At 71.3% G+C, this 55447-nt stretch carries 56 protein-coding genes and 1 pseudogene (1 of these 57 cut by a window edge); 23 read left to right on the top strand and 34 right to left on the bottom strand.

The annotated features are described in order from the left end of the window. Nucleotides 1-378: the start of a diacylglycerol/lipid kinase family protein gene (locus ACIBK3_RS34320; protein ID WP_399371444.1), read on the bottom strand. The gene continues 1023 nt to the left of window position 1, outside the view; only the first 378 of its 1401 coding nucleotides appear in the window; the start codon lies at nt 376-378; the stop codon falls past the left edge of the window. A 423-nt stretch (nt 379-801) separates the two neighbouring features. Between ACIBK3_RS34320 and ACIBK3_RS34315 the strand changes: the two genes are divergently transcribed. Together ACIBK3_RS34315 and ACIBK3_RS34310 are read left to right on the top strand one after the other, a co-directional pair. Continuing rightward, nucleotides 802-1242: a hypothetical protein gene (locus ACIBK3_RS34315; RefSeq protein ID WP_399371442.1), complete on the top strand. Its 441-nt coding sequence runs from the start codon at nt 802-804 to the stop codon at nt 1240-1242. A 203-nt stretch (nt 1243-1445) separates the two neighbouring features. Continuing rightward, nucleotides 1446-3500 (top strand): hypothetical protein, encoded by a 2055-nt coding sequence (locus tag ACIBK3_RS34310; protein ID WP_399371441.1) that lies wholly within the window; start codon nt 1446-1448, stop codon nt 3498-3500. 18 nt (nt 3501-3518) lie between these two features. Here the strand turns inward: ACIBK3_RS34310 and ACIBK3_RS34305 are convergent, their stop codons facing one another. The 5 genes from ACIBK3_RS34305 to ACIBK3_RS34285 all read right to left on the bottom strand — a co-directional run bounded on the left by ACIBK3_RS34305 (nt 3519) and on the right by ACIBK3_RS34285 (nt 9142). Next, nucleotides 3519-4130, bottom strand: coding sequence for a TetR/AcrR family transcriptional regulator (locus ACIBK3_RS34305; RefSeq protein ID WP_399371439.1), 612 nt, complete (start codon nt 4128-4130; stop codon nt 3519-3521). Between the two features lie 33 nt (nt 4131-4163). Beyond that, nucleotides 4164-6224: a discoidin domain-containing protein gene (locus ACIBK3_RS34300; RefSeq protein WP_399371438.1), complete on the bottom strand. Its 2061-nt coding sequence runs from the start codon at nt 6222-6224 to the stop codon at nt 4164-4166. A gap of 196 nt (nt 6225-6420) precedes the next feature. Next, entirely contained in the window at nt 6421-7080 is a 660-nt protein-coding gene (locus ACIBK3_RS34295; protein ID WP_399371436.1) for a YceI family protein, read from the bottom strand. Nucleotides 7081-7250: 170 nt separating this feature from the next. Next, nucleotides 7251-8843 (bottom strand): cation acetate symporter, encoded by a 1593-nt coding sequence (locus tag ACIBK3_RS34290; protein WP_399371435.1) that lies wholly within the window; start codon nt 8841-8843, stop codon nt 7251-7253. Further along, nucleotides 8837-9142, bottom strand: coding sequence for a DUF485 domain-containing protein (locus tag ACIBK3_RS34285; protein WP_399371433.1), 306 nt, complete (start codon nt 9140-9142; stop codon nt 8837-8839). The genes ACIBK3_RS34290 and ACIBK3_RS34285 overlap by 7 nt, the downstream gene beginning before the upstream one ends. Before the next feature lie 678 nt (nt 9143-9820). Here ACIBK3_RS34285 and ACIBK3_RS34280 point away from each other — a divergent pair. After that, nucleotides 9821-10567 carry a DUF4142 domain-containing protein gene (locus ACIBK3_RS34280; protein ID WP_399371432.1) on the top strand — a complete coding sequence of 249 codons (747 nt, stop codon included), beginning with the start codon at nt 9821-9823 and terminating at the stop codon, nt 10565-10567. A gap of 180 nt (nt 10568-10747) precedes the next feature. Here ACIBK3_RS34280 and ACIBK3_RS34275 read toward each other — a convergent pair whose 3' ends face one another. Then, the gene (locus tag ACIBK3_RS34275) at nt 10748-11290 is read right to left on the bottom strand and encodes a MarR family winged helix-turn-helix transcriptional regulator (RefSeq protein ID WP_399371430.1); all 543 of its coding nucleotides are present in this window, start codon (nt 11288-11290) and stop codon (nt 10748-10750) included. Between the two features lie 317 nt (nt 11291-11607). After that, complete coding sequence (locus ACIBK3_RS34270) at nt 11608-13149, bottom strand: MFS transporter (protein WP_399371429.1); 1542 nt, start codon at nt 13147-13149, stop codon at nt 11608-11610. Between the two features lie 425 nt (nt 13150-13574). Here ACIBK3_RS34270 and ACIBK3_RS34265 point away from each other — a divergent pair, with 425 nt between their 5' ends. The 4 genes from ACIBK3_RS34265 to ACIBK3_RS34250 all read left to right on the top strand — a co-directional run bounded on the left by ACIBK3_RS34265 (nt 13575) and on the right by ACIBK3_RS34250 (nt 15969). Further along, nucleotides 13575-14423 carry a serine/threonine protein kinase gene (locus ACIBK3_RS34265; protein ID WP_399371428.1) on the top strand — a complete coding sequence of 283 codons (849 nt, stop codon included), beginning with the start codon at nt 13575-13577 and terminating at the stop codon, nt 14421-14423. A 112-nt stretch (nt 14424-14535) separates the two neighbouring features. After that, nucleotides 14536-14910 carry an SH3 domain-containing protein gene (locus ACIBK3_RS34260; RefSeq protein WP_399371427.1) on the top strand — a complete coding sequence of 125 codons (375 nt, stop codon included), beginning with the start codon at nt 14536-14538 and terminating at the stop codon, nt 14908-14910. Nucleotides 14911-14958: 48 nt separating this feature from the next. Beyond that, nucleotides 14959-15333, top strand: a complete 375-nt coding sequence (locus tag ACIBK3_RS34255; protein WP_399371425.1) for a peptidase M23 — start codon at nt 14959-14961, stop codon at nt 15331-15333. A 126-nt stretch (nt 15334-15459) separates the two neighbouring features. After that, complete coding sequence (locus ACIBK3_RS34250; protein WP_399371424.1) at nt 15460-15969, top strand: carboxymuconolactone decarboxylase family protein; 510 nt, start codon at nt 15460-15462, stop codon at nt 15967-15969. Nucleotides 15970-16158: 189 nt separating this feature from the next. On the opposite strand, the gene ykgO is transcribed toward ACIBK3_RS34250, so the two are convergent. The 4 genes from ykgO to ACIBK3_RS34230 form a co-directional block, all read right to left on the bottom strand. Beyond that, nucleotides 16159-16281 (bottom strand): type B 50S ribosomal protein L36, encoded by a 123-nt coding sequence (gene ykgO / locus ACIBK3_RS34245; protein WP_030678658.1) that lies wholly within the window; start codon nt 16279-16281, stop codon nt 16159-16161. A 35-nt stretch (nt 16282-16316) separates the two neighbouring features. After that, a complete protein-coding gene (locus ACIBK3_RS34240; protein ID WP_399371423.1) occupies nt 16317-16580 on the bottom strand; it encodes a type B 50S ribosomal protein L31 in 264 nt (87 codons plus the stop codon). Nucleotides 16581-16626: 46 nt separating this feature from the next. Next, nucleotides 16627-16791 carry a 50S ribosomal protein L33 gene (gene rpmG / locus ACIBK3_RS34235; RefSeq protein WP_399371421.1) on the bottom strand — a complete coding sequence of 55 codons (165 nt, stop codon included), beginning with the start codon at nt 16789-16791 and terminating at the stop codon, nt 16627-16629. A 242-nt stretch (nt 16792-17033) separates the two neighbouring features. Beyond that, on the bottom strand, nt 17034-17525 hold the full coding sequence (locus ACIBK3_RS34230; RefSeq protein ID WP_399371420.1) for a hypothetical protein: 492 nt from the start codon (nt 17523-17525) through the stop codon (nt 17034-17036). Between the two features lie 128 nt (nt 17526-17653). On the opposite strand from ACIBK3_RS34230, the gene ACIBK3_RS34225 reads away from it, so the two are divergent. Further along, entirely contained in the window at nt 17654-18703 is a 1050-nt protein-coding gene (locus tag ACIBK3_RS34225; RefSeq protein ID WP_399371418.1) for a helix-turn-helix domain-containing protein, read from the top strand. Between the two features lie 170 nt (nt 18704-18873). Here ACIBK3_RS34225 and ACIBK3_RS34220 read toward each other — a convergent pair whose 3' ends face one another. The 5 genes from ACIBK3_RS34220 to ACIBK3_RS34200 form a co-directional block, all read right to left on the bottom strand. After that, nucleotides 18874-21159, bottom strand: a complete 2286-nt coding sequence (locus tag ACIBK3_RS34220) for a helix-turn-helix domain-containing protein (protein WP_399371416.1) — start codon at nt 21157-21159, stop codon at nt 18874-18876. A gap of 155 nt (nt 21160-21314) precedes the next feature. Continuing rightward, nucleotides 21315-21551 (bottom strand): hypothetical protein, encoded by a 237-nt coding sequence (locus ACIBK3_RS34215; protein ID WP_399371415.1) that lies wholly within the window; start codon nt 21549-21551, stop codon nt 21315-21317. A 293-nt stretch (nt 21552-21844) separates the two neighbouring features. Next, entirely contained in the window at nt 21845-23377 is a 1533-nt protein-coding gene (locus ACIBK3_RS34210; RefSeq protein ID WP_399371413.1) for a helix-turn-helix domain-containing protein, read from the bottom strand. Nucleotides 23378-23428: 51 nt separating this feature from the next. Next, nucleotides 23429-24073 (bottom strand): GNAT family N-acetyltransferase, encoded by a 645-nt coding sequence (locus ACIBK3_RS34205; RefSeq protein ID WP_399371412.1) that lies wholly within the window; start codon nt 24071-24073, stop codon nt 23429-23431. Nucleotides 24074-24107: 34 nt separating this feature from the next. Beyond that, nucleotides 24108-25103 carry an aldo/keto reductase gene (locus ACIBK3_RS34200; protein ID WP_399371411.1) on the bottom strand — a complete coding sequence of 332 codons (996 nt, stop codon included), beginning with the start codon at nt 25101-25103 and terminating at the stop codon, nt 24108-24110. 92 nt (nt 25104-25195) lie between these two features. Here ACIBK3_RS34200 and ACIBK3_RS34195 point away from each other — a divergent pair, with 92 nt between their 5' ends. The 4 genes from ACIBK3_RS34195 (at nt 25196) to ACIBK3_RS34180 (ending at nt 29804) form a co-directional block, all read left to right on the top strand. Next, entirely contained in the window at nt 25196-26086 is an 891-nt protein-coding gene (locus ACIBK3_RS34195) for a LysR family transcriptional regulator (RefSeq protein ID WP_399371409.1), read from the top strand. A gap of 119 nt (nt 26087-26205) precedes the next feature. Further along, entirely contained in the window at nt 26206-26826 is a 621-nt protein-coding gene (locus ACIBK3_RS34190) for an L-threonylcarbamoyladenylate synthase (protein WP_399371408.1), read from the top strand. Nucleotides 26827-27159: 333 nt separating this feature from the next. Beyond that, complete coding sequence (locus ACIBK3_RS34185; RefSeq protein WP_399371407.1) at nt 27160-28662, top strand: metallophosphoesterase family protein; 1503 nt, start codon at nt 27160-27162, stop codon at nt 28660-28662. A gap of 113 nt (nt 28663-28775) precedes the next feature. After that, the gene (locus ACIBK3_RS34180; protein ID WP_399371405.1) at nt 28776-29804 is read left to right on the top strand and encodes an LLM class flavin-dependent oxidoreductase; all 1029 of its coding nucleotides are present in this window, start codon (nt 28776-28778) and stop codon (nt 29802-29804) included. A gap of 2 nt (nt 29805-29806) precedes the next feature. Here ACIBK3_RS34180 and ACIBK3_RS34175 read toward each other — a convergent pair whose 3' ends face one another. After that, complete coding sequence (locus tag ACIBK3_RS34175) at nt 29807-30781, bottom strand: TauD/TfdA dioxygenase family protein (RefSeq protein ID WP_399371403.1); 975 nt, start codon at nt 30779-30781, stop codon at nt 29807-29809. 181 nt (nt 30782-30962) lie between these two features. Between ACIBK3_RS34175 and ACIBK3_RS34170 the strand changes: the two are divergent. The 3 genes and pseudogenes from ACIBK3_RS34170 to ACIBK3_RS34160 form a co-directional block, all read left to right on the top strand. Next, nucleotides 30963-31154 (top strand): annotated as a pseudogene (locus ACIBK3_RS34170) (aldo/keto reductase); the annotation flags it as partial. 64 nt (nt 31155-31218) lie between these two features. Beyond that, nucleotides 31219-31833: a DNA polymerase ligase N-terminal domain-containing protein gene (locus ACIBK3_RS34165; RefSeq protein WP_399371401.1), complete on the top strand. Its 615-nt coding sequence runs from the start codon at nt 31219-31221 to the stop codon at nt 31831-31833. Between the two features lie 173 nt (nt 31834-32006). After that, complete coding sequence (locus ACIBK3_RS34160; RefSeq protein WP_399371692.1) at nt 32007-32252, top strand: hypothetical protein; 246 nt, start codon at nt 32007-32009, stop codon at nt 32250-32252. A 4-nt stretch (nt 32253-32256) separates the two neighbouring features. Here the strand turns inward: ACIBK3_RS34160 and ACIBK3_RS34155 are convergent, their stop codons facing one another. From ACIBK3_RS34155 to ACIBK3_RS34115, 9 genes are all read right to left on the bottom strand, one after another. Then, complete coding sequence (locus ACIBK3_RS34155) at nt 32257-34596, bottom strand: SpoIIE family protein phosphatase (protein ID WP_399371400.1); 2340 nt, start codon at nt 34594-34596, stop codon at nt 32257-32259. 63 nt (nt 34597-34659) lie between these two features. Then, on the bottom strand, nt 34660-35127 hold the full coding sequence (locus tag ACIBK3_RS34150) for a peroxiredoxin (protein ID WP_399371398.1): 468 nt from the start codon (nt 35125-35127) through the stop codon (nt 34660-34662). Then, nucleotides 35124-35504, bottom strand: coding sequence for a hypothetical protein (locus ACIBK3_RS34145; protein WP_399371397.1), 381 nt, complete (start codon nt 35502-35504; stop codon nt 35124-35126). The genes ACIBK3_RS34150 and ACIBK3_RS34145 overlap by 4 nt, the downstream gene beginning before the upstream one ends. A gap of 136 nt (nt 35505-35640) precedes the next feature. Beyond that, on the bottom strand, nt 35641-36159 hold the full coding sequence (locus tag ACIBK3_RS34140; RefSeq protein ID WP_399371396.1) for a MarR family winged helix-turn-helix transcriptional regulator: 519 nt from the start codon (nt 36157-36159) through the stop codon (nt 35641-35643). A 123-nt stretch (nt 36160-36282) separates the two neighbouring features. Then, nucleotides 36283-37467 (bottom strand): NAD(P)/FAD-dependent oxidoreductase, encoded by a 1185-nt coding sequence (locus ACIBK3_RS34135; protein ID WP_399371395.1) that lies wholly within the window; start codon nt 37465-37467, stop codon nt 36283-36285. Next, nucleotides 37464-37661, bottom strand: a complete 198-nt coding sequence (locus tag ACIBK3_RS34130) for a ferredoxin (RefSeq protein WP_030943010.1) — start codon at nt 37659-37661, stop codon at nt 37464-37466. Before ACIBK3_RS34130 ends, ACIBK3_RS34135 begins: the two co-directional genes overlap by 4 nt. A gap of 69 nt (nt 37662-37730) precedes the next feature. After that, complete coding sequence (locus ACIBK3_RS34125; RefSeq protein WP_399371394.1) at nt 37731-38960, bottom strand: cytochrome P450; 1230 nt, start codon at nt 38958-38960, stop codon at nt 37731-37733. Between the two features lie 285 nt (nt 38961-39245). Beyond that, entirely contained in the window at nt 39246-39968 is a 723-nt protein-coding gene (locus ACIBK3_RS34120) for a response regulator transcription factor (protein ID WP_399371393.1), read from the bottom strand. A gap of 30 nt (nt 39969-39998) precedes the next feature. Further along, on the bottom strand, nt 39999-40658 hold the full coding sequence (locus ACIBK3_RS34115) for a TetR/AcrR family transcriptional regulator (protein WP_399371392.1): 660 nt from the start codon (nt 40656-40658) through the stop codon (nt 39999-40001). Nucleotides 40659-40854: 196 nt separating this feature from the next. On the opposite strand from ACIBK3_RS34115, the gene ACIBK3_RS34110 reads away from it, so the two are divergent. From ACIBK3_RS34110 to hemC, 4 genes are all read left to right on the top strand, one after another. Continuing rightward, complete coding sequence (locus tag ACIBK3_RS34110; RefSeq protein WP_399371391.1) at nt 40855-42336, top strand: MFS transporter; 1482 nt, start codon at nt 40855-40857, stop codon at nt 42334-42336. A gap of 545 nt (nt 42337-42881) precedes the next feature. Next, nucleotides 42882-43862, top strand: coding sequence for an ATP-dependent DNA ligase (locus tag ACIBK3_RS34105; RefSeq protein WP_399371389.1), 981 nt, complete (start codon nt 42882-42884; stop codon nt 43860-43862). A gap of 142 nt (nt 43863-44004) precedes the next feature. Continuing rightward, nucleotides 44005-44781 carry an NPP1 family protein gene (locus ACIBK3_RS34100; protein WP_399371388.1) on the top strand — a complete coding sequence of 259 codons (777 nt, stop codon included), beginning with the start codon at nt 44005-44007 and terminating at the stop codon, nt 44779-44781. A gap of 213 nt (nt 44782-44994) precedes the next feature. Then, nucleotides 44995-45930 (top strand): hydroxymethylbilane synthase, encoded by a 936-nt coding sequence (gene hemC, locus ACIBK3_RS34095; RefSeq protein ID WP_399371387.1) that lies wholly within the window; start codon nt 44995-44997, stop codon nt 45928-45930. Nucleotides 45931-45965: 35 nt separating this feature from the next. Here the strand turns inward: hemC and ACIBK3_RS34090 are convergent, their stop codons facing one another. The 4 genes from ACIBK3_RS34090 to ACIBK3_RS34075 all read right to left on the bottom strand — a co-directional run bounded on the left by ACIBK3_RS34090 (nt 45966) and on the right by ACIBK3_RS34075 (nt 48792). Continuing rightward, the gene (locus ACIBK3_RS34090) at nt 45966-46481 is read right to left on the bottom strand and encodes a hypothetical protein (protein WP_030943031.1); all 516 of its coding nucleotides are present in this window, start codon (nt 46479-46481) and stop codon (nt 45966-45968) included. 190 nt (nt 46482-46671) lie between these two features. Next, a complete protein-coding gene (locus ACIBK3_RS34085) occupies nt 46672-47532 on the bottom strand; it encodes an ABC transporter permease (protein ID WP_399371386.1) in 861 nt (286 codons plus the stop codon). After that, nucleotides 47492-48340, bottom strand: a complete 849-nt coding sequence (locus tag ACIBK3_RS34080; protein ID WP_399371385.1) for an ABC transporter ATP-binding protein — start codon at nt 48338-48340, stop codon at nt 47492-47494. Before ACIBK3_RS34080 ends, ACIBK3_RS34085 begins: the two co-directional genes overlap by 41 nt. Continuing rightward, the gene (locus tag ACIBK3_RS34075; RefSeq protein ID WP_399371383.1) at nt 48337-48792 is read right to left on the bottom strand and encodes a MarR family winged helix-turn-helix transcriptional regulator; all 456 of its coding nucleotides are present in this window, start codon (nt 48790-48792) and stop codon (nt 48337-48339) included. Before ACIBK3_RS34075 ends, ACIBK3_RS34080 begins: the two co-directional genes overlap by 4 nt. Nucleotides 48793-49033: 241 nt before the next feature. Between ACIBK3_RS34075 and ACIBK3_RS34070 the strand changes: the two genes are divergently transcribed. After that, nucleotides 49034-49825, top strand: coding sequence for an RNA polymerase sigma factor SigF (locus ACIBK3_RS34070; RefSeq protein ID WP_399371382.1), 792 nt, complete (start codon nt 49034-49036; stop codon nt 49823-49825). Nucleotides 49826-49853: 28 nt separating this feature from the next. Here the strand turns inward: ACIBK3_RS34070 and ACIBK3_RS34065 are convergent, their stop codons facing one another. Next, on the bottom strand, nt 49854-50198 hold the full coding sequence (locus ACIBK3_RS34065) for an ANTAR domain-containing protein (RefSeq protein ID WP_399371380.1): 345 nt from the start codon (nt 50196-50198) through the stop codon (nt 49854-49856). Between the two features lie 186 nt (nt 50199-50384). Between ACIBK3_RS34065 and ACIBK3_RS34060 the strand changes: the two genes are divergently transcribed. Further along, nucleotides 50385-51191 (top strand): VOC family protein, encoded by an 807-nt coding sequence (locus ACIBK3_RS34060; protein ID WP_399371378.1) that lies wholly within the window; start codon nt 50385-50387, stop codon nt 51189-51191. A 354-nt stretch (nt 51192-51545) separates the two neighbouring features. Here ACIBK3_RS34060 and glgX read toward each other — a convergent pair whose 3' ends face one another. After that, a complete protein-coding gene (gene glgX / locus ACIBK3_RS34055) occupies nt 51546-53702 on the bottom strand; it encodes a glycogen debranching protein GlgX (protein ID WP_399371377.1) in 2157 nt (718 codons plus the stop codon). Further along, nucleotides 53699-54211 carry a pep a2 gene (locus ACIBK3_RS34050; protein ID WP_399371376.1) on the bottom strand — a complete coding sequence of 171 codons (513 nt, stop codon included), beginning with the start codon at nt 54209-54211 and terminating at the stop codon, nt 53699-53701. Before ACIBK3_RS34050 ends, glgX begins: the two co-directional genes overlap by 4 nt. A 301-nt stretch (nt 54212-54512) precedes the next feature. On the opposite strand from ACIBK3_RS34050, the gene ACIBK3_RS34045 reads away from it, so the two are divergent. Both ACIBK3_RS34045 and ACIBK3_RS34040 read left to right on the top strand, forming a co-directional pair. Beyond that, nucleotides 54513-54812, top strand: coding sequence for a DUF5133 domain-containing protein (locus tag ACIBK3_RS34045; RefSeq protein ID WP_399371374.1), 300 nt, complete (start codon nt 54513-54515; stop codon nt 54810-54812). A 72-nt stretch (nt 54813-54884) separates the two neighbouring features. Further along, a partial coding sequence (locus ACIBK3_RS34040) for a maltotransferase domain-containing protein (protein ID WP_399371373.1) occupies nt 54885-55447 on the top strand: 563 nt, incomplete at its 3' end.

Raw genomic sequence — 55447 nt, 5'->3', positions numbered from 1 at the left:
CAGGCGGCGCAGCGCGCTCCTGGCACAGGCCAGCCCCGCGGCCCACAGGGCGAGCGCCGTCACCGCCGCCACCCACAGACCCGAGACGGCGTACAGCGCGAGGACGCAGACGGGCGCGGCCAGCGCCAGCAGGGCGCCGAGCAGGCGGGGGGCTCCCCGGTGGGCGAGGGTCCACCAGATGCCCGCGCCGGTCAGGGCGAGTCCGGCGAGACCGAGCAGCAGGATCAGCCATCGGTCGGAACCGGTGGCCGTCGCCACGGCCGCGACGGCACCGGCGACACACAGCAGAGCCAGCCGGGCCAGCCCCCGAGCCGACCGGACCGCTCTGTCGGAACCGGGACGCCCCGCCTCGATGGTCGTTCGTCGGGTCGCTTTCATGATGCGTCGGGTGGTCCCCGGGGGGGTCCGCGGTCCGCGTGCACGACGCCATCGGTCTCCCCACGTGCTTCGGTTCCCTGCCCCGCCTCCCCCTCCATGGTCGTGGCGTTCCGCCGGCTCGGCGTCCCGGCATCCGTGGCCGCAGGGCTGCGGGAGCGGGAAGCCCACGATCTCATGAGGGTGTTCGCGAGGGCGCGGGGTGCGGGACGCCGGGAGACGCCTGCGCGAAGGATCGACGAAGGCGTGGGTGCCCGTCCACCCACCGGTCTGCCGAACCGCTTCCTTGCCGGTCTGCCCCGGCGCCGGCAGCCGGAGCGGACGTTGGCGGACCGGGCGGGGCGGCCGTCGGGGCGTGAACAGCGGGCAGGTTCCGCCCGTACATCCGGGGGACGGACCAGCCCTTGCCCCGCATTTGGAGTTGTGATGCGCCGCCCCCTCCGCCGCCTGCTCAGCGCTCCGGCACTCATGACCGCCGCCGCGCTGCTCCTCGCCGGGTGTTCCGGCGCCTCGACCGAGGAACGGGTCGACCACAAGCAGACCGCCCCCAGCGCGAAGCCGATGACCCTGGAGGAACTCGCCGCGGCGGTCGACTGCGGGAAGCCCAAGGTCCCGGGCAAGACCCTCGACTACCGTCAGGGCGTGTGCAAGGCGGGCACCGCCCAGTACGTGCTGCTGACGTTCGACACGGCCAAGGGCCAGCGCGAGTGGCTCGACGTCTCGCAGATGTACGGCGGCGTGTACCTCGTCGGCAACCGCTGGGTGCTCTCGGCAACGCCGCGCTCGGCCATGGAAGCGGCGCGCGCCGAGCTCGGCGGCACCATCGAGGAAGGAATGTCGTCCGGCGCCTCCCCCGCGGCCCGGTAGGCCGAGTCGTACGACGAGGCAGGTTCATCGTACGAACATCCAAAATGAAGGAGAGGTGAACTACTTCATTCTCCCAGGTGTACAACCATTCGTCCCCGCCCCAAGTCGAACTGGCGAACAGCGCACCGCTGCCACGCAGTCCCTGGGGAGAAGTCTTGTCCGTGTTGGTCCGTTGGTTGTGTGCCGTCCTGCGTGTGCGCGGGGTGCCCGACCTTCTTCTGGTGTTCGTCTTCGGCGCCGGCTTCGCGCTGCTTCCCGTCTTCGCGCTGTTGCCGTCCCTGTGGGGCTTCGCGGCGGCGTCGGCCGTGAGCTACCTCGCGGACGAGGCCCTGCACGTCCGGGCGCCCGGGTTCATCCGCCGACTGGCTTCGTTGCAGTTCAACCGGACCATGCGGTTCGCCGCCCGGACGGTGATGCTGCTGGCCCTGATCGAGCGGATGGACGCCCCGGACACGGTGCTGGCCGCCGGGCTGGTCGTCTTCAGTGTCCACTTCGCCATGACGATGCTGTACTCGGCCATCCACCGAGCCATCCGGCTGCGGCGGGTGCTGCCGGTGGCGGTGCGCAATCTCGACATGAGCGAGGCGGGCATTCCCCAGCAGCCGCCGGCCTTCCTCTACCGGCGGTTCCTGCGCAGGCTGCTCCATCTCGACGTGCCTGCGCACGCCGGGCTGCTCGCCGCGCTGGCGGCCGGCACCTGGTACCCGGCGGCCGTCGGTTACGCGTTGACGGCCTCAGTGTCCGTGGCGGCGGTCCTGGCGCTGCTGGGCCAGTACCGCGCCGCCCGCCGCACCCCGCGGCGGGAGGAGCTCATCGGCGAGGTCAACCGGCAGCTGGCGGCTTACCGGCCCGAGGTGGCGCTGTACTTCAGCTTCGCCGCGGTGTCGCGGGACTTCATGTACCAGGTCAACATGTGGATCGAGACGCTGGAGCAGCTCGACCGGCGCCCGGTGATCATCCTTCGTGAGCAGGCCTCGTTCCGTTTCCTGAGCCGGACCTCGCTCCCGGTGGTCTGCGTGCCCAAGGCCGACGACCTGGCCGAGCTGGACCTGTCCGGGGTGCGGGTCGTGCTGTATCCCGGCAACGCGGGCAAGAACGTGCACATGCTGCGGATCGCGGAGGCCAAGCACGTCTTCATCGGTCACGGGGACAGCGACAAGCTCGCCAGCAGCAACCGCGTCAGCAAGGTGTACGACGAGATCTGGGTGGCCGGCCGCGCGGGCCGCGACCGGTACCGGCGGGTACGGCACGCCATCAGCAACGACGCCATCGTCGAGGTGGGCCGTCCGCAGCTGGCGCCGATCCGGCTGGACGCCGACCACACCCCGGGTCCGCTGCCGGTCGTGCTGTACGCCCCCACCTGGGAGGGCTGGAGCGACGACGACTGCCACACCTCGCTGATCCCGATGGGCGTGGCCCTGGTGGAGAAGCTCCTCGCCGAGAACGTACGGGTCATCTACAAGCCGCACCCGCTCACCGGCAAGCGCTCGCGCGAGGCGACCGAGGCGGACCGGGCCATCCGGGCCCTGCTGAACGCCGACAACGAGCAGCGCGAGGCGGCGCGGGCGCAGGCCGCGGTGGCCGCCGCCGCACCCCGACTGGCGGAGATCCAGGCACAGCTCGACGCCTTGACCGGACGCAGCGTGGGCGACTACGCCGAGCAGACCCGCGCCGCCAAGGTCCCCGGCCTCGACGGCGCGGACGAGTGGCAGGCCCTGCGCGACGAATGGCACCGCCTCTTCTGGGAGAGCCGCGGCGAGATACGCCACAACGTGATCCTCAAGCAGCTGCCGACGCTGTACGAGTGCTTCAACCAGGCGGACATCCTGATCAGCGACGTGTCCTCGGTCGTCGCCGACTTCGTGGCCAGCCTCAAGCCGTACGTCCTGACCAACGCCCAGGACCTGCCCGACGAGGAGTTCCGCGCCGCCTACACCACCGCCGGGGGCGCCTATCTGCTCGACCGCGACTGCACCCGGCTGCCGGAGATCCTGCGCTCGGTCCGCGAACCGCGCCATGATCCGATGGCCGCGGACCGCCGGACGCTCAAGGAGTACGTGCTGGGTCCGGACAGCCCCACTTCCATGGAGCGGTTCAACACGGCCGTCAACACCCTGGCAGCCCGGTCCGAAGCGGAGCTCGCCGAAGGCGACACCGACCTGGCCCTGGACGTGATCCCGGCGCAGCGCACCGAGTCGGCTCCCGCGCTCGGCAGCACCGGCCTGCCCGATCAGCCGGTGTCGCTGGGCAACGTCTGACCGGTCGCCCGCGCCTGGTCAGCGAGGTCGTGTGCCGGCCTCGCCGACCAGGCCGGCGATGTGGGCGGTGACCGTGTCGAGGATGTCGGTCCAGGCCGCCGCGTCGCCGAGTACCAGGTAGTTGAGGGTCAGGCCGTCGGTCATCGCGGCCAGATAGCGGGCCAGCACGGGGACGGGCACGCCGAGCCGGAAGTCCATGGCCCGGCCGAGGTCTTCGATCAGGTCGGCGTACGCGTCGCCGTACAGCTCGTACTGGCGGCGCGCCAGATGCTCGAACCCCGGCCGGCGCAGGGCGTACTGGGTCAGTTCGTAGGTGAGCATGTGCTCTTCGGGGTGGGCGCGCACATGGTCCCAGTAGGCCGCGAAGCCGGCCCGGACAGTTTCCTCCAGGGTGGCCCGGGGCCGTATCGCCTCCTTCACCACGGTCACGGAGTGGTCGGTGAGGGTGGTGATGACGGATTCGATCAGGGCCTGCTTGGAGTCGAAGCAGTAATGGAAGACGCTGAGGGACACGCCTGCCTCGGCGGCGATGGACCGGGTCGTCGTCTGGGCGACGCCGTCGCGGGTCATCGCCCTGATCGCCGCCTCGGTCAGCTGCCGGCGTCGTTCGGCCGACGGCATGCGTGCCATGTGTGTGTCCCTCGTGCTCGTGCCGGTGAGCCGTCAGCTGCTGTGGACGCCCACCTCACTCAGCGAGTATCCCCAGTCGGTGCCGCGGGCCAGGCCCACCACGCGGACGTAGCGGGCGGGCGCGGCGGTGAAGCGGGCGGTGTCCAGGCCGCCGTCGCCCGACGTCGTGGACCAGGCGGTCCGCCAGTTCACGCCGTCGGTGGACAGGTCGATGCGGTACGACTTCCCGTACGCGCGTTCCCAGTCGAGCGTGACCCGCGCGACCCGGTGTGTGGAGCCCAGGTCGATCCGCAGCCACTGGTCGTCGCTCCAGTCGGCGGCCCAGCGGGTGCCCGGGTCGCCGTCCACGGCGCGGCCGGGCGCGTAGCTCGTGAACGGGTTGGACTCCGACGAACTGGCCGTGGCGGACGCCCCCTCGGCGAGGTTGGCCGCGGCCTGGTGCTTCTCGGAGGCTCCCCAGGTGCCGAGGTAAGACTCGGCGCCCCGGAAGAGGTCGTTCACCACGTCCTGCCCGGCTACGCGCCGGATGTCCTCGATCCAGTCCGGGACCAGACCGTAGTGCGCGGCTCCGTCGGTGTTCAGGTCCCAGGTGCGCTCGCCGGTGCTCTGCCGGTCGATGACGGAGCCGCCGTCTACGCTCTTGAAGGGGTACGTCACCCGGTTCGGGGCGTTGGCGCCGCGCGGGGCCGGCCAGCCGCCGACGCCGTTCATGTCGGTGCCGAAGCCGTAGCCCACGCCGTACTTGTCGCGCAGGGCGTCGGTGCGCTTCGCCTCGGCGCCGAACTGCTCGGAACCGTGCATGTACTGGGCGACGAAGCCGCCGAGGCCGTAGACCCGCTCGGTCCAGTTCAGGTCCATCCAGCTGTGCGAGGACAGCACGCCGGGATACGACGCCGACTCGAAGATGTCGAGCACCCGGCCGGTGGCCTTGACGCTCATGTGGTCGATCTCCAGCATCATCTTGCGTTGCATCATGCCGCGGACGGCGTACTCGCCGAGGTCGGTGAGCCCGCGGGTGTTGCACTGCGCTTCCGCGTCGTACGACGGCACCTCCACGCCCGCCGGAAGGTCCTTCTCGGCCGCGGAGGAGGCGGTTCCGATGGGGTTGTCGTGCTGGGGGCCGGTGCACTTCTCCGTCTTCCAGAAGGTGCCGGTCGACAGGAACTGCCCGACGTTGATGGCCGTTCCGAGGCCGCCCTCGTCGAAGCGGACCCCGCACAGCGCGTTGTCGAACTTGTGGCACAGGAACATGCTGCGCACGCCCAGCGCGTACAGCTCGTCCAGGCCCTTGTCGATGTCGGCCCTGCTGCACTGCGCGATGTCCAGCACCTGCTTGCAGCCGAACGGTTCGGAGGTCTCGACGCCCAGGACGACCGCCAGCTTGCCCTGCTCGACGACCTGTCGGGCCTGGGCGCTGTCGGTGACGATCCGGAACCAGCCCTTGCCGGTGCCGCCGTACATCGCGTCGACGTAGGCCTGGAGGTCGTACGTCAGCTTCGCCTGGAGGCGGATCGACGTCATCTCGTCGCAGCCGCGGTCCTTGAAGAAGTACACCGAGCAGATCACACCGTTGGTGACGAGGTCGTTGACGAGCACCCGCTGGCCGCCGCGCCAGGCGCGCTCCACCCAGGCGTAGTAGTTCTGCTGGTGGGTCAGCGAGTCGTACGCGGGCCAGTCCTTGAAGGTGGGCCAGCCGACCGGGTCGTGCTTGCCGTCGCCGCCGCGGGTGATGTAGTCGAAGACGGCGAGCGAGCCGTCGGGGTAGTGCTCGGGGCAGTCCTTGAGCGCGTCCGCGATGCCGGCCGGGGAGAACGTCTTCCCGCAGATCAGCCGTCCGCCGAAGCCCTCGTTGGCGAACAGGTGGTTGTGCGCGTCGACGAAGCCGCGCACCTCGCCCCGGGCGTCGGTGCCGGTGAACGGCTCACCGGTCACGCCGATGCCGGAGTCCGGTGCGGGGCGTGCGGTCGGGACCCACCAGTCGGTCCCGGCCGCCGAACTCGGCGTGGGGCCAAGGGCCATGGCCAGCACGAGGAGGAGCAGCGAGACCAACGTGAGGTCTTTGCGCCGGCGGTACGGGCGTCCGGTCCTGGTCACTGCCACGTCCCTCGGTCGGCGGGATGGCACGGTCGACGAGAGCGCTCGGCTGTCCAGCACTTGTCATGACCGGCACAAGATATGCGACGAGGATCGTGGCGCACGGCTTCCGAGTCAAGAGTCCGGGACGCTTGACCTGATGGGACCACGACGCTGCCCGGACACCGGTGGGTGTCCGGGCCGCGCGAGAGTGCGGTCAGGCCGCCGGGAGCGTGCGGATGGCGGCGATGTCGAACTGGAGACGGACCTTCTCACTCACCATGGCGCCGCCTTCGGCCAGTTTCGAGCTGTACGTCAGACCCCACTCCGAGCGGTTGATGGTGGTGGTTCCGTCGAAGCCCACCCGCTCATAGCCGAAGGGGTCGACGACGTGCCCTATGTACGTGAGCTCCAGGACGACGGGGCGGGTCGTGGCCTTGATGGTGAGGTCGCCGGTCATCCGGTAGACATCCGCACCCACCACGTCCACGCCGGTGCTGGCGAACCGCATCCGCGGATAGGTCCCGGCATCCAGGAAGTCCCGCCCCACGAGATGGGCGTCGCGCTGCTCCACGCCCGTGTCGACGCTGGCGGCGGACAGGATGATCTCAGCCTCCGAGCGGGCCGGGTCGCGGCCGTCGAAGTAGAGGCGGCTCTGGTACTCCGCGAAAGCCCCCCGCACCGTGGTCACCATGGCGTGCCGCACCGAGAAACCGATCCTGCTGTGTGCGGGGTCGATGACCCACTCTCCGGTCAGGGCCGCCAGACGGGGATCCGGAAGGAGCGCCGGGTCGGCGCCCGGCGACCCGGCGGAGGACACAGGGGCGACGGCGGGCTCCGGGCGGCGGAACACAGTGCCACGGCTGAACAAGTTCATGATTCACCTGATTACTGCACGAGAGATCTTGCCGCAAGCCCGTATCGAGCTCCGGCCCTTTGTGGACCCACACCGCACAACCTGCTCACTTCCCGGGCATGAACGGGCCGCAAAAGCTCCACACATTCACCACCCGGCCCGTGGCGAGCCGCTGACCTGCTCGAATACCCCTATTCGGCTCCGACAAGGGTGCGGACCTCGAAATCGTCATAGATTTCGGGCACTTCGCGCCGACTCAGAACCGAGCCGAGCCAGCCCAGCAGGAAACCGGCCGGAATGGAGACGATGCCGGGATTCTGCAGCGGGAACCACGCGAAATCGGTGTCCGGATAGAGCGAGGCAGGTGTGGAGGAGACGACGGGAGAGAAGACGACGAGCAGCACGGAGCTCACCAGGCCGCCACAGAGGCTGAGCAGAGCTCCCTGTGCGGTGAAGCGCCGCCAGAACAGCGTGTAGACGAGCGTCGGCAGGATGGCGGACGCGGCGATGGCGAAGGCGAGGAAGGCCAGCGTGGCCGTGTTGGCGCCCCAGGAGACCAGTGCCAGCAGGATACCGAGGATGCCGATGACGGCCGCCGCGAGCCGGGCCACGGCCAGTTCCTCCGTCTCCTTCGCCCTGCCCTTGCGGATCACCTCACCGTAGAGGTCGTGGGCGAGCGAGGAGGCCGCGGCCAGGGTGAGGCCGGCGGCGACCGCCAGCAGCGTGACGAAGGCCAGGCAGGACAGCAGGGCCGTGAGGACTCCGCCGCCCAGGGCGTGCGCCAGCAGCAGGACGGCCGCGTCGCCCTTGCGGTCGGTCTCGGCGATGGTGTCGCTGCCCACGATCGCGGCGGCGCCCAGGCCGAGGATGCCGGCGGCCAGGCAGACCAGGCTGACCAGGCCCATGGCCCACACCACCGAGGAGCGCAGGACGGCTGTCTTCCTGGGGGCGAGCAGCCGCATCATCACGTGCGGGAGCGCGGCCAGGCCGAGCACGATGGCCAACTGCAGGCTGAAGAAGTCGAGTTTGCTGGTGGTGCTGGCGCCGTAGCGAAGCCCGGGCTCCAGGAACCGCGTTCCCGTGCCGCTGTTGTCGGCGGCGGCGCCGAGCAGGGCGTTCACGTTCCAGTCGAAGTGGTTGAGGACCATCACGGCGGTCACGGTGACCCCCGAGATCAGCATGACGGCCTTGACGATCTGGATGAACGTGGCTCCGGGCATGCCGCCGATGGCCGCGTACACGATGACGACGGTACCGATGACGACGACGCACAGGGTGCGGGTGGCGGCACTGGGCTCGCCGGTGAACTGGGTCAGCAGCGCGACGCTGCCGACCAGTTGGGCCACCAGGTAGAGGGTGGTGATGACCAGCGTGCAGACGGCCAGGGCGAGTCGCACCGGCCGCTGCGAGCGCGGCAACCGCAGCGCCAGCGTGTCACCCAGGGTGTACTTGCCCGCGTTGCGGAGCGGTTCGGCGATCAGCAGCAGGACCATCATCCAGGCGATGGCGGTGCCACCGAGGTACAGCAGACCGTCATAGCCGGTCAGGGCGACCAGACCGGTACTGCCCAACAAGGTCGCGGCCGACAGGTAGTCCCCGCACATCGCCAGCCCGTTGCGCAGCGGTGTCATGGTGCGGTCGCCGAGGTAGAACTCGCTGATCTCGTCGCGCTGCGGTGCGGTCAGCAACGCGGTGAACAACGTCACCACGACGACGGACAGGAAGAGCACGACCGTCAGTTGCAGGCCGAAGCGGTCCACGACCGCGGCCCCGGTCGTCACCATGGGCGGAACTCTCCGGCGCCGGGGGCCACCGGCGGCTCGGCCGCCGCCCGGCCGCGGGCGGCGGCTTCCTCGCGGTGGCGGGCGAGCCCGCGCAGACCGCGGGCCACCGGGGTGAACCGGGTGCGCATATGGACGAGATAGCGCCACACGATCACGGCCATCAGCACGAACTGTCCCAGCCCCAGGGCCAGTCCGAGGGTGAAGTGGCCGCTCAGGGAACTGTTCATCAGCCCTGGTGCGAAACTGGACAGCAGGACATAGAGAAGAAAACCGCCCACGGCGGCAGCCGTCGACCTCACGGAGAATCGGCGGTGGGCTCGACGGAGGGACTGATAAGCGGGATCGTGGGACACCGATCGGAGCTCCGCATGTCCGGGGGACGTCTCGGAGTGTGGCGGCGGTCCGTCGAATCGCATGGAATGCCCTGACAAAATCGCACCTTCCCTGCTGCTTCACGCCGTGCGCCCGGCCTCCGTCGAGCTGTCGGCCGACCAACTCTCAGGCGCGTCGGGCACACTTGAGTCATGCTCTGTGCGGACTGTGTGGGGAGTCCGTGAATCCGAAATGCGCGTGATCCGAATTCTCGGTGGAACAGGGCCCTGTTCGGCGTCCGATCGGTACGTCGATGGGTGGCGACGTCGCCGGGAGGGGATTGTTGCAGCGCTCCCGTTGAACAATCAACCGGCGGGATCATTCAATTTCCGGGCCTGACTCATTCGGACGCGGCGGCGCGTTCCCAGTCTGCCGGACAGCCTGCGGAAAGGTCATCGCCCGGAACAGGTCTGCACCTTTTCCCCGGCCAGGTTGTCTCAAATGCGGCGCACCACTTCCGCGTTGACCCGCACCGAGCCGAACCTCCTCACCCGTGGCGTGACGGACCGCACAGAGCAGAGTGCAAAATTTAGCCTGAGCAATGATGGATCGGCGCGCCCCGTCCGTATCTCCAGGCGTACGAGCCGCTCGTGACTGGAGGTTCCATGCCCCTCTCCCACAAGAAGCTGGGCAGCGTCTTCGTGTTCGGTGCGCTGGGTCTGACCCTCACCGCCCTCGCCTACCCCGCCGTGCTCGGAGTGGAGAACACGACCAGCTCCACCGACCGGATCATCGCCAACACGCGGTACGGCCCGATCACCGAGGCCGACCGTGACTTCGTGGTCAAGGTGCGGGCGGCCGGGCTGTGGGAGTACCCCCTGGGCGAGATGGTGATGGAGCGCGGTACGACCCCGGCCATGAAGGAGGCCGGCAAGCACCTGGTCGTCGGCCACGCCGGCCTCGACGAGCTGTGCCGCAAGATCTCGACCGAGCTCGGTGTCACGCTGCCCAACCAGGCGAGCCCCCAGCAGCAGCAGTTCGTGGCGACCGTCGACGGGAGCAGCGGCAGGGAGTTCGACTCGACCGCGGTCACCATCATGCGGGTGACCCACGGACAGATCTTCCCGACGGTCGCGAAGATCCGCGCCAGCACCAGGAACACCATGGTCCGTCAGCTGGCCGACCTGGCCAACGACACCGTGCTGGACCACATCACCGTGCTGGAGAGGACCGGTCTGGTCAATCACGAGCAGGTCAACGTCCAGCAGACCACTGATCCGAAGATGCCCAAGGAGCAGCTGACCCCTCCCCCGCCGCAGCCGGGTGCACCGGTCCTCGTCCTCAAGCCGCGACCGGACCTGAACATCAACACCGCGGCCCCGTCCCCGACACCGGCGCCGTCGGCCGGCTAGGTGGGCTGACCCGTGAGGTCATCGCGCCGGCCTCTGCCGTCGAACCAGAGGTCGGTGGTGATACCGCTGCTCCCACCGTTGAGGCGCCCCTGGCCGGGTGTCATGGCGGATGAACAATGACGGCGTGCGGAGAAGTCCTCCGTTGAGCAACGCCCCGAGCCGGCCCGCCACGGCCGACCGTCAGGCGCCGTGGGGGACGACGACGGGCATCGCCCAGCTCAGCGGGGGCAGTTCGGGATCGTCGAGGACCGGGGCCGGGGAGCATGCCTGTCCCGCGGCCGCGTTGAACGAGGTGAGCGCCTCGACGAGCGCGGCCCGCTGCTGGGGCGGGAGGTGTTCGACGATCGTGGTGATCTCCGCACGGCGCCGGGCGGTGACGTTCTCGACGGCGCGCCGCCCTTCCTCGGTGAGCCGTAGCCGGGTCTCCCGGCGGTTGTCGGGGTTGGTCTGCCGGTCGGCGAGTCCGGCCGCGATCAGGCGGTCGACCATGCGCATCGCGGTGGAGGGCGCGACCTGGAGCAGATCGGCGAGCGTGACCAGCTTTGTCGCGCCGCGTGTCGACAGCACCATCATCATCCGGAACTGCGGCAGCGTCACGCGTTCCTCGACTTCGGCGAGCGACCGGGCGGACACGGCGACCAGGAGCCGCGAGGCGGTCAGGACCGCATGGGTGACGGCGTCGACGTCATCCAGGGGCCCCGCAGGGCTCTCACGCTCCGGCATGCGTCCTTTCTACGTGCCAAAGTCCCTGCTCACCCAGCCGACGGGGACAGATTTTCCTCACTCATGACCCTTCGGCACAGCTGCCGGACGCCCGCACCCGGTGAGGCACGAGATGTGCCCGGACATGCGTGAACCCCGTCGCGCGAGGAGCGGGACGGGGTTCACGGTCGAGCGCCGGGCAGGCCTTGCACCTGCATCTCCCCGCAGGAAGCGGGGCGTCTTTCCTTGGACCACCAACGCACCGTCGGACACCGGTGGTTCGGCGCCGCGTTGTGGATCAAGCATACCGCAGCCGGACCGTTGGGATGACCGGCTGGTCAGCGCACGCCCGTGTGGTGCCGTTCCACGCGGTACAGGTCCGTGGAGGTGCTGATCAGTTCCCGCTGTTCCTCGGGTGAACCGACCATCGGCTGCGAGCCGTTGAGCGGTACCTGGGCGCTCTCCGGCAGGAACCTCACCGTCACCAGGCCGATGGCGCCGGCCAGCATCAGGTAGTAGGCGGGCATCAGGTCGTCGCCGGTGAGGCTGACCAGTGCCTCGGTCACCAGTGGAGTGGTGCCTCCGAAAGCGGCGACGGCGAAGTTGAAGCCGATGCCCATGGCCGCGTAGCGGACCGCGGTCGGAAACAGCGCCGGCAGGGTGGCGGCGCTCGGGGCGGCGAAACAGGCCAGCAGGGTGGACAGGATGAGGACGCCGAAGATCGGCGGCCAGGTTCCGTCCGCCTTGATCAGGAGGAAGGACGGGACCGCGAGGACGATCATCGCGGCCGCCGCGACCCCGTAGAGGGGCCGCCGCCCGACGCGGTCGCTGAGCCGGCCGAGGAAGGTGATCAGCAGCACGATCCACACCATGCCGATCAGGACCAGGACGTCGGCGGAACTGCTGGAGCGGTTCAGGGTCTCCGTCTGGTAGGTGGGCAGGAAGCCGGTGACCATGTAGTTGGTGACGTTGTAGAGCAGGACGAGGCCCATGCAGACGAGCAGGGGCCGCCAGTGGTCCTTGACGATGGTCCGCAGCTCGCTGCCCGCCGACTCCTGGGCGAGGCTCTTCTCGTGCTCGTCCAACTGCTGCTGGAAGGCAGGGGACTCCTCCAGCTTGAGCCGCATGTACAGCCCGATGACACCGAGCGGTCCGGCGATCAGGAACGGGATGCGCCAGCCCCAGGAGAGCATCTCGGCGTCGGTGAGCAGCAGGTTCAGCAGGGTTACCAGGGCGGAGCCGAGCGCGTATCCGGTGAAGGTGCCGAAGTCGAGCCAGCTGGAGAGGAATCCGCGGCGGCGGTCCGGTGAGTACTCGGCGACGAAGGTGGTGGCGCCGCCGTACTCGCCGCCGGTGGAGAAGCCCTGGACCATGCGGGCGAGCAGCAGCAGGATCGGGGCGGCGATGCCGATCGTGGCGTAGTCGGGGATCAGGCCGATGGCGAAGGTGCCGGCCGCCATCATGATCATGGTGGTGGCGAGCACCTTCTGCCGCCCGATACGGTCGCCCAGCGGGCCGAAGACCAGGCCGCCGAGGGGTCGTACGACGAACGCGGCGGCGAAGGTCGCGAAGGACGAGATCACCTGGGCGGCCGGCGAGGCACCCGGGAAGAACACCTTGCCGAGGGTTGCGGCGAGGTAGCTGTAGACGCCGAAGTCGAACCATTCCATGCAGTTGCCGAGCGCGGAGGCCCCGACGGCCCGCTTCAGCAGCGGCGGTTCGACGACCTGGACGTCCTCCTCGCGGAAGGCACGCTTGTTCCGGCGCAGCCGCCGGGTCAGTTCCTCCCGGACCTGGTGCGGGAGGTTGGTGACGGACTTCGGGACGGGGCCCCTGTTCGGCCGACCTGGCTGGTCCTCCAGCTTCTCGCGTGCCACCATTGCCGCCTTTCTCCCGACATCGTCTGTACCGCGCCGGTCGTCCGGCGCTCGTCAGTGCTGCTGCCCGGGTTTGCGCGTGCCACACAGCAAACATCCGCTCTCAACGGACCGGCGGCGGCGACCTGCGATCGGTTGTGGCCCCGGGGACGGGGAACGGCCCGGGCGCGGCCCGGCTGTCGGTGACCTCAGCGACGGCGACGGCGACGGCTGATGCTGCCGAGACGGGCATGGATGAGCGCCTTTTCCCTGGTGGCGACGGGGGTCACGGAACCGCAGCGGCCGGATGTCCGGATCCTGTCAGGACAGTTGCGCCCGTGAGACGAAAGGGCGGGGTACGACCTGTTCCGGCGTTCCGGAAAGGACTTCGGGACCCTAAAATCCCGGTGACCACTGCGGGGAATGAGTTCGACGGGGGAATGAGAGTTATGGACACGGTTATCGTGCAGTTGCCCGACGAAACACCGGCGCGGCGCGGAAGAATGGGACAGAAACCGCGGCTTCTGCACATGGGGCCGGGTGAGACGAAGGACTTCGGCCGGGGAGTTCCCGGCGACGTACCGGCCATCGTGCTGACCGATCCGGGGGTGTCGCGCACCGCGGGACGCATCGAAGCCGCGGGGGATTTCTGGAGGTTGTCGAACTTCAGCGCCACGTCCACCTATGTGGTGGAGAACCTCGAAGGGGCCGGCGAGTACGTCAAGGTGGCGCCGGGGCGGCTCGGTGCTCCCGTTCCGTTCGAGTTCTCCCGAGTGGTGCTGCCCGCGCTGGACGGCACCGCCACGTTCAAGGTCTTCGCGCCGCAGCACGCCTACGCACAGCACGGGGCGGGTCCGGACTACGGGGAGCGGACCATCAGCCCCTTCTCCCTCGACCCGACGTCGAAGTACTTCCTGGTCCTGGTCGCCCTGTGCGAGCCCAGGCTGCGCAGTTCCTCCGGCGCGGCACTGCCCGGGGCCGGGGAGATCGTGGAGCGACTGCGCCCGCTGGAGTCGTGCCGCGACCTGACCCGCTCGGCCGTCAACTACCACGTCGACTACCTGACGTCCGCGAAGCTGCGGCTGCGGACCGTGCAGGAGGAGGACCTGTCGGCGTACGGTCCCAAGGACGGCGGCCGGGTGGGCGCCAAGCGCGAGGACCTGGTGACGCTGGCGCTGCGTTTCGACCTGGTGCGCGAGGAGCACCTGTCGCTGCTGCCCCGGCGCACCGCCGCGCCCTGTCCGCCGGCCGCCTCCGAAACGGCGGGACCGCCGTCTCCCGCGCACGGGTACCGCTGATCCGGCGCCGTCCCTGACATCTGTCAGGGACCCCGTCGCCTCACCTCTCCCTAAGGTGCTGAGTGCCGGCCAGGTGCCGCGCACGACCACATCACCACAGGGGGAACACATCATGCCCACACGCATCCTCACCAGGGCCGCACTCGTCGGCGCCGGCGCGCTCGCCCTGCTCGGCCCGATCGCGGCCACGTCCGCCGTCGCGGCCTCCGACACCGGCCAGGGCTCCGCCGTCGCGCTCGGGGCCCCGTACGGGGTCGAGCCGTACGAGACGGTCAACGTCCGTTCGGGCCCGGCCACTTGGTACGACAAGGTCGGCAGCGTCGCGGCGGGCCAGCCGCGCGGTGCCTTCTGCTGGAAGCACGGCGAGACCATCCGCGACAACGGCTACGTCAACGACGTCTGGGTGCAGCTCGCCGAGGGCTACGTCAGCGCCGTCTACCTCAAGGGCGACCAGTACGGCGGCCTGCCCGCCTCCGCCGTCTGCTGAACCACACCGCCGAGCACTCGGACCACACCACACCAAGGGGGACCACACATGAAGCGTCTGATACGCCGTTCCGCGACCGCCCTGGCTGTCGCCGCGCTCGCCACGGGCGCCCTCGCCACCACGGCGCAGGCCGCGCCCGCGACGGCGAACGGCGGTGACCCGACCCTCACCGACGTCTACATCTGGGCGACCGACGTCAATCTGCGCGCGCAGCCGACCACCTCTTCCCCGGTGCTCGCCGTCCGCTCGAAGTACTGGCTGGACGCCGTGTGCCAGAAGCAGGGCCAGACCATCACCGACCCCGCCGTCGGGACGAACAACTGGTGGACCGCCGTCCAGGAGTTGTCCGGCAGCGACATCGCCTATGTGAACAACCTGTACCTCCGGGGTGGCCAGAAGATCGCGGGTGTCCCGGACTGCTGACCTCGGTCCGCCGCCGGCACCGGGTGCCGCTCCGCATGCCCGCTCGCCTGACCCCGGCCCGCCTTCCGGCGCGGCCGGGGTTCTCGGCGCGTGATAGGACGATCAGCGAGAGATCGCGATCGAGGAGTGCACGTGACAGATACGGCAGCGGCGGCCACCGGCGTACGGGTCTTCGTCGACAAGCAGAGTCCCGAGGCGTATCGGGCCCTGACCGCCACGGCCGAGGCCGTACGCGCTGCCGCCGCCGCGGCGGGGCTGGACCGGGTGCTCGTCGAGCTCGTCAACATCCGGGTGTCCCAGCTCAACGCCTGCGCGTACTGCCTCAACCTGCACACGAGGGCCGCGCTGCGGGCCGGGGAGACCACACAGCGGCTGGGCGTCCTGCCGGCCTGGCGGGACACCCAGCTGTTCACGCCCCGGGAGCGGGCCGCGCTCGCGCTGGCCGAGGCCACCACGCGTCCGGCGGACGGCCGGACGCAGGAGAGCGCCTACGCCGAGGCGCGGGCCGTGCTCTCCGACGACGAGATATCGGCAGTGATCTGGGTGGCGATCACGATCAACGCCTTCAACCGCGTGTCGGTCATGAGCAAGCATCCCGTACGGGCGGCACCGGTGCCGCCACCGGCATCGGTATGAGGGCTCGCGGGCCTGCCGGTGCCTGACGCGGGCCGGCCGGTGTCTGGGGAGGGCAGGCCGGTGTCTGAGGAGGGCCAGGTCTGCCGTGTCGCCGGGTCCGGGACAGGCGTCGGCCCACGCGGGTCCGGGACAGCGGTCGGCCCGGCACCGCGTGTCGCGGGGCCGGGCCGACCGGACGGACGTGTCGCCTCAGCCCTGGCGGGCCTTGAAGCGCGGGTCCTTCTTGTTGATCACGTAGGTCACGCCCCGGCGGCGTACCACCTGGGCCCCCGGCTTGGACTTCAGCGAGCGCAGGGAGTTGCGCACCTTCATGTCCTGTCCTCCTTCCGCTCGGACGCCGGCGTCGGTCAGTGGCGGGCGGTGGCCGCCCTGGCGCCGTAGCGTCGCTCGAACCGCTCCACCCGGCCCGCGGTGTCCATGACTCGCGAGGTGCCGGTGTAGAACGGGTGGCTGGCCGACGAGATCTCGACGTCGATCAGCGGGTAGGTCGCTCCGTCCGTCCACTCGATGGTCCGCGTCGAGGACGCGGTCGAGCGGGTGAGGAACGTGGCTCCCGCCGCGCGGTCGCGGAAGACGACCGGGCGGGAGACGGGGTGGATGTCGGGCCTCATGGTGTGTCCTTCCTTGCCGGCCGTCCGGCGCGGGGGGTGGTTCGGGTCATCGCTTCTCGCGGAAGGCGACGTGCTCACCGGCCACCGGGTCGTACTTGCGCAGGACCAGTCGGTCGGGGTCGTTGAGACGGTTCTTGCGGGTCACGTAGGTGACGCCGGTCCCTGCCGTCGACCTCAGCGTGACGACGGGGCGCACGGTGTTGCGTGCCATGAGGTCCTCCTTTCGCTCACATCACGGGGTTCTTGGTCCGTGCATGTCAGCTACGTGGGTTTCAACGCGGTACCCCACCGGTACATTCCCGCCTCGTCGGAGTGGGTCCACCGGATCGCTCCGGCCGTGCTCTGGCGGGCCGACCCGGACCGTACTAGTCCGGCCGGCCCGGCGAGCACCAGGTACCGGTTCGCGGTGTGACGGCGCCTGCGGCCTCGGCCGCCGGACCGTCGGCTCCCCTGTCAGCGGCTCCTGCGGTAGGTGACGGTGAAGTCCTGCTCCCAGGCGGGCGGGCCGTCGGTCGGTGAGGTCTCCCAGACGCCGTGGATGGTGTCGCCGTCGTCGGCGACCTGCCCCGTGAACCGTTGCCGGAACGCCAGCGGCGAGAAGTCCGGCGTCTCGCGCAGCAGCCGCCACACGCCGCCGGCGAAGGTCATCGCGTACAGCCGTACGATCCCTCGTGAATCGAAGTAGTGCTGTGTGTACGCGCCGGTCTCCGGGTCGGTCGCCACGATCGCCGTGCTGTCCGGGGCCTCGGGGACCGGGATCTCGGAGCGCTGGACCAGGAACCGCCCGTCCAGGGTCCACTCGAACACGGTGCGTCCGGCCGGCGCGGCCAGGTCCGGGAAGCCGGACTCCACCACCCACTCTCCGACGAGGACGTCCAACCTCTTCAGGGCTTCCCTCGGTGCCGATCCGCCCATCGCGCGCTCCTCCGTGCTGGTCTCCGACACGGCCGGTCGCTGACACGGCCGATCTCTGACGTTCCCCCGGAAAAGACGGTTGCGGCGGAGGGAACTCATCGGCCCCGGCGGGTTCTTCCTGCTGTTCCTCCTGGTGCGGGCGGGCGGCCCGAGGTGTGATGAACCGCGCCGCACCGTCGGCCCTCACCTCCGGATCCGCCAAGGGAGTCGTCATCAGCATCACCCTGTCGACCTCTTCGTTGTCCCCCTCCGACCGCGCCGAGTTCTGGCGGGACACCGTCTCCCGCACCTTCTTTCCCCTGGACGTCGAGTTCCATGAGGCGGAGCCGTCCGCGGCGACGATCACCAGCCGTCGCCTGGGCCCGCTCCGGGTCTCGGCCGTCACGGCGGGGCCGCAGCAGGCCGTGCGGGACCGCCGGATGATCGCGCGGGACGGCGAGCACCACCTCACCCTCGCCATCCAGCACTACGGCACCGCCCGGCTGGAACAGGAGCGGCGGGAGGTGTTCCTGGAGCCGGGACAGTTCGCCCTCTCCGACTCGGCGCGGCCGTTCGTGAAGGAGCTGCCCGGCAAGTTCGGTTTCACGGCGTTCCACCTGCCGCGCACCGCGCTCAATGTGACCGACGCGGAGTTACGAGCCGTCACCGCCACGGTCATGTCCGCCACCGGGGGGTGTGCCGGCGTGGTAGCCGCCTATCTGGGCTCCCTCGCCCGGGACGCGGCCGGGGTCGCCCCCGAAACGGCACACCAACTCGGCCTCACTGCCTGCGACTTGCTGGCCGCCCTGGTCCGGGAGCAGCACGGTCGGTTCGTCCCCGAGGACCCCGAGGGGAACCGGGCCATGCTGGTCCGCATCAAGGACCACACGCTCAGGCATCTGGCCGATCCCGAGCTGTCGCCCCAGGCGATCGCGGCGGCGCACCACATATCGGTCCGCTATCTGCACAAACTCTTCGAGGGCGAGGCCACCACACTCACCAGGTGGATCCAGACGAACAGACTGGCCAGGTGCCGCCGGGACCTGGCGCGTCACTCGCTGCGGGGGCCCGGCGTCGCGTCCGTGGCCCGGCGGTGGGGGTTCACGAGCGCGGCGCACTTCAGCCGCGTCTTCCGGGCCGCTTACGGCATGTCGCCCAGCGAATGGCAGGCGGCGGTACGAGCGGGCGAGGACGTACAGGCGCCGGCGTCCGGTGCCGGGCGACGGTGACGTCGTCCCCGGGACACGTGTCCGGGCCCGTTTTCGGACACGGGGCCCACGCGAGGCCGGGTGGGGCCGGGGACGAGACCGCACGGGGCCGCACACGACGCCGCATGGGGCCGGGCACAAAGCCCGGTAGGACCACACAAGGCCCGGTGGAACCGGACGCGAGGCCGGCCTCAGGGTGGCGTGGGCGCGCCCTGGTCCAGAAATCTCTTCCGCACGCCGGTGGCTTCGTCCAGCCACCGTTCCGACCTGGCCTCGGTGAAACAGCGGACGGCGTCCTCGATCATCTCCAGTGCCTCGGTCCGCCGGTCCAGCGCCCACAGGGCCTGGGCCTTGCGCATGGCCGGCACGCCGCGGTTCAGGGGCACCCCGACGCGGGCGTCCAGCTCCAGCGCCCGGTCGCAGGCCTCGTTCGCCGCCTCCCAGCGTTCGAGGTCCAGCAGCACCTGCGCCTTGCCGGACAGGGCGTTCATCACCGTGACGTCGGCGATGTGCGGTGCGGGAGCGGTGTCCGGGTCGTTCATCCTGGCCACGGCGATGTCGAAGGTGTCGGCGGCCTCCTGGAGCCGGCCCACCGCACGCAGATCGAAAGCGAGGCCCAGGAGGGCCTGCGGATGGCCCTCCTTGTCGCCGGCGCCGGCGAACAACGCCACGGCCCGCCGGGTCTGGTCGAGGGCCGAGCCGAACTGCCCCAAGGCGTTGGCGGCGTTGGCGGCATACGTCAGTGACCAGGCCTCCTGCACGGGGTCCTGCGCCTGCCGGGCCAGTTCGGCGGCCTCCAGGGCGAGGGTCAGGCCGTCGGCGGGTCTGCCGAGGCAGTTGTTGACCGCCCAGGAGAGGTAGTTGGTGTGCGTGGCTTCGAGGCCGCGGTCGCCGAGGGCGTGGGCGGCGGCTCGCGACAGGGCGAAGACGGTGTGCCAGTGACCCCACTGGGGCCAGCGGTCGGAGAACCAGTGCATGGACTCCGCGACGTCGACGACCCTGCGGGGTGCTCCGGCCGCCGCCGCGGCCCGCAGGGCGGCGAACCAGTTGGCGCTCTCCGTCTGCAGCCATTGCTCGGCGGACGCCGCGTCGCGGAGGTCGACGAGGGGGCGGTCGGCGATCCACTGGCTGCCGCCCGGCTCGAACCACTGACCGGCGGTGCAGGCCGTGTCCAGGAGCCAGGTGTCCAGAGCCGCGCGGGCGGCCTCCCGTTCCTCGGGGCTCTCCTCGTCGTTCAGACGCTGGTGCGCGTACAGCCGCACCAGGTCGTGGAAGGAGGCCCGGTCGTCGCTGCCGGCGTTCAGCAGGCCCAGTTCGATGAGTTCGTCGGTGATCCGTTCCACGTCCCCGGGCTCGAACGAGGTGAGCGCCGCCGCGAGTGAGGGAGAGAAGTCGGGGCCGCGTACCAGCGACAGCCGTCGGAACAACTGCCGGGCATCTTCGGTGAGTTGTTCGTAGGAGAGGGTGAAGGCGGACTTGATGCGGAGGTCTCCGGCGGTCAGGCGGTCCAGGCGCCGGTCCTCGGCCGCCAGCCGGTCGGCGAGGCTCGTCGCGGTCCAGGCCGGACGGCTGACCAGGCGGTTGCCGGCTATCCGCAGGGCGAGGGGCAGGCCTCCGCAGAGGTCCGCGACGCGCCGCAGCGAGGCGGCGTCGGGTTCGCCCGTTCCGGGGCCAGGCCGGTCGGCGGTGATCGTCTCCAGCAAAGCGGTGGCCGCGGCGGCGGGCAGCGGCGGCGGCAGCAGGCGCCGGGCGTACTCGATGCCGGTGAGCGCGCGACGGCTGGTGATCCAGAAGGTGCAGGTGCCTTCCCCGGGCAGCAGCGGACGCAGTTGTGCCTCGTCGGCGGCGTTGTCGAGGATGACGAGGACGTTCTTGTCGCGGACCAGGTGGCGGTGGAGCACCTGGCGTTCCTCGGGGTCCGTCGGCAGGTCGCGTTCTGGTACTCCCAGGGCCTTCAACAGGCGGGCCAGGGCGTCGTGGGGGTCGAGGGGCTCCGGGTCCAGGCCGCGGAGGTTGAGGAACAGGCGCCCGTCTTGGTACCGGTTCGCCTGCCGATGGGCGGCCTGGACGACCAGGGTCGTCTTCCCGAGCCCCGGTGCGCCGGTGACGATGACGGCGTGCGGGCCCGCGCCCGGTCCGCCGACCGTCTCCAGCCAGCGCATCTCCTCGTCCCGTCCGGCGAAGTCGGGGATGGCCGGCGGAAGATCGCACAGGCCCGGTGTCCTGCGGTGGGTGCGGCGACGGCCGGCACGGGCGGCGGCGAGCAGGGTGTCGGCGTCCTCCTGCCGCAGGTCCAGGGCAGAGGCCAGGGCCTGCACCGTACGCGCCTGCGGTCCTCGGCTGTGGCCGCGCTCCATGTCACCGATGGCGCGATCGCTGACACCGGAGGCCTCAGCGAGTTCCTCCAGCGTCATGCCCGCGACATGCCGGAAGCCGCGCAGGAGCCGGCCCAGGGTGTCCGGTTGCGGACCGACCACGACTGCACGTTCCTTTCACCGACGGCGTCCCAGCCTAGAGGACCGCCGTACGGTGGATCAGCCGCCATGGACGACCGCCCGGTGCGGTGGACCGGGAACGCCGAAGGCCCGGCCCACCGCTCGTCCGCGGTGACCGGGGCTTCGGGGTGACCGGTTCAGCCCCCGTTGAGTCGTCCACGCAGAAGTTCCTTGCCCAGTTCGGCGCCCTTGCGGCTGTCCGCCTGAGCCTTGCGGAACAGGTCGGCGACCTGGGTGTCCTTCTCGCGCTCCGCGTCCTGGATGTAGGACTCCAGTCGCAGCGCGTTGCTCAGGCACGCCTCGACGTACCAGATCAGGTTGTAGTCCTTGTCCCGCGTACCGGTCACGCCGCCGGTCTCCGTGGTGCTGGTCATTCGGACCTCCTCCAGCGGTTCTCGTCGTTCTGGAGTCGGACGAGTACCCGCCGGATCCGCGACGGAACACAGCGGCAACCGGACGTACGCGACGTAGGCGAGGCGGCGGGCCGGACGGCTTCGCAGCGAAGACTCCCGTAACCCTGGGCACCGCATCGGTGACGTTCTGTGCGGGAGTGCGGCGCGGGAGCGCGACCGGTCCCCCGTTCCGGTCGTGCCCCCGCGCGTAGAACTTATGTGCAGGGCAGAGCCGTTGTGAATCGCGTCGGTGCCCGCTGCGCGGCCCGGAGGGCTCAGTCGTGCACAGGTGAGTCCGGATGACCCGGTTTCGTCCGGGCGAGGACGGGTGGATCGAGATCGCCGACGGCGAGGTGGGCGAGCACGACCTCGTAGAGATCGCTGCCGGCGGCCAGGAGCCGGCGTTCGAGAACGGGCTCGGCGCTGCGGACGTGGTCGCGCACGGTCTGGGCGTGCATGCCGAGAGCGTGTGCGGCGCGTTCGGCGTTTCCTCCGGCGGCGATCCAGGTACGCAGGGTCCGGCGCAGGTCGCGGTTGTCCGTGTCCAGCCGTCCGAGAAGGTCGTGTGCCCAGGACCGTACGGCGGCCCCGGCCAGCAGGTCGACGAGCCGGGCGGGCGCCGGCGCGGGGCGCGCGTCCTCGTCCGGCGCCTCGGGAAGGCCGATCTGGGTGTTGAACGCCAGGTGGGCGACCGCGCGGACCGTGAGGTGGGCGAAGTCCGTGCGCAGCAGGGCTTCGACGCGTTCCATGCGGGCGCGCACGGTGTTACGGCTCACGCCGAGCATCTTGGCGGCGCTGACGGCGGTGAACTCCAGCCCCAGGCGGGTGGTGGCGAGGAGTTCGGCGCGGGTGTGGTGCGGGAGGGTGTCGAGGGGCCGCAGCACACGGGCGGTCCACCCGCGAAGCGCGGCCGGGTCCATCAGGCGCTCGGGGTGGGAGCGTTCGGCGTAGACGGCCGTCCTGTCCGGCCGGAAGCGGGCGACGGCCAGGGCACTGACGGCCTGTCCGTAGGCGGTGGCGGTGCGGGCGAGGCTCTGCCGGACACTGCCGCCGAGGAACGTGCCCGGATACCGGCCGATCAGGGACCTCAGGGCTTCGGCGGCGGACTCGCCGGGAGTCACCACGATCACGTGGTCGTCCACGGCGGGACAGCGCACGACGAGGGCCTGCTCCTCCGTCGCGTCCAGGCATGCCTCGGCGAGCCGGTCGCGTGCCCCGGTTTCGCCCTCCAGTACGTAGACGCAGGCGGTGTCGGTGTCGAGCAGACCCGGCCACAGTCCCGCGGCGACCCGGCGGGCCGAGACGGTGTCCTCCACCATCAGCAGTTGCAGGATCGCCAGCCGCAGATCGGACGCCGCCCGCCGCAGCCGGTGGCCGGCCGCGGTCGCCTCCTGGGCTCGCAGCAGCAGTTCGAGGACCTGGGCGGTGCGCAGCACGATCTCGGAGGAGCGCCGGTCGAACGGGGCCGGACGGGACACGGCGAGCACTCCGGCGGCGCCCGGTTGCGGGCGCTCCACCCTCACCAGGCGCAGATGCTCCCCCTGTCCTTCCCAGGACACGGCGGCGATGCGGCCGGTGACGAGGTCCGCGACCAGGTTGTCGGCCACCGCGACACGGGGGCCGGCCAAGAGGGCGCCGCCGCCGTCCTGCAGGGAGGCGGTGCCGTGGACGGCGTCCGCGAGCCAGGCGACGATCCGGCGGACGTCGCGCCCGGTCGGCCGCAGATGGTCGAGGAGTTCCCGCACCCAGGCCGCCTCCTCAGCGCCCTGCCCCTCCGTACGAGGCTCCCTGTCCTCCCGTCCGGCCACGTCGCCCTTCCTCTCACCCTTCGCCCGTTCTACGGCAAACCGCCCGGTACGCTACCTCACCTCTCTGCGTCGGACATGGGCGGCCTGAGCCCGGTCCTTCCGGCTGTCCGCGCGGACACGGACGTGCCGGTGACCGTCGAGGGGGAAGGCGGGCGGCGCCGCGGGCAGCACTTCCCCGAAGGTGTATCCGCACTTGTCCGCGACCCGGCAGGAGGCGGTGTTGTCCACCTGGTGCACCAGGTCGAGTCGCGCCACCTCGTCCGGCGGGAAGGCGTCGAACGCCCACTGGGTCAGCGCCCCGAGCGCCCGGGGCGCCACACCTCTGCCGCGAGCGTGGGCGGCGGTCCAGTAGCCGACCTCGGCCGACGCGCTGTCGGGGGCACGGCGTTTGAGGACGACGTGGCCGAGCAGCCGTCCGCCCTTCTCCTGGTCCTGCCCGCCCTTTTCCCGGTCCCCGGTCTCGACGACCGCGAACGAGAACCGCTCCCCGCTGTGCCGCAGCCGCCGCTGCTCCCGCACCCAGCGCAGGGCGCTCGCCAGGTCGTGCGGGCCGTCGCTCGTCCACCGCCGCAGCGCCTCGTCGTCACGGAACACGGCCACCAGGTCGGCGGCGTCCGCCGGGCTCCACGGCCTGAGTTCCAGCGCGGGAGCGGTGAGGGTGGCGGGGGCTTGAAGCCGTACGGTGGTGAGGTCCATGGCCGGAGCGTACGGGGCCGGTGTACGGGCCGGCTCAGGTCAGCAGCGAGCCGGTGCCCTCGGGGGTGAAGCCGGTGAGGGCCTCGTCGATGCGGGCGAGGGTGTCGGGGTGCAGGTCGACGCGGGCGGCGGAGAGGTTCTCCGCGATGTGCGCCGGGGTACGGCTGCCGGGGATGGGGACCACGTGGTCGTCCTGGTGCAGGAGCCAGGCGAGGGCCAACTGGCCCGGGAGCAGGCCGAGATCGGCCGCGATGCCCCGCAGGGGAGCGTAACGGTCGTTGTTGGTCTTGAGGTTGGTCTCGTCGAAGCGGGAGATGTTGCGGCGGAAGTCGTTCTCGGCGAGGGTGTCCACCTGCCCGGCCAGGAACCCGCTGCCCAGAGGGCTCCAGGCCACGATCCCGATGCCCAGGTCACGGGCGGCGGCGTGCAGGCCCGGGTCGACGGGCTGCCACATCGACCACTGCGTCTGCACCGCGGCGACGGGGTGGACGGCGTGGGCCCGGCGCAGCTGCTCGGCGGTGACGTTGGACAGGCCCAGGTGGCTCACCAGTCCGTCCCGGATCAGGTCGGCGACCGCGCCGACCGTGTCCTCCAGAGGGACCTGCGGGTCCGGGAAGTGCGGGTAGTACAGGTCGATCACCTCGGTGCCCAGATTGCGCAGCGACTGTTCGGCATAGCCGCGGACGTGCTTCGGCTCGGCGTTCACGGCGAGTTCGCCGAATGAGTACGAGACGGGGAAGCGGTGGGCCTCGGCGCCCTCGGGGACGCGGAAGCCGAACTTGGTGGCGACGACGGCCCGGTCGCGGCGGCCCTTGAGCGCCTGGCCGACGACGCGCTCGTTGTGGCCGTCGGTGCCGTAGCCGTCGGAGGTGTCGATCAGGGTGGCGCCCTCGTCGAGCGCGGCCCGCACGGCCCGGACCGCGCGCTTGTCGTCGATCTCGCCGTACATGCCCGGCGACAGCACCATCGCGCCGTAGCCGATGGCCGAGGTCTCGAGGTCGCCGAGTAAACGCTGGGGCAGGCTGGTCATCGTCTCTCCTGGTCCTCCGGTTCGTCTGAACGGCTCCAGCCTCCCCCCGGTCCGCTGTCACCGTCAAAGACCTTTCGCCACAACCGATGGCTATGGACGTTCATCTGCGGGACCTTCGGTACTTCACGGTGCTCGCGGAGCATCTGCACTTCACCGTCGCGGCCCAGAAGGTGTACATCTCCCAGCCCGCGCTGTCGAAGCAGATCCGGGCGCTGGAGCGGCAGCTGGGCTTCCCGCTGCTGGAACGACGGCCCCGCGAGGTGGTGTTGACGCCCCAGGGGCAGGCCCTGCTGCCGACGGCGCGGGAGCTGGTGGCCGCGTGGCAGGAGGCCTGGCAGGAGGCGCGGGCCGCCGGGCCGACGTTCACGCTCACCGTCGGCATGCAGACGGCCGTCGGCCGGGATCTGCAGCGCGAGGCACTGGCCCGGTTCCGGGACGAGGGCTGGCGGATCTCGCTGCGGCTGGTCAGCTGGGAGGATCCGACGGCCGGGCTCGGCGACGGCGGCTCGGACGTCGCGTTCCTCTGGCTGCCCCTGCCCGGCCCCGGCCTCGTCTCCCGCACCCTGATCCGGGAACCCCGCTGGGTCTCCCTGCCCGCCGGTCACCCGCTCGCGGCCAAGTCCGAGGTGGACTTCGCCGACCTCGCCGACGAGGCCTATGTCGCGCTGCCCCGCGCGGCCGGTCCGGTACGGGAGTTCTGGCTGGCCACCGATGCACGCGGCGGCCGCGAGCCACGGATCGGAACCGAGGTCACCTCTCCCGCCGACACCTTCGAGGCGATCGCCTCCGGTCTGGGCGTGGCCCTGATCGCCGAGAAGAACGCCCAGCTCTACCAGCGCTCCGACGTGGTCCACCGCCCCGTCCGCGGTCTCGCCCCGGCCGAACTGGCCCTGGTCTGGCGAGCGAACGACGCCCGCCCCGAGGTCGCCGAGTTCGTCGCCGCGTTCCCGGCGCTGCCGTCCGGCACAGGCAGCGGTCGGTAGACCCGGCGCATACCGGATGCACGTCCCCGGCGACCGGCCCTCCCCGTGGCGTACGACTCCGGTGGCGCCCCGCGCGGGGCCATGCCGCCGGACGCCCGTGCACGGCATAAGCTCGGCAGATGGCGAAGTACTTCGACGTGCACCCCGACAACCCCCAGCCGCGCACCATCTCCCAGGTCGCCGACAGCGTCCGCTCCGGTGCGCTCATCGCTTACCCGACGGACTCCTGTTACGCCCTGGGCTGCCGGCTCGGCAGCCGTGACGGCATCGACCGGATCCGGACCATCCGCCGGCTGGACGACCGGCACCACTTCACCCTCGTGTGCCAGGACTTCGCACAGCTCGGCCAGTTCGTACGGGTCGACAACGACGTCTTCCGCGCGATCAAGGCCTCGACCCCGGGCAGCTACACCTTCATCCTGCCCGCGACGAAGGAGGTGCCGCGGATGCTCCAGCACCCCAAGAAGAAGACCGTCGGCGTCCGCATCCCCGACCACGTCGTCACCCAGGCGCTCCTCACCGAGCTCGGGGAGCCGCTGCTGTCGAGCACGCTGCTGCTGCCCGACGAGGAGGAGCCGATGACCCAGGGCTGGGAGATCAAGGACCGGCTCGACCACGTCCTGGACGCGGTGGTCGACTCCGGCGACTGCGGCACCGAGCCGACCACGGTCATCGACTTCTCCGGGGGCGAGGCCGAGATCATCCGCAAGGGCGCGGGCGACCCGTCGCGGTTCGAGTAGGAGTACCTGCGAGGTCTGCCCGGGCACGCACCACGGTTGCACGCGGGCCGACCCGTCCGCGTACGACCGCGCCGGCGACGAACGGCACTGGGCGGCTCTGCCGGACCTCCTGAAGCGCACGTTCTGACGCGTACGTCCTGACTCCCGGCGGTGCGCTTTCTGACGCGGCGTCGGAGCGCATCCCCGGGCCTGACAGCTCCTCACAAGCGGGGCGCGGGACCGGATTTCCGGCACGCCGTCCGCGTGGGCGTCCCCTTGGGCCCTGAGCCGGTGCGGCGCATCCCAAGCCGACCCCCCTCTCGGCCGGTCATAGATCGTTGTTACGGTGCACCGGTGTCTGACTCCTCACGCGATACCGCCGAAGGCGCCGGCTGGGGCACCGCGGAACGCGGCCGGTACCAGCGGCTGATGCCGTCCAAGGTCGACAAGATCTCCTGGCTGAACCCGAAGACGCTGTGGGCCGCCCGCAACGGCGTCCTGGCGTCCTGGTTCGGGGACCCCACCGGCCACACCCGCAGCCGATGGGTGGCGCAGCGGGCGGCGGCCGGCGCGCCCGCCGACAAGGTGATCCGGCGCGAGGACCCGGACGCGTTCTCCTTCATGGTCGTCGGCGACACGGGTGAGGGCGACGACCCCCAATACGCTGTCGTACCGGGGTTTGTGAAGGTCAGCCAGGAGACCCGGTTCGCCGTGATCGCCAGTGACGTGATCTACCCGGTGGGCAGCGCCGACGACTACAGCACCAAGTTCTTCCGCCCGTACCAGGACTACCGGGCACCGATCTACGCGATACCCGGCAACCACGACTGGTACGAGGACCTCGGCGCGTTCATGCGCGTCTTCTGCGGCGACGCCACGCCCCTGGCTCCCGAGCCCGCGCCGCGCCCCCTCACCCGGGCCTGGCTGCGCTCCCTGCTGTGGCACCGGCCGCGCCCGCACGACGGCCAACACCTCGACCAGGCCCGCCGGTTGCGTGCCGCGCCGGCCCAACAGGCCGTCCAGCCGGGCCCGTACTGGGCGGTGGACGCAGGACCGGTGCGGATCATAGGGATCGACACGGGACTGCTGGGCACCCTCGACGCCGAGCAGGGCGCCTGGCTCCGCGAGGTCTCCCAGGGCTCCCGGCCGAAGATACTCATCACCGGCTCGCCGCTGTACGTGGACGGCGAGCACCGCCCCTGCCCGATAGAGGGCGGCGGCACGGTCGACGACATCGTCCGCGACCCCGGCCACCACTACGTGGCCGCGATAGGCGGCGACATCCACAACTACCAGCGCTATCCGGTCCAGGTGGACGGCCGCACCCTCCAGTACGTCGTCTCGGGCGGCGGCGGCGCGTTCATGCACGCCACCCACACCATCCCCCGCGTCTCGGTCGCCGACGTCACCGAGAAGGACTTCCGCTGCTACCCGCTGCGCGGCGACTCCCTCGCCTTCTACAGCAGGCTCTACGGCCGCAGACTGCGTCTGCGCCGCTTCTTCACCCTCACCGAGGCGGAGGCGACGGCCGTGATCGCCGAACGGCTCGGCATCCCGCCGACCCGCACCCCCGGCGAGGCCGCCCGGGTCACCCTGCGCACCCGGCTGGTGGCCAGTCTCCTGGGCGCCGGGGGCCGCCCCGACCGCACCTCGCGGTTCCGCCTCCCGGTCCGCAAGATCTACACGCAGCTGTTCTCGCCGAGCTCGGCGACGTACAGCCCGCCGTTCTTCAAGTGCTTCCTGCGCCTCGACGTCACCCCGCGGCAGATCCGGCTGCGCTGCTACGCCGCCACCGGAAACCTCGCCCAGGAGATCGACCCGCCGGTGGAGGACGAGGTGACCATTCCACTGACCTGACCTGACCTGACCTGACGTGACGGACGGGACCGGACCGGAGCAGGGGGAACACTTCCCGGCCCGGTCCGGTTGGCACTGCCGTACGCCATGATCGAAGAACGCCGGAGGAGCCCGTGCCGCCCACCTCTCGCCCGTTGCGCAAGCTCGGCTTCCTGACCATCGGCCTGTTCGACGAGGCGGATCCGCGCCGAGGCCACGAGTCCACGCTGGAGATCATCGAACTGGGCGAGCGGCTGGGTTTCGACAGCGCGTGGCTGCGCCACCGCCATCTGCAGTACGGCATCTCGTCCCCCGTCGCGGTCCTGGCGGCGGCCTCGCAGCGCACCAGCCGGATCGAGCTCGGCACCGCGGTGATCCCGCTGGGCTGGGAGAACCCGCTGCGCCTTGCCGAGGACCTGGCGACCGTCGACCTGCTGTCCGGCGGCCGGCTCAACCCAGGGGTGAGCGTCGGGCCGCCGATGCGCTACGCCGAGGTCAAGGACGCGCTGTACCCGGACACGGCGGACGCCGAGGACTTCAGCTACGAGCGGGTGAGGCGGCTGCTGGACTTGGTGCGGGGCGAGCCGGCCACCGAGTTCAGCGGCACCGAGGGCTTCGAGGTCTTCTCGGACCGGGTACAGCCCCACTCCCCCGGTCTGGGCCGCCGCCTGTGGTACGGCGGCGGCAGTCTCGGTTCGGCGCGCTGGGCCGCTGAGCACGGCATGAACTTCCTGGTCAGCAGCGTCGTCAAGGCGGAGGAGACCGAAGGGACGCCGGACTTCGCCGAGATCCAGCTGTCCCACATCCGCGCCTTCCGCGCCGCCCACCCCGACGGCGAGGCGGCCCGCGTCTCCCAGGGCCTCGTCGTCATCCCCACCGACTCCGCCTCGCCGGAACAGCGCGCGAAGTACGAGGAGTACGCGGCCAAGCGCACCCCCCGTACCGCCGCCCCGCAGGGACCGGCCCGGCTGATGTTCGCCCCCGACATCGTCGGCACCTCGGACGAGATCGCCGAGCGCCTGCACGCGCACGCCGCGTTCCGCGAGGTCGACGAGGTGGCGTTCGCGCTGCCGTTCACCTTCGAGCACGAGGACTACGTGCAGATCCTCACCGACATGGCGACGAAACTCGGCCCCGCGCTCGGCTGGCGGGCGAGCGCCTGAGCTCACCAGCGGCCGGGCTCGGTCCCCACGATCGGCTCCGACGTCCTGCCGTCCACCCCGACCGGGACTTCCCCGGTGAGCATCACCCGGTGCATGGTCCGGGGAAAGCCCAGGTGGGCATTGTCGCCGGGCGCGAGGTGGATGGTGGCCCGGTTGTCCCAGAAGGCGACGCTGCCCGGCTCCCAGCGGAAGCGGACCGTGTACTCGGGCCGGGTCGCCTGCTCCAGCAGCATCTGCAGGATCGCGGCGCTCTCGGGGCGGGAGAGGCCGGCGATCTGTTCGACGTAGTAGCCGTTGACGTACAGGATCCGCTCGCCCGTCTCCGGGTGGACCCGCACCAGCGGGTGCAGGGCGGCGACCTGGTGGTCCAGCAGATGCCGGACGTACGCGTCGTCGCCGGGCCGCGGCTGGTAGCCGACGCCGAGCCGGTGCTCGGCCCGGAGGCCGTCCACGAACTGGCGTACCGGGGCGGAGAGTCCGGCGTACGCGGCCGCCAGGTTTGACCAGGTGGTGTCGCCGCCGTACGGCGGGACGGTCTCGGCGCGCAGGATCGTCGCGGCGGGCGGGTCGATACGGGCGCCGTGGTCGCAGTGCCAGCCGCGCAGCAGGGTGTGCCGCCGGCGCCGCAGCCATTCGTCGTGCTCCATGCCGAACCTGCCGCCCAGCTCCAGCCGGTCGGCGGTCGTCTCGATCTCCGGGAAGCCGGGCGGGGAGGCGCTGCCGCGCTTGGGCAGCACCACCGGTTCGCCGAAACGGCGGGCGAACGCCACCTGTCCGGCGTGATCGAGTCGCTGTCCCCGGAAGAACACCACCTTCCAGCGCAGCACCGCCGACCGGATCGCGGCGACCACGGCGTCGTCCGGGTCACCGGCCAGGTCGACGCCGGTGATCTCGGCGCCGATGTGTCCGGCGACCGGGTTCACCTCGATCCCCTGAGCCTCGTCCGAGCGGTCCGCGGTGGCCCTGTCCGTCGTCATACGCGCTCCGATGGTCCGTTGATCCGTCCGTCAGTACCGGCCGGCCGGGGCCGGCTCCTCGAAGATCGTGACAGCGATTGCCGTACGAGGCGACAGGGCGTCGTACGGTCATGTCCGCGCCGCCCGCACCCGCCCGCCCGGTTGATCGTCCCAGGCCCGGGAGCGGCTGGAGAAGGAGACCGGCGTGGCCCCCGGCCAGGTCGTCCTGCGCCGGCACATCCAGCTCGGCGCGCTCCCCATCCCGAAGTCGGCGGCCCCCGAGCGGCAGCGCAGCAACCTGGACGTCTTCGGCTTGGAGCTGAGCCCCGCCGAGATGGCGGCGATCGCGGACCGCCCCCAGCGGCGGGTCGGCGAGACACACGAGGAGTTCTGACCCCACGGCGGGGTACCCGGGGGACGTGGGACGGGGCGGCCCGGCGCTCGGGAAGGAGTCGCAGGTGGGTGAGCGTGACCGGCTGCGGGACTACCGCGGCAAACGAGACTTCGCCCGGACCCGGGAGCCGGAGGGACGGCCGGCGTCACCTGGCTCCGCACCCCGGTTCGTCGTGCAGATCCATGACGCAAGCACCATGCACTTCGACTTCCGGCTCCAGGTCGAGGACATACTGAAGTCCTGGTCCATCCCCAAGGGCCCGTCCGCCGACCCGAAGGACAAGCGGCTGGCCGTGCCGACCGAGGATCACCCGCTGGAGTACGAGGAGTTCGAGGGTGTGATCCCGCGCGGCGAGTACGGCGGGGGCACGGTCATCGTCTGGGACCACGGCACGTACGAGCCGCTGAGCCACGACCGCGAGGGACGGCCCGTGGACTTCGGTGAGTCGCTGGAGCGAGGACACGCGAGGTTCCGGCTGCACGGGTCGAAGCTGCGCGGCGAGTACGCCCTGACCCGCTTCCGGGCGGGCAAGGACGAGTCCTGGCTGCTGGTGAAGGCGTCCGAGGGGCGGGCCAAGAGCCCCGGGAAGGCGGTCGGTGCTCCCGATCCGCGCCGTGCCCGGTCCGCGCGCTCGGGCCGTACCCTCGCCCAGGTCGCCTCCGACGCCCGCGACAGGTGAGCGCGGTGGCCGCCGGAGCCTTGGACGCGCTCTCCGACGAGCAGCTCGGGCTGCTGCGGAAGGCACACCGGGCGCGGAGCCGGCCGCACGGCCGACGCTCGCGACACTGAGCGAACGGCGGGAGTTCCCCGCACGAGAGCTGGGTCTTCGAACGGAAGCTCGACGGCGTGCGGATGCCGGCGGTACGCGAGGGCGGGCAGGTCCCGCTCTTGTCGCGGACGGGCCGGCGCCTCAATGACACGTGCCCGGAAATCGTGGCGGCGCTCGCCGCCCAGTCGTGCGGGGACTTCACCGTGGACGGGGAGATCGTCGCGTTCACGCACGGCCGTACCGACTTCGCGCGGCTTCAGCAGCGCATGGGGCTGACCCGCCGGCAGGACGTCGAGGTGGTGCGGGAACGGGCGGCCACCACCGTCTGAGTGGTCACGACTCCGGCGTCAGGGACTGCTCGGCCCAGATCGTCTTTCCGCTGCCGGTCTGCCGACTGCCCCAGCGCTGGGTGAGCTGGGCGACCAGGAGCAAGCCGCGGCCTCCCTCGTCGAAGGCGTGCGCCCGGCGCAGGTGCGGTGAGGTGGAACTGCCGTCGGAGACCTCGCAGATGAGCGTCTGGTCGCGGATCAGCCGCAGCTGGATGGGCGGTTCGCCGTAGCGGATCGCGTTGGTGACCAGTTCACTGACGACGAGTTCGGTGACGAAGGCGGCCTCGTCCAGTCCCCACGCGGTCAGTTGCTCGGTTGCGGCCTGCCGGGTGGCGGCCACATGGGCGGGGTCCGGGGTGACGTCCCAGGTGGCGACGCGGTCCCCGCCCAGCGCCCGGGTGCGTGCGAGCAGCAGGGCCACGTCGTCGCCGGGCTCCTCCGGCAGTACGGCCTTGAGAACCGTGTCGCACAGGGCGTCGAGGGTGTCGGTGCGGGCGGTCAGGGCCCGGCACAGTTCCTTGGTGGCGTGGTCGACGTCGCGGTCGCGGTCCTCGATGAGTCCGTCCGTGTACAGGGCGACGACAGCGCCCTCGGGCAACTCCAGCTCGGTCGCCTCGAAGGGCAGGCCGCCGACCCCGAGCGGCGGGCCGACGGCGAGCGGGACGAGGCTCGCCGTGCCGTCGGGCAGCACCAGCGCGGGCTGCGGGTGGCCGGCGGAGGCCAGGATCAGGCGGCGGGAGACCGGGTCGTAGACGGAGTAGAGGCAGGTGGCGCCGAGCTCCGCGGCCTCGCCCTCGCGGTCGTCGGAGGCCAGGTGGGTGACCAGGTCGTCGAGGTGGGTGAGCAGTTCGTCCGGCGGCAGGTCCACGTCGGCGAGGGTGCGCACGGCCGTGCACAGGCGGCCCATGGTCGCCGAGGACGGGATGCCGTGTCCGACGACGTCGCCGACGACCAGGGCGACCCGGCTGCCGGAGAGGGGGATGACGTCGAACCAGTCGCCGCCGATGCCGGCCAGCGAACCCGAGGGCAGATAGCGGTGGGCGACCTCGACCGCGGCCTGTCCGGGCAGGCCGCGGGGCAGCAGGCTGTGCTGGAGGGCCAGCGCGGTGGTGCGTTCGCGGGCGAAGCGGCGGGCGTTGTCGATGCAGACGGCGGCACGGCTGGCGAGTTCCTCGGCCAGGACGGCGTCGTCTTCGCCGAAGTCGTCCGGGTGGGCGATACGGATGGCCACCGCGGCGCCGAGCGTGGTACCCCGGGCTCGCAGGGGCACCGCGAGCATCGAGTGGACGCCCCTGCGGTGCGATCGGCCGGCGGGGGCCCGGGCGTTGCGTCCGGCGACCCAGCGCATGAAGTCGGGCTCGCCCGCCTGGCTGAGGACCGCCCGGTGCAGCCGGAGCGCTCTCGCGGGCGGCGAGTAGGCGGGGTACACCTCCGTCTCGCCCAGGTGTACGGCGGCCTCCGGGGTGCCCTCGGTGCGGGAGCCGTGGGCGACCCGGCGCAGGGCGATCTCGCCGGCCAGGGCCGGCGGTGGCTCGTCCGCCCCGAGGACCCACTCCAGGACGTCCACGCTGACGAAGTCGGCGTACCGCGGGACGAGGAGTTCGACCAGTTCCTCGGCGGTGCGCACCACGTCCAGGGTGGTGCCGATGCCGGCTGCCGCCTCGTTGAGCAGGGCCAGCCGCTGCCGGGCCCAGTACTGCTCGGTGCTGTCGAGGGCCGCGAGAGCGACTGCGGTCACCTCGCCGGAGGTGTCCCGCACGGGCCACATCTCGATGCTCCAGGCGTTCTCCCGGTTGAGGGCGGGCGCGCCGGTGAAGCTCTCGTAGTGGACCGGTCTGCCCGTCTCGGCCACCTGGCGCAGATTGTTGTGGAAGCCGCGGCTGTGCTCGGCGTCCGCCACGGACTCCCGGTAGTGCCGGCCGAGCAGGTTCTCCTCCGGCACCCCCATCACCCGGCAGGCCGTGTCGTTGAGGCGCAGATAGCGCTGCCGCAGGTCGAAGACCGACATCGACACCGAGGCCTGTGCGAAGGCCTGCCCGGCGAGGGTGGGTTCCCGCCCGCCGGGCTGCTCGGTGATCACGTAGCCGTTCGGTGCGCCGTCCGCGCCGAGCACGGGCTGCGCCCGCAGGGCGACGGTCACGCAGCTGCCGTCCCGGTGCCGGAGGTCGACGTCGCCCTCCAGCCGCGCCATGGCGCTGTCCGGCGGGTCATCGGCGAGCAGTTCCCGCGCCGCGTGCCCCACGACCTCCTCGGCCGCGTGTCCCGTCAGCCGCCGGGCACCCTCGCTCCACCCCGTCACGATGCCCTGGGCATCCGTGGTCGCCGCAGCGCGGACGTGCTCCATGTCGTCCAGGATGGTCCCTTTGTCAGACCGCATCAAGCGCGCTGCGGCGACCAGGGCCCCGAGTCACTTCCGGTGGGCGCGCAGTGCGTCGAGGGCGCGGTCGGCGTGCGTGTTCATCCGCAGTTCGCTGCGTACGACCTCCAGCACCGTCCGGTCCTCGGCGATGACGAAGGTGGACCGCTTGGTGGGCGCGAGGGAGAAGCCCCGCTTCACACCGAACCGCTCCCGGACCGTCCCGTCGGCGTCGGACAGCAGCGGCATGCCCAGGGTGTGCCGCCCGGCGAACTCCTGCTGGCGCTCGACGGCGTCGCCGCTGATGCCGACGGGCCGGGCACCGACGGCGGCGAATTCGGCGGCCAGATCACGGAAGTGGCAGGCCTCCGCCGTGCAGCCGGGACTGAGGGCCGCGGGATAGAAGAACAGGACGACGGGTCCGTCGGCGAGCAGTCCGGTGAGGCTGCGCGGCGTGCCGGTCTCGTCGGGCAGCGTGAAGTCCTCGATCTTGCCGCCCACCTCGATGCGCGCGGTCATGACAGGCCCTCCGCGCTCGCGCCGACGCTGCGCGCCCACAGGACGAGGGGCACCTGGAGGGGCAGCCGGCCGAAGGCCGCGGCCTTCACAGGCACGGGGCGGTGCCGCCAGTCCATGGCCATCTTGACGTTGGCGGGAAACACCCCGACGAAGAACGCGGCCGCGACCAGCGCGGCCCTGCGCCGGGTGCGCGGCAGTGCCACGCCCGCGGCCAGCGCCAGTTCGGCGACGCCGCTCGCGTACGTCCAGGCCCTGGCCGAGCCCGGAAGCCCGCTCGGGACGATCGCGTCGTAGGGGCGTGGAGCGGCGAAGTGGGTGACACCCGCGGCGGCCAACAGGCCGGCGAGCAGCAGGGGCGAGCGTTCGGACCGGGGCACGGTTCCTCCTCAGATGACCTGCCGCGGACATTACTGGGCGGTCGGACGATGGGACCCGCCGGGCCCCTGCCTGCCGGGGAGCGGCGGGTGTGCGGGCGGGGACGCCTGCCGGGGAGCGGGTGAGGAGGCCGCCGGTTCAGGCGGTGCCGGCCGGCCGCGTCGGCACGGGCTCGGTCTCGTCGTCGACGGCATGGGCCAGGAAGTCGTCGACCATGCGGTGGAAGAGCGTGGCGAGCTGCCGCAGTTCCTCGGGCGACCAGTCGGCCAGGGCCAGCTGCATGCCGCGGGCGCCCGCGTCCCGGATACGGGCGATGGCCTGCCGGCCGGTCTCGGTGAGCTGGATGCGCTGGGCGCGGCGGTCCCGCGGGTCGGGGACGCGGGTGACGTACCCCGACTTCTGCAGTTGCTGCACGGTGCGTGTGACGTGGGAGGCCTCCACGCCCAGCCGTGCGGCCAGCTCCCCCGGCCGCAGCGGATCGGAGTCGGCGACCTGGCGCAGCAGCGCCACGGCGGCACGGTCCAGCGGCACCCCGGCCAGGGCCATGAGCCGTTCGTGCTGCCGGGCGCGGGTGCTCAGGTAGGTGATGCGGGTGAGCGCCCGCTCGATCTCGGTGACTTCCGGGGCAGGGACGTCGGGGAGCGGCTGTGTGGACATGTGAGCCACTTTACCATCTTGTTGCCTAACTCAAGTAATTGGAGCGGCGGTGATCATGGCCTGACCTGGAGCGGAGTACTGCCCGTCCGACCGCGCCGCCTCTCACCCGACGGCTTCCTCCGGTCAGGCCTCGGTCGCCGGGACCGCCGCGCGCACCGTCTCGCGCCACATCGCTCCCGACGCGACGGCCTGCCGCCACGGCCGGATCGCCTTGGGCGGCATCCCGACCGCGAGGACGCCGCTCACCCGGTCGCCGGTGCGGTACACGGCGAGGAACCGGCGCTCCGCCAGATCGCCGTCCACCACGGCGACCTCGTCGTGGCCGCGCAGGAAGCCGTACGCCTGGATCTTCATGTCGTACTGGTCGGACCAGAAGTACGGCACCGGCGCGAACGGCTTGCGCGCCTGGGGACGGAGCAGGTTGCGGGCCGCGGCCATGCCCTGCTCCGCGGCGTTGGTGCGGTGCTCGACGCGCATCGAGGTGCCGAACAGCGGGTTGTGCCAGCGGGCGACGTCACCGGCCGCGTAGACGTTCCTCCCGGCCTCGCAGTACTCGTCGCAGATCACGCCGTCGCCGAGAGCCAGGCCGCTGCCGTCCAGCCACTCGGTGTTCGGCAGTGAGCCGACGGCGACCAACACCTCGTCGGCCTCGATCGATTCGCCGTCGGCGAGCCGCACTCCGTCCTCGGTCACCTCGGTCACGGTGACCCCGCAGCGCAGGTCCACGCCGCGGTCCAGATGGGCCCGGGTCAGCACCGCGCCGACCGCGGTGCCGACGGCGTGGGCCAGCGGCACCGGGGCGGGTTCGAGCAGGGTCACCCGCGCACCGAGGCGCCAGGCGACGGCGGCGGCCTCCGCGCCGAGGAAACCGGCGCCCACCACGACCAGGTGCCGTCCCGGTGTGAGCCGCTCCCGCAGTGTCAGGGCGTCGTCGAGGGTGCGCAGCACATGGGCGCCCTCGCCGGGCAGCCGGCGCGGCCGGACACCGGTGGCCACGATCAGCCCGTCGTACGGCACTTCGGAGCCGTCGGCCAACTCCACCGTGCGGTCGGCGCGTCGGAGCCCGGTCGCGGCCACGCCGAGGCGCAGGTCGAGGCCGAGCGCGGTCAGGTCGTCCGGCGTGCGCAGGGCCAGTCGGCCCGACTCCCACACCGCGGCCAGGAGTTGCTTGGACAGGGGCGGGCGGTCGTAGGGAGCCAGGGGCTCGTCGCCGACGAGGGTGAGCGTGCCGTCGTAACCCTCGCGGCGGAGGGTCTCGGCCGCAGAGAGTCCGGCGGCCGAGGCACCGACGACGACGATCCGCCTCACTGATCCACCAGCCGGATGGCGGCGGCCGGGCAGATCGCCACGGCCTCACGCACGTCGTCGAGCAAGTCCGCCGGGGGCTTCTCGTCCAGCACGAAGGCGATGCCGTCCTCGTCCCGCTGGTCGAAGACCTCGGGGGCGGCCATCACACACTGACCCGACGCGACGCACTTGGGCTCGTCCAGTTCCACACGCATGATCTGTACCTCGTTCGTTCTCAGTGGGGGGATCGGGGGTTCCGACCGGGGCCGGCCGTCGGCGCGAGGTCACCAGGTGACGGGGAGGGAGTAGACGCCGTAGATCGAGCCGTCGTGCTTGAACGGCAGGCTGTCCACCTCGGCGGCGAGCCGGAGGGTCGGGATGCGGCGGTAGAGGGTGCCGTAGACGACCTGGAGCTCCATGCGGGCCAGCGGCTGGCCGAGGCACTGGTGGACGCCGAAGCCGAAGGCGACGTGCCGGCGGGCGTCACGCGTGATGTCCAGCCCGTCGGGGTCGGGGAAGGCGTCGGGGTCACGGTTGGCGATGTCGTTGGGCATGATCATGCCCTCGCCGGCCCGGATCACCTGTCCGGCGATCTCGATGTCCTCCAGGGCCGCCCGACGCCGGCCGCCGTGCACGATGTTGAGGTAACGCAGCAGTTCCTCGACCGCGGAGGCGACCAGCTTGGGGTCGTCGCTCTCGCGCAACAGGGCGAGCTGCTCCGGGTTCTCGAGCAGGGCCAGGGTGCCGAGCGCGATCATGTTGGCGGTGGTCTCGTGGCCGGCCAGGAGCAGCAGCACACCCATCTGTGCGGCGTCCTGCCGGGTCAGCTCGCCCGCCTCGACCCGCGCCACGAGCCCGGAGAGCAGGTCGTCGCCGGGTTCGGTCATCTTCCGGCCCATGAGGTCGTCGAGGTAGCCGATCAGCCGTCCATGGGCGGCCATCCGGTCCTCCATGGCCGCGTCCCGCTTGATCAGGGTCTTGCTGTTCTCCTGGAAGAAGTCGTGGTCCGTGTACGGCACTCCGAGCAACTGGCAGATCACCAGCGAGGGCACCGGCAGGGCGAACGCCTCGACCAGGTCGAGGGGACCGCCCGCGGCGAGCATGTCGTCGATGAGGTCGTCCACGATCTTCTGCACCCCGGGCCGCAGCGCCTCGACCTTCCTCACGGCGAACGGCGCGGTCACCATGCGCCGCAGGCGGGCGTGCTCGGGGTCGTCCATGAGGATGAAGCTGATGTTGTTCTTGCCGTTGCTGGGCGCCTGGAGCGGATATCCGGGGCTGGTGATGTCGGCGCTGACGCGGGGGTCCAGGAGCAGGGCGCGCTGGTCCTCGTAGCGGGTCACCAGCCAGGGCGTACTGCCGTCCCAGAGGCGGACCTTCACGAGCCGGCCCTCGTCCTGCTGGGCCTGGAGGGCCGGGGGCGGGTCGAAGGGACAGCCGGCGGCCCTGGCCATCGGGAACTCGGGGACCGGCGGGGCCGCGTCGGGGGTGCTGCCGGTCAGGGTGTCGGCCATGGTTCTCCTCGGTTGGGGGGCTCCGCTCGACGGGCGGAGCGCCGGGGTGAAGGGGGCGAGGCCTCGATGAGCACATGCAAACAGAGGGGGCTGACGCCCACCCGTCAGTTCCCTGACACGAAGCTGACGTGGCACGGATCACAGTCGACTTCAGGACAGGGCAATCCTCCTGAGAGGTAAGGAAGTTGTGAACATGAGGACGCCGGTGCGCCTACCCCCGTGCCGCGTGCGGAGGTACACCGAAGAGCAGCGGCTGACGCCAGCGACGCGTTTGCTCTCCGACGCTCAGGACTCGGCGTCCGCGCCCCCCAGCCAGTAGCCGAAGCCCCGGCGGGTGTGGATCAGCGCGGGCGCGTCCCGGTCCACCTTGCGGCGCAGCCGGGAGACGAGTTGCTCGATGGCGTTGTCGCCGCGGTGGTCGCCCCAGACATAGCGGCCGATCTGCTCCTTGGACAGCACCCGGTGCGCGTTGACGAGGAGATGGCGCAGCAGCCGGTACTCGGCCGGCGTGAGGCCGAGCGCCCGCGTGCCGCGCCGCGCCTCACACAGGGTGTCATCGAGGACAAGGTCGCCATAGCTCAGCGCGTCGCCCCGGGTCCGCCGTGGGCCCGGTCCGCGCAGCAGGACCTGTACCCGTGCGAGGACCTCGGCCAACCGGAACGGCTTGGTGACGTAGTCCCGCTCCCCCAGGCCGAGTTCGGGCACCAGGCTGTCCAGGGACTCGTACACGGTCAGCAGGAGCACCGGGGGGCGGTCGGTGACGGTCGGCCTCTCGCGGCCGAGGCGCTCCATGTCCGGGAGGTTCGCGTCGACGACCAGCAGGTCGAACCTGCGCTCGGCCAGCCGCGCAAGCGCCTCGGTTCCGCTGCCGGCCACGGAGATCCGATAGCCCGCCAGTTCGAGGGTGGTGGAGAGCAGTTCGGTGATGTCCGGCTCGTCGACGACCAGCAGGAGGTGCTGTCCGGCCCCGCGGGCCGGCGCCGGTTGCTCGCGGGTGCTGCCGTACATGCGTTCACCCTACCCCGCTGCTTGCCTAACTCAAGTAATTTTCCCGCCACGGGTGACGGGTGCCAGCCACATCCCGACGACCGCGTCCACGAGCCCGGTCGTGGCGTCATGCCAACTGGTCCGGGGAGTGGGGGTGTTCTCGGCGAGGGCACGCTCCCGCTCGGCGGCGACGTGCACGATGAGATGACGGACCATGTCCCCGCGTTCGACCCGCACTTCGTCCGGCATGTCGGGCAGGCAGCGCCTCACCCCCTCGACGATCTGCCGCAGGGACGGCGAGGAGAGGGACTCCTCCGCCATGAGCCGCCTCAGCGCCGGGTCGGTCATCACCTGCGCGCAGAACCGGGCGTACCAGGTGGGGCTGCCCAGCGCCGCCAGGTGTTCGGGCACCGGTCGCACCAGGCAGTCCACCCAGTCGCGTACGTCGGTGGAGTCGCCGACGGCGGCCAGCAGCCGGGCCCGGATCTCCTCGATCCGCGCCGCGTGCTTGCGGATGATCGCCCGGACCAGGTCGGTCTTGGTGCCGAAGTGGTAGCCGACGGCCGCGTTGTTGCCCTGGCCCGCGGCCTCGCTGACCTGGCGGTTGGACACCGTGTAGACGCCGCGTTCGGCGAACAGCCGTTCCGCGGCGGTCAGGATCAGCTCCCGTGTCGCGCTGACCTGTTCGGCCCGTACCGTCCTGCCCGCCATGATCACCACCGCACCGGGACTTGTGACGACTTACGACACCCCGCGCCGGCCAGTCCCTCGGAACCGTCGCGGGGCCGCCGCCCGGGCGGCGATCCTCCGATGACGGAAGCCTACGCAGGCCGGCGGAGCCTCTAAGCTAAGTCAAGCAGCTGCTTTAATTCTGCGCACTTCTCTCTCACGCCCACGGAGGCCACGCATGTCCGACGCCCTTGCCCCGTCCGCCGACGCCGGGGGCACCGCCGCGCCGAGACCCAACGCCGTGGTGGCGGTGCTGGCCTTCGCCGGCATCGTCGTCGCGCTGATGCAGACCCTGGTGATCCCGATCGTGCCGGAGCTCCCCCGGCTGCTGGACGCCCCGGCCTCCGACACCGCCTGGGCGGTGACCGCCACCCTGCTGGCGGCGGCGGTGGCCACTCCGGTGGTGGGCCGCCTCGGTGACATGTACGGCAAGCGCCGCATGCTGATGATCAGTGTCGTGATGCTGGTGATCGGCTCGGTGGCCTGCGCGCTCAGCGACGAACTGGTCCCGATGATCATCGGCCGGGCCCTGCAGGGCCTGGCCTCCGGCGTGATCCCGCTGGGCATCAGCATCATGCGGGACGAGCTGCCCGCCGAGCGGCTGGCGGGGTCGACCGCGCTGATGAGCGCCTCCCTCGGGGTCGGTGGCGCCCTCGGTCTGCCGACGGCCGCGCTGATCGCCGACAACTTCGACTGGCACGTCCTGTTCTGGGCCTCCGCCGCGATGGGCGTGATCGCCCTGGTGCTCGTCGTCGCCTTCGTGCCGGAGTCGCGGGTACGTACCGGCGGTCGCTTCGACCTGGTCGGCGCGCTCGGCATGGCGACCGGTCTGGTGTGCCTGCTGCTGGCGATCTCCAAGGGCGCCGACTGGGGCTGGACCAGCGGCACCACGCTCGGCCTGTTGGCCGCGGCCGTACTCGTCCTGCTGGCCTGGGGCCTCTTCGAGATGCGCACCGCGCAGCCGCTGGTGGACCTGCGCACCACCGCCCGCCGTCAGGTGCTGGTCACCAACCTGGCTTCGGTGGCGATCGGCTTCTCGATGTTCGCGATGTCCCTGGTCCTCCCGCAACTGCTCCAGCTGCCGGAGCAGACCGGCTACGGCCTGGGCAAGTCGCTGCTGACGGCCGGATTGGTGATGGCGCCCTCCGGCCTGGTGATGATGGCGACCGCCCCGGTCTCCGCCAGTGTCTCCAAGGCCAAGGGGCCCAAGGTGACGCTGATGATCGGCGCGGTCATCGTGGCCTGCGGGTACGGCCTGAACATCGTGCTGATGTCCGAGGTCTGGCACCTGGTGCTGGTCTCCTGCGTCATCGGCGCCGGCATCGGCTTCACGTACGGCTCGATGCCCGCCCTGATCATGGGCGCGGTGCCCGCCGGCGAGACGGCCGCCGCGAACAGCCTCAACACCCTGATGCGGTCCATCGGTACGTCGGTGGCCAGCGCCATCGCGGGTGTCATCCTCTCGCAGATGACCATCACGCTGGGCGGCTACGCCCTGCCGTCGAAGGACGGGTTCCGCACGGTCATGGCGATCGGCGCGGGCGCCGCTCTCCTCGCCTTCGCGATCGCCGCCTTCATCCCCCGGCAGCGGCCGGCCCTGAAACCGACCCCGGCACCCACGGCCGGAAAACCGACGGCCGACGCGCCGGCGGGGAACTGAGGGCGCGGGGCGGGGCGGCTTCGGCGGGGGGCGGGGGTTCCGGGCGGGGGCGGCGGCTCCGGGCGGGGAGCGGTCGTTCCGAGCGGGGGCGGCGGCTCCGGGTGGGGCCCCGGCGAGGCCGGGTGGGGCCCGGCGTTCCCAGGTAGTTCCGGGTGGAGTCCGGATGGTCCCGGGCAGTCCTGGCAGTCCTGGCAGTCCGGGCAGTCCCAGGCCGTCCCGGGCGGCCCCGGGCAGCCCTTAGCAGTACCAGGCGGACCCGGGCAGTCCCGGTCGGTCCCTCGCCGGTCCCGGTCGGTGTCCGGGTGGTCCGCGCCGTAGGCGGACACCGGCCGGCGAGCTCCTGATGAGCATCCTGCCCCCGGGCTGGTGCGGGCCGTGCCGTCGGCCGCGTGGCCAGGTCCGTCGATCGCCAGGTGCCGGGTGCCGACCGGGGCGCGATCCGACGGCCCGCGGCTCAGCCCGGGTGCCGCGGGCGGACGGCGCCGTTCAGGGGAACCCGGCGACCGGCGCGCGTGGCGCAGGGCGGGAGTGTCCACAACTGACCCGTGAGCCTCCCGTTGATCCCGCCCATGCTCGCGACACCCGGCACCCTGCCGCCCGCCGCACAGGACGCCCACTGGGCGTACGAGACGAAGCAGGACGGCCAGCGGGTGGTGGTGTATCTCGCCGGGGACGGCGACGTGGTCCTGCGCGCCCGGTCCGGGGAGGTCGTCACCGTCGCCTACCCCGAGCTGCTGCCGCTGGGCCGCGCGCTCGGCCCGACGCCCGCCGTGCTGGACGGGGAGGTGCTGGCACTGGACGAACGGGGCCGCGCCGACTTCCAGTTGCTGCAGTCCCGTATGGGCCTGGTCCAGTCGCCCGGCCGAGCGGCACGCAGGGCGGCGGAGCTGCCCGTCCATCTCGTCCTGTTCGACGTGATGCACCTGGGAGGACAATCCCTCGTCGCCCTCCCCTACACCCGCCGGCGCGCGCTCCTGGAGGAACTGGGCCTCACCGGCCCCTACTGGTCGACTCCGGGCGCCCTCGTCGGCCACGGCGACCAGGCCCTGCGGGCCACCCGTGAGCACGGGCTGGAGGGCCTGGTCTGCAAACGGCTGGACTCGGCGTACGAACCCGGGGTGCGCTCCCGGGCCTGGATCAAGATCCGGAACATGCGCAGTGAGGACGTCGTCGTGGGCGGCTGGCTGCACGGAAAGGGGCGGCTGACCGGCCTGCCGGGGGCCGTGCTGGTCGGGCAGCGTGCCGCGGGGCGTCTGCGGTACGTCGGCGGGGTGGGCACCGGCTGGAGCGAGCCCGAGCGGGAACACCTCGCCGCGCTGCTGCGCGCCGCCGCGACCGACGTGTGCCCCTTCGACCCGGTGCCGCCGGTCGCGGGCGCCCACTGGGTGCTGCCCCGGCTGGTCGGCGAGGTCCGCTACAGCACCCGTACCCGGGCGGGCATGCTGCGCCAGCCGTCCTGGCTGCGGCTGCGGCCGGACCTCGCGCCCGAGGAGTCGGCGGCCGAGCTGCCGGACGACATCATCTGATGAACCGTCATGGTGACACTGTTCGGGCGGCCTTAACCGAAGAGACGCTCCCACCATCTTGGCGCGGACATGAAAAGCCGGGAAGCTGATCTCCCTTGCCCCCCCACAGCCTCCTGGCTGCGCCCGCACCTGAGGAGACGCAGTGTCGTCATCGTCGTTCAAGGCACACCGCAGGAGATGGCTCACCGGCCTGGCCGGCGCCGCCGCCCTCGTCGTCGCCTTCCCCACCGTCGCCTTCGCCGCTCCGCCACAGGCGCTGCCCGCCAACGCCGAAGCCGCCGAGAGGACCTTCCAGCCGGCCTTCGACTACGACACGGACGGCTGCTACCCGACGCCCGCCATAGGCCCGGACGGCACCGTCAACGGCGGCCTCAACCCGACCGGCGCCCTCAACGGCAACTGCCGTGACGCCTCGGACCTCGACAACACCAACAGCTACTCGCGCTACAAGTGCAACAACGGCTGGTGCGCCTACCTGTACGGCCTGTACTTCGAGAAGGACCAGGCCGTGGCGGGCAGCAGCATCGGCGGGCACCGCAACGACTGGGAACACGTCGTGGTGTGGGTGCGGGACAACCAGATCCAGTACGTCGCCACGTCCAACCACGGTTCGTTCACGGTGAGCGCGGCCTCCGCGGTGCGCTTCGACGGCACCCACGCGAAGATCGTCTACCACAAGGACGGCATCCGCACGCACTGCTTCCGTCTGGCCAACACCAACGACGAGCCGCCCGAGAACCACAAGGGCACCTGGCAGTACCCGCCCCTGGTCGGCTGGAACGGCTACCCGGCGGGCCTGCGCGACAAGCTGAGTGCCTACGACTTCGGAAGCGCCACCTTCGGCCTCAAGGACGCCGCCTTCGCGGGCCACCTCGCCGCGGCGAAGCCGTCCGGGATCGCCTTCGACCCCAACGCCTGACCGGCGACGGGAACGGGAGCGGGACGGGGATCCCGGGCAGGCTGGGTCCCGTTCCGCGCCCGAGCCCTGTCCTCCCACCCGCCTCGCCTCGCCTCGGCCATCTTCTGGACGTCACTGTCCGGAAACGACCGTCCGGGCACCGGATCCGTCTCCTCGACCGGAAGTCGATCGGTACTGCGCGGGCGTACTGCCAAAAGGGACTATCGTGGCCGCATGCCCGTGCCCGAACTGATCCGTATCGTCTCCCGCGACTCTCCGATGGCACTCGCCCAAGTAGAGCGTGTCCGCGCCGAGTTGGCGGCCCTGCATCCCGGTGTGCGCACCGAGGTCGTACCGGTGAAGACGACCGGCGACAAATGGATGGGCGATCTCGCCCAGGTCGAGGGCAAGGGCGCGTTCACCAAGGAGGTGGACGCCGCGCTGCTGGCCGGTCAGGCCGATCTCGCGGTGCACTGCGTCAAGGACGTGCCCGCCGACCGGCCGCTTCCGGCGGGTACGACGTTCGCCGCGTTCCTGAAGCGGGACGACATCCGTGACGCGCTCGTCCACCCGGGCGGGCTCACCCTGGACGAGCTGCCGGACGGTACCCGGATCGGCACCTCCTCGGTGCGCCGGGTCGCCCAACTCGCCGCCACCCACCCGCATCTGGAATGCGTGCCGTTCCGCGGCAACGCCAACCGGCGCCTGGAGAAGCTCGCGGCCGGTGAGGCGGACGCGCTGCTGCTGGCGGTGTCCGGGCTGGAGCGCATCGACCGGCGGGACGTGATCAGCGAGGTCCTCTCCCCCGAGACGATGATGCCGCCGATCGGCGCGGGCATCCTCGCCCTCCAGTGCCGCCAGGACGACTCCGAGACCATCGACACGGTCAGCGCACTCGGCGACCCGGACACCTATCGTGAGGCCACCGCCGAGCGGATGTTCCTGCATGTCCTGCAGGGACACTGCAACAGCCCGATCGCCGGATACGCGCGCGTGGACGGGGGTGGCGAACTGTCCCTGCGGGCCTGTGTGTTCACCGCGGACGGCAAGACCCGGCTGAACGCCCACGAGTGGGCGGGCCGGCTCGACCCGGCGACGCTGGGCACCTCGGTCGCCGTGGCCCTGCTGCGGCAGGGCGCCCGCGAGATCATCGACGGCATCCCGCACTGAGCGGGGCGCAGGGGTAGGTGCGAGGCGGGTCCGCGTCAGGCGGTGCCCTCCTCGGCCTGGTCCCGGAGGAAGTTGCTGACCTGGCAGGCGAGCCCCTCGCGCACGACGCCGGTGCCGACGGCCCCCTCCTGCAGTCCGATGCCCCCCGCCCACAGCCGGCGGTCGGCCCACTCCTCGTCGACCCGCAGCTGCACCTGGACGTCCACCTGGCTCAGGGACTCCTCCGGACCGGCCGCGTACAGCAGAGCGGTCGCCCGGCGCAGCGGGTAGACGTCGAAGCCCTCGATGAACTGCGAGTTGCGCCAGTCGATGAAGGCGCTCTCCCCGTCGGGGCCGATCCGCACGTCGATCTGACCGTCCTCCAGGTGGATCCCGAGGTGCCGCGCGCCACGGTTCTCGACGGTGACGCGGACCCGGAAATAGGTGAGCCCTTCGGCCGCGTCGTCCCGTCCGCGCGGCGGCTCCGCCGCTTCCAGACGATGGACGCGGACCCGCAGACCGGCATGCTCGTCGTACTCCTGCCAGTCCCCGACCACGTTCGGCTCGTACACAGTCCACCTCTCGACCTCAGAGAGCTGCTTCCTATCTGTGTGCTCAGTGCACTGTCAAATGCGCGGAATGCGCTGTGGCCAGCGAATTCATCCCCTTGATCGGTGATCAAGCCGTGCGCAGGAAGAATCCGCCGACCGGTCGGACGACCGGTTTCCCGCGCGTGCCGCACATCACTTTCCGGCCGCCCGCTCAGCGGGCCAGTCGGCCCAGGAGAGAAGAGGCCGCGGCGATGCCGAGCGCGGCGGCCACCAGCAGCACCGCGAAGTCGAGCGCGAGATGGTCGGGCGTGCCCAGGAGCAGGCCGCGCAGGGCGTCCACCTGGTAGCTGAGCGGGTTGGCCTTGCTGACCGCCTGGAGCCATCCCGGCATCACGGACACCGGGTACAGGGCGTTGGACCCGAAGAACAACGGCATGGTGATCGCCTGGCCGAATCCCATCAGCCGGTCGCGGCTGAGCACGACGCCGGCGATGGTCATCGACAGGCAGGAGAAGAAGGCGGATCCGAGGACCACCACCGCCGCCACACCGAGGAGCCTGAGCGGGTTCCAGGTCAGCGCCACACCGAGGAGCGCGGCGATGACGATGACGACGACGGCCTGCATCAGCGACTTCACCCCGGCCGCGAACGCCTTCCCGGTGATCAGCGCCGAGCGCGGGGTCGGCGTGACCAGCAGCTTGTTCAGGATGCCGGCGTCACGTTCCCAGATGATCTGGATGCCGTAGAAGATGGCGATGAACATCGCGGACTGGGCGATGATGCCGGGCGCGAGATAGTCGACGTAGGGGATGCCCTGGGTCGGGATCGCCTTGATCCGGGTGAAGGTCTGGCCGAAGATCAGCAGCCACAGGGCCGGCTGGACCGCGCGGGTGTACAGCTCGGTGCGGTCGTGGCGCAGCTTCTGCAGTTCGACGGCGCACATCGCCACGACCCGGGCGGGCAGCACGCGCCATCCGGCGCGGGGCCGGGGCGGCTGCACGAGGAGGCCGATGCCGTCCTCGCGGGCGCGGTCAGCCGACGCGGTTCGCGGTGCGGCGGGTGCTTCGGACATCGCGGAAATCTCCTGACTTCTCGTCGAGACCGCTGCCCGCGATGTCGCGGAAGACGTCCTCCAGCGTGGGCAGCGGGTCGGTGGCCGCGGCGCCCGCGGCGCGCCGGCGTTCGCCGAGGCCAGCCCTGAGCTCGGCCGGAGTGCCGAGCGCCCGGATGCGGCCGCGGTGCATCAGGCCGACCCGGTCGCAGTACTGGTCGGCCTCGTCCATGTAGTGGGTGGTCACCAGGACCGTCATGCCGGTGGCCGCGCGGACGGCGTTGATGTGCTGCCACACGCCGGTGCGGGCGATCGGGTCGAGCCCGATGGTCGGCTCGTCGAGGATCAGCAGGCGGGGCGCGCTGACCAGGGCCTGGGCGAGTTCGAGCCGGCGCACCATGCCGCCCGAGTAGGTACCGGCGAGCCGGTCCGCGGCGTCGGTCAGGTCGACGGCGGTCAGGGCCTGGCCGACCCGTTCGGCGCGCTCCTTGCGGGGCACGTCGAAGACCCGGGCGAACAGGGCGACGTTCTCCCGGCCGGTGAGGCTCGCGTCGGCGGACAGCTGTTGCGGTACGTAGCCCAGCAGGCGGCGCACGGCCATGGCGTCCTTGGCGGCGTCGCGGCCGAAGACGCGGACCATCCCGGACGGGACCGGCAGGAGTGTGGTGATGCAGCGGATGGCGGTGGTCTTCCCTGCGCCGTTGGGGCCGAGCAGCCCGAACACCTCGCCCTCCGCCACCGTCAGATCGAGCCCGTCCACGGCGGTCGTCTCACCGAAGGCGTAGACGAGCCGTGTGCAGGCGACCGCTTGACCGGCGTCCCGTGTCATGACTCCTCGGCCTCCTCGTGCAGATGGACGGCGAGCTTGCGCAGGGCCGGCAGCGCCGCGCGCAGCGCTTCCTGGTCCACCTCGTCGAGCCGGGAGATCTGGCCTCGTACGAGGTCGGCACGCCGCTTGCGCCACTCGCCGAGGCGGGCCTCGGCGGCGGGGGTCGGCAGCAGACGCGCGGCCCGCCGGTCGGCGGGGTCGGTCTCGCGGATCAGATAGCCCTGCCGGGCCAACTGGTTGACGAGCGTGGACACGGAGTTGCTCGCCAGGTACAGGTCCTTGGCCGCGTCCGAGATGCCGATGCCGGGCCGGCCCACGACGAGGCGCAGCAGCTCCACCTCGGCGCCGCGCAGCGGCGGGTCGGCCATCTGGGGGCGCAGCCGGCGTCGGATCAGCCGCTGGACTCCGACGAGCGCGTCGGCCAGCTCCTCGGGGAAGGTCTCTGGTTCCACACGGTCGACGTTACCTCTGTAGCAGAGGTAACGAACCCCAAGGACAGGTCAAGTCCGGAAGATCCCGTGTACCCCGGTTTGTTTTATCAATGCAGATGTCGGGAATATGCGTCTATGTGCTTCGGACAGGAGGCACGTCCGTGGGAGCCGGCCCGCCCTGCCCCGGCAGTTCTCCGCAAGGTCCGCGCCCAGTTCCCCCGGTGTCTGTCCACCCAGCACCTGCTGAGGGAGGCACGCGGTTATGCCTGTCACTGGCAGTACCAAGCCCCACCCGCACGACGACGCCCCCGACACCGCCGCCGACTTCGAACGGCTGGCGGCACTCCCCGACGGCCCCGAGCGCAAGGCACTGCGGGACGAACTGGTCGAGCTCTGGCTGCCCATGGCCGAGCGCATCGCCGTCCGGTTCCGGGGACGCGGCGAGTCCCTCGAGGACCTCTACCAGGTGGCCGCGCTCGGGCTCGTGAAGGCCGTCGACCACTACGATCCGGCACGGGGCTGCGCCTTCGAGGCGTACGCCGTGCCCACCATCACCGGCGAGATCAAGCGGCACTTCCGCGACCACATGTGGACGCTGCACGTGCCGCGTCGCGTCCAGGACCTGCGCAACCGGGTGCGGCAGGCCGTGAAGGAGCTGTCCCAGACGACGTCCGGACGGCCGCCGACGGTGGAGGAGATCGCCGCGTACGCGGGCATGACCGAGAGCGAGGCGCGCACCGGCATGGAGGCGCTGGAGTGCTTCACCGCGCTGTCCCTCGAGGCCGAGATGCCCGGCACCGACGGCTACGCACTCGGGGACGCGATCGGCGCCCTGGACCCCGCCTTCGACACCGTCGTGGACCGGGTGGCCGTCCGGCCCTGTCTCGAGGCACTGCCGGAACGCGAGCGCACCATTCTCTACCTGCGCTTCTTCCGCGGCATGACCCAGAGCTGCATCGCGGAACAGCTCGGCATCTCGCAGATGCACGTCTCGCGGCTGCTCAGCGGCTGCTTCGACCGGCTGCGCGAGGAGATCCTCACCGAGACCGGCTGATCCGGCCTGCCGAGTGAGACCGCCGCCGTCACCGCGCCGACCACCGCGCCGGCGCTCCCGGGATCTGCGTGGGGCCGTATCGGTCCAGGGCGTCTTCGAGCTCCGCGCGGATCTCCGGGGGCATCTGTCCGGCGCGCCCCCGGTCGAGGATCAGTTCGGCGACCTTGCGGAGCTTGATGTTGGTGTGCTGGGAGACGTCCTTCAGCACGTCCCATCCCTGATCCGGCGTGACCCGGCCGAGCGCGACGACCATGCCGATCGCCTGGTCCACGACGGCGTGCGAGGCGACCGCCTCCTTCAGCTGGTCGACCTCTTCCTGCAGCGCGACGACGCGGTCCGATCTGTCGGCGGGCTCGTGCGGTACTCGTGACACGTCTTCCATCGTGGCACTCGTCCGTGCCCGCGCCACCTGACGGGCCCGGACCGGCCCCGGACCGGCCCGGACCGGCCACCGTTTCGGTGCCGCCACCGGGGTACTCGGCAGGCGCCCCGGGCGGTTTGGGCCGGACACTGGGACAAAGCGGTGGCCACCGGCCGACGAGAGCAGGACACGACTGTCATGAATCACGACGTGAGACACCCCAGCGCCACCAAGGACGTCATGTCCACGCACTCCGTGTTCGGCGCTCCCTGCTGGGTGAGCCTGACCAGCCGCGACCTGGAGGCGACCGAGGACTTCTACGCGGCGGTGCTCGGCTGGGAGTGGCAGTCGTCGGCGAGACTCGGCGACCGTTTCCGGATGGCGCTGGCGGACGGTACGCCGGTGGCCTGGATCGCGGCGGTCGCCGGCGTGTGGCAGATGGCGGTCGCCTGGACTCCGTACTTCGCCGTGCTCAGCGCCGACGAGGCCGCCTCGCGGGCGCAGGAGCGCGGCGGTACGACGGCGGTCGGCCCGCTGTCCTTCCCGCCGGGGCGGGCCGCCCTGGTCGCCGACCGGGACGGCGCGACCTTCGGTATCTGGGAGGGCGAGCTCATCGCCGACTGGGAGAGCTGGCGCGAGGCCCAGCCGGCCTTCATCCGGCTCCACACCCGCGACGCCTTCGACGCCGCCATCTTCTACGGGGAGGTCCTCGACTGGGCCTCGGAGCGGCCCGGCTGCTGCGAGGTCCACTACGAGGGCGACGAGGTCGTCCTGCGCAGCTGCGGGGACATCGTCGCCCGGATCGAGTCGGGTGCGCTGGGCTCGGCACCCGACCCCACCATCCGGCCTCACTGGCAGGTCCACTTCGCGGTCAAGGACGTCGTGGCCTGCGCCAGGGCAGCCGAGATCCACGGCGGCAGCGTCCTGTCGAAGGGCAGCGACGAGGCGGTACTACGGGACCCGGACGGCGCACAGTTCACCGTGACCTCCCGCCGCGAACGCTGACGCGCCACCGGGGACCGACCGGTCGCCCCAGCCCACGCGGGCGGGCACCGCCAGCCGAACCGAACCCGAAGCCACCCGGGCGGGCGCCGCCGACCGGGCCACCCCGCACCCACACGGGGGATGTACCACGCCCAGTGACCTGCCCGACGCACCTGGGCGCCTCCGCTTGCCGCCACCGCGTGGTCGGCCGCTGACGGCGCACGTTCGCCCCCGCGATCGACCGGAATCCCCGGCCGCGGAGGGCCGCGAGGGCCGGGCGCCGGGACAACGCCCTCACCCGAACAGGCAGCGCCTGCCGGACCGCCCCCTTACCCCGCGGGCCGGCGGAACACGGGGCGAGGCGGGCCGGCTCGGTCAGGAAGCCCGCGGGGTCCGGCCGGCGGTGCGGGACGGTCTCGACAACAGGACGAGGCTGCGGGCCTCCACCGCCATGGTGGTGCCTGCCTTGTGTTCGGCCTCGTCGGCGCCCTGGGGCTCGGCGGTGTCGATCAACGTGGTCCAGCGTTCGCCGTACCTCGCGTCCGGCAGCCGGAACTCCACCGGTTCCCAGTAGCCATTGAGCAGGAGGAGGAAGGAGTCGTCGACCACCGGCTGCCCGCACGGGTCGGGTTCGGCGATGGCGTCGCCGTTGAGGAAGACGCCGACCGAGTGGGCGTCGGAGCGCTGCCACTCCTCGTCGTTCATCTCGCGCGCGTCCGGCAGCAGCCACACCAGGTCGGGCAGCGGCTGGCCGGCGTGGGTCACGGTCTGTCCGCGGAAGTAGCGGCGCCTGCGCAGCACGGGATGGGCGGCGCGCAGTCCGATGACGTACCGGGTGAAGCCGGCGAGGTCCTGCTGCTCCGCCGTCAACCGCCAGTCGACCCAGGAGACCTCGTTGTCCTGGCAGTAGGCGTTGTTGTTGCCGCGCTGGGTGCGGCCCAGTTCGTCGCCGTGACCGAGCATCGGGATGCCCTGCGAGAGCAGCAGCGTGGCCAGGAAGTTGCGCTGCTGCCGGGCCCGCAGTTCCAGGACGGCCGGGTCGTCGGTCTCCCCCTCGCAGCCGCAGTTCCAGGAGCGGTTGGTGTTCTCGCCGTCCCGGTTGCCCTCGCCGTTGGCCTCGTTGTGTTTGTCGTTGTAGGAGACCAGGTCGCGCAGGGTGAAACCGTCGTGCGCGGTGACGAAGTTGACGCTGGCGCGCGGACGGCGCCGGCTGTGCTGGTACAGGTCGGAGGAGCCGGTCAGCCGGGACGCGAACTCGCCGAGCGTGTGCGGCTCACCCCGCCAGAAGTCCCGTACGGCGTCCCGGTACTTGCCGTTCCACTCCGACCACAGCGGCGGGAAGTTGCCCACCTGGTAGCCGCCCTCCCCCACGTCCCACGGCTCGGCGATCAGTTTGACGCGGCTGATCACCGGGTCCTGCTGGATCAGGTCGAAGAACGCGGAGAGGCGGTCCACCTCGTGGAACTGCCGGGCCAGCGTGGCGGCGAGGTCGAAGCGGAAGCCGTCGACGTGCATCTCGGTCACCCAGTACCGCAGCGAGTCCATGATCAGCTGCAGCACGTAGGGGTGCCGCATCAGGAGGCTGTTGCCGGTGCCCGTGGTGTCGTAGTAGTGGCCCCAGTCGCCGTCCACCAGGCGGTAGTAGGAGGCGTTGTCGATGCCGCGGAAGGAGAGCGTGGGGCCCTTCTCGTTTCCCTCGGCGGTGTGGTTGTAGACGACGTCCAGGATCACTTCGAGGCCGGCCGCGTGCAGCGCCTTGACCATCGACTTGAACTCGGTGACCTGCTGGCCGCGGGTTCCGTGGGCGGCGTACGCGTTGTGCGGGGCGAAGAAGCCGATCGTGTTGTAACCCCAGTAGTTGGACAGGCCCCGGTCCGTCAGCACGCCGTCCTGCACGAACTGGTGCACCGGCATCAGTTCGAGAGCGGTCACGCCGAGCGAGGTCAGGTGCTCGATGACCGCGGGGTGCGCCAGACCGGCGTAGGTGCCGCGCAGTTCCGGCGGGACGTCGGGGTGGGTGCGGGTGAGGCCGCGGACGTGCGCCTCGTAGATCACACTGTCGGCGTACGGCCGCCGCAGCGGCCGGTCGTCGCCCCAGTCGAAGGCCGGATCGGTGACCACGCCGAGCATGGTGTGACCGGCGCTGTCGGAGCGGGAGGGTCCGTCCGCGCGCTCGAAGAGGGAGGCGTGGTTGTCCACCTGCCCGTCCACCGCTTGGGCGTACGGGTCCAGGAGGAGTTTCTTCGGGTTGCACCGGTGGCCCAGGGACGGCTGCCAGGGGCCGTGCACCCGGTACCCGTACCGCTGCCCCGGTCCGACGCCGGGCAGATAGCAGTGCCACACGAACCCGTCGACCTCGGCCATCGGAACCCGTCGGTGACCTCCGTCGTCGTCGACGAGAACCAGTTCGACGCGCTCGGCGACCTCGCTGAACAGGGCGAAGTTGGTGCCCTTGCCGTCGTGGGCGGCGCCCAACGGGTAGGGGTGCCCGCTCCAGGCAGGCACCCCTTTCCGGCGTGGTCGCGCGGTCACCGGGCGTCCTCCAGGACGCCTTCCGGTGTGCTCGCCGGGCCGGCCAGTGCGGCGACCCGGACCTCCCGCGGCACCTCGAGCACCTCGCGCAGATCGGGCGCGGGGGCGGTGGGCACGAGCGGGACGCGTTCGCCGGCGCGGGCGCGCTGCGAGAACCAGATGACCTTGCTGCCGGTGTCGGTGGCGCAGCACCCCCAGCCGTCACTCATGGCGGCGATGTGCTCCAGGCAGCCGCGCAGGTCCTGGTCCGGGCGCAGGTCGCAGTCGTTCTCACCGATGGCGGTGATGAGGTGCTGGCCGTTCCACCACATCTCGATCGACGTGTTCTTGTCGGTGGCGTGCTCGTCGATGGCCTTCAGCAGCAGTTCGGCGCCGTGGCAGACGGGCTCGACCAGATTCTCCAGGTCCCAGTAGCGCAGGTGGGCGGCCAGAATGCGCTTGACCTGTCCGACCCGCTCCGGGCTGACCTCGGCGTCGAGGTGGTAATAGCAGGGCACTGCGGTGTTCATGGTCGTTGGCTCCTCACCGGCGAAGCTCTCGCTCCTCCTCGTCCCCTGCGGGGCCGCGCCCCGAACACGAAGCGTGAGCACTGATCGCTTCCAAGTCACCACAAGAGTGAAGGCGCTACGCCGTTCGTGCAACACGAGCACACAGCTGAGGTTGTTGAAGCTCCAACAAGACGCTGAGTCATGAGGCATGCACCATGTGTGAAGACCTCGATGCTCGTAACGGATCCGTGCGTGTCAGCGCGCGGCGGGGCCGCCCGACGGTCGGGAGACGTGCCATCGAGCCCTGAAAGGTGAACGGCCCATGCTGCTACCGGCAAAAGCCGAAGTGGCCCGGCACCTACGGCGGTACCGGGCGTGGGAACGCATGATGCTCGCGGCCCCCGCCGACCGCCGGATCCGGACCACCTTCGAGGACACGGGCTACACCCTCTGCGTGCTGATGGGGAAGCGGTGCGCGCGCGAGGCAGCGGACGCCGCGGAACGCTATCTGCGGACCACCCTCGTCTCCTACCTCCGGGAGGAGACCGGACGGCCCCGCCCGCGGACGGTCACCAGACGGGGCCCGCCGGCAACCGCTCGGCGCTCCCCCGCGCGGAGGTAGACACCTTCCGCGGCTTCGTTTCCCGGGCGGACCGCCCGCCCGGCCCAGTCGAGCACGGCGGAGGTGTTTCAGATGAATTCGATCCCGGCCATCGGCCGCATTCCCGTCCGGGACGTCAGGCCTGCCGTGGACTGCGGCAGGCGTCCGGCGAAGGCGGTCGTCGGTGAGACGTTCCAGGTCACCGCCACCGTGTTCCGCGAGGGCCACGACGCGGTCGCCGCCAACGTCGTACTGACGGACCCCGAGGGCCGGCACGGTCCGTGGACACCGATGCGGGAACTGGCCCCGGGCACCGACCGCTGGGGTGCCGAGGTCACCCCGGACGTCACGGGTCACTGGACCTACCGCGTGGAGGCGTGGAGCGACCCCGTCTCCACCTGGCGCCACACGGCCCGCATCAAGGTTCCGGCAGCGATCGACACCGGGCTGGTGCTGGAGGCGGGCGCCGACCTGTACGAGAAGGCGGCGGCCGGGGTGCCCCACGGGCCGGGACAGGATGCGCTGCTGATCGCCGCCGAGGCGCTGCGCGACGACACACTGCCCGTCGCGGCCCGGCTGGCGGCGGCGTTGACGCCGGAGGTGGACGCGGTGCTGTCGCGGCATCCGCTGCGGGAGTTGGTCACCGCCTCGGAGAC

Origin of the sequence: Streptomyces sp. NPDC050287 (assembly GCF_044459385.1) — a bacterium.
In the GTDB taxonomy this organism is placed as follows: domain Bacteria; phylum Actinomycetota; class Actinomycetes; order Streptomycetales; family Streptomycetaceae; genus Streptomyces.
Note: the sequence above shows the minus strand (reverse complement) of the source record. Positions and strands in the feature narration are given on the sequence as shown.

Bases quoted from the DNA above. Each gene is read 5' to 3' on its own strand.
- ykgO (WP_030678658.1), bottom strand. From the start codon at position 16,281: ATGAAGGTGCGCAACTCCCTGCGCTCGCTGAAGTCCAAGCCGGGGGCC.
- ACIBK3_RS34215 (WP_399371415.1), bottom strand. From the start codon at position 21,551: ATGACCAGCACCACGGAGACCGGCGGCGTGACCGGTACGCGGGACAAG.
- ACIBK3_RS34305 (WP_399371439.1), bottom strand. From the start codon at position 4,130: ATGGCACGCATGCCGTCGGCCGAACGACGCCGGCAGCTGACCGAGGCG.
- ACIBK3_RS34290 (WP_399371435.1), bottom strand. From the start codon at position 8,843: ATGGTGACGACCGGGGCCGCGGTCGTGGACCGCTTCGGCCTGCAACTG.
- ACIBK3_RS34265 (WP_399371428.1), top strand. From the start codon at position 13,575: ATGGACACGGTTATCGTGCAGTTGCCCGACGAAACACCGGCGCGGCGC.
- ACIBK3_RS34155 (WP_399371400.1), bottom strand. From the start codon at position 34,596: ATGGAGCACGTCCGCGCTGCGGCGACCACGGATGCCCAGGGCATCGTG.
- ACIBK3_RS34150 (WP_399371398.1), bottom strand. From the start codon at position 35,127: ATGACCGCGCGCATCGAGGTGGGCGGCAAGATCGAGGACTTCACGCTG.
- ACIBK3_RS34175 (WP_399371403.1), bottom strand. From the start codon at position 30,781: ATGACGACGGACAGGGCCACCGCGGACCGCTCGGACGAGGCTCAGGGG.
- ACIBK3_RS34190 (WP_399371408.1), top strand. From the start codon at position 26,206: ATGGCGAAGTACTTCGACGTGCACCCCGACAACCCCCAGCCGCGCACC.
- ACIBK3_RS34160 (WP_399371692.1), top strand. From the start codon at position 32,007: ATGCCGGCGGTACGCGAGGGCGGGCAGGTCCCGCTCTTGTCGCGGACG.
- ACIBK3_RS34125 (WP_399371394.1), bottom strand. From the start codon at position 38,960: ATGGCCGACACCCTGACCGGCAGCACCCCCGACGCGGCCCCGCCGGTC.
- ACIBK3_RS34315 (WP_399371442.1), top strand. From the start codon at position 802: ATGCGCCGCCCCCTCCGCCGCCTGCTCAGCGCTCCGGCACTCATGACC.
- ACIBK3_RS34060 (WP_399371378.1), top strand. From the start codon at position 50,385: ATGAATCACGACGTGAGACACCCCAGCGCCACCAAGGACGTCATGTCC.
- ACIBK3_RS34070 (WP_399371382.1), top strand. From the start codon at position 49,034: ATGCCTGTCACTGGCAGTACCAAGCCCCACCCGCACGACGACGCCCCC.
- hemC (WP_399371387.1), top strand. From the start codon at position 44,995: ATGCCCGTGCCCGAACTGATCCGTATCGTCTCCCGCGACTCTCCGATG.
- ACIBK3_RS34195 (WP_399371409.1), top strand. From the start codon at position 25,196: ATGGACGTTCATCTGCGGGACCTTCGGTACTTCACGGTGCTCGCGGAG.
- ACIBK3_RS34225 (WP_399371418.1), top strand. From the start codon at position 17,654: ATGAACCGCGCCGCACCGTCGGCCCTCACCTCCGGATCCGCCAAGGGA.
- ACIBK3_RS34115 (WP_399371392.1), bottom strand. From the start codon at position 40,658: ATGGCGGGCAGGACGGTACGGGCCGAACAGGTCAGCGCGACACGGGAG.
- ACIBK3_RS34140 (WP_399371396.1), bottom strand. From the start codon at position 36,159: ATGTCCACACAGCCGCTCCCCGACGTCCCTGCCCCGGAAGTCACCGAG.
- ACIBK3_RS34295 (WP_399371436.1), bottom strand. From the start codon at position 7,080: ATGAACTTGTTCAGCCGTGGCACTGTGTTCCGCCGCCCGGAGCCCGCC.
- ACIBK3_RS34205 (WP_399371412.1), bottom strand. From the start codon at position 24,073: ATGGACCTCACCACCGTACGGCTTCAAGCCCCCGCCACCCTCACCGCT.
- ACIBK3_RS34255 (WP_399371425.1), top strand. From the start codon at position 14,959: ATGAAGCGTCTGATACGCCGTTCCGCGACCGCCCTGGCTGTCGCCGCG.
- ACIBK3_RS34200 (WP_399371411.1), bottom strand. From the start codon at position 25,103: ATGACCAGCCTGCCCCAGCGTTTACTCGGCGACCTCGAGACCTCGGCC.
- ACIBK3_RS34080 (WP_399371385.1), bottom strand. From the start codon at position 48,340: ATGACACGGGACGCCGGTCAAGCGGTCGCCTGCACACGGCTCGTCTAC.
- ACIBK3_RS34085 (WP_399371386.1), bottom strand. From the start codon at position 47,532: ATGTCCGAAGCACCCGCCGCACCGCGAACCGCGTCGGCTGACCGCGCC.
- ACIBK3_RS34045 (WP_399371374.1), top strand. From the start codon at position 54,513: ATGCTGCTACCGGCAAAAGCCGAAGTGGCCCGGCACCTACGGCGGTAC.
- ACIBK3_RS34130 (WP_030943010.1), bottom strand. From the start codon at position 37,661: ATGCGTGTGGAACTGGACGAGCCCAAGTGCGTCGCGTCGGGTCAGTGT.
- ACIBK3_RS34110 (WP_399371391.1), top strand. From the start codon at position 40,855: ATGTCCGACGCCCTTGCCCCGTCCGCCGACGCCGGGGGCACCGCCGCG.
- ACIBK3_RS34280 (WP_399371432.1), top strand. From the start codon at position 9,821: ATGCCCCTCTCCCACAAGAAGCTGGGCAGCGTCTTCGTGTTCGGTGCG.
- rpmG (WP_399371421.1), bottom strand. From the start codon at position 16,791: ATGGCACGCAACACCGTGCGCCCCGTCGTCACGCTGAGGTCGACGGCA.
- ACIBK3_RS34260 (WP_399371427.1), top strand. From the start codon at position 14,536: ATGCCCACACGCATCCTCACCAGGGCCGCACTCGTCGGCGCCGGCGCG.
- ACIBK3_RS34275 (WP_399371430.1), bottom strand. From the start codon at position 11,290: ATGCCGGAGCGTGAGAGCCCTGCGGGGCCCCTGGATGACGTCGACGCC.
- ACIBK3_RS34120 (WP_399371393.1), bottom strand. From the start codon at position 39,968: ATGTACGGCAGCACCCGCGAGCAACCGGCGCCGGCCCGCGGGGCCGGA.
- ACIBK3_RS34270 (WP_399371429.1), bottom strand. From the start codon at position 13,149: ATGGTGGCACGCGAGAAGCTGGAGGACCAGCCAGGTCGGCCGAACAGG.
- ACIBK3_RS34050 (WP_399371376.1), bottom strand. From the start codon at position 54,211: ATGAACACCGCAGTGCCCTGCTATTACCACCTCGACGCCGAGGTCAGC.
- ACIBK3_RS34240 (WP_399371423.1), bottom strand. From the start codon at position 16,580: ATGAGGCCCGACATCCACCCCGTCTCCCGCCCGGTCGTCTTCCGCGAC.